The sequence below is a fragment of the Raineya sp. genome (assembly GCF_053497555.1).
Genome location: NZ_JBRCWE010000097.1, coordinates 1 through 50,239 on the forward strand (window position 1 = coordinate 1; position 50,239 = coordinate 50,239).

Annotated in this window: 51 protein-coding genes; 23 read left to right on the forward strand and 28 right to left on the reverse strand. The window is 38.2% G+C overall.

Annotation, left to right across the window (positions count from 1 at the left end):
- Positions 1–108 precede the first annotated feature (108 nt).
- From ACWITO_RS12445 to ACWITO_RS12470, 6 genes are all read right to left on the reverse strand, one after another.
- Positions 109–681 carry a DUF502 domain-containing protein gene (locus ACWITO_RS12445; RefSeq protein ID WP_448530323.1) on the reverse strand — a complete coding sequence of 191 codons (573 nt, stop codon included), beginning with the start codon at positions 679–681 and terminating at the stop codon, positions 109–111.
- A gap of 138 nt (positions 682–819) precedes the next feature.
- Positions 820–2,007 (reverse strand): glycine C-acetyltransferase, encoded by a 1,188-nt coding sequence (kbl, locus tag ACWITO_RS12450; protein ID WP_448530324.1) that lies wholly within the window; start codon positions 2,005–2,007, stop codon positions 820–822.
- A gap of 13 nt (positions 2,008–2,020) precedes the next feature.
- Positions 2,021–3,367: an acetyl-CoA carboxylase biotin carboxylase subunit gene (gene accC / locus ACWITO_RS12455; RefSeq protein WP_448530325.1), complete on the reverse strand. Its 1,347-nt coding sequence runs from the start codon at positions 3,365–3,367 to the stop codon at positions 2,021–2,023.
- A 93-nt stretch (positions 3,368–3,460) separates the two neighbouring features.
- Entirely contained in the window at positions 3,461–4,300 is an 840-nt protein-coding gene (locus tag ACWITO_RS12460; protein ID WP_448530326.1) for an Rpn family recombination-promoting nuclease/putative transposase, read from the reverse strand.
- A gap of 14 nt (positions 4,301–4,314) precedes the next feature.
- A complete protein-coding gene (locus ACWITO_RS12465; RefSeq protein ID WP_448530327.1) occupies positions 4,315–4,875 on the reverse strand; it encodes a TerD family protein in 561 nt (186 codons plus the stop codon).
- 37 nt (positions 4,876–4,912) lie between these two features.
- Positions 4,913–5,473 (reverse strand): TerD family protein, encoded by a 561-nt coding sequence (locus ACWITO_RS12470; protein WP_448530328.1) that lies wholly within the window; start codon positions 5,471–5,473, stop codon positions 4,913–4,915.
- A 322-nt stretch (positions 5,474–5,795) separates the two neighbouring features.
- On the opposite strand from ACWITO_RS12470, the gene ACWITO_RS12475 reads away from it, so the two are divergent.
- Genes ACWITO_RS12475 through ACWITO_RS12485 form a run of 3 tightly spaced genes read left to right on the forward strand, consistent with a single transcriptional unit; the run spans position 5,796 to position 7,970 of the window.
- On the forward strand, positions 5,796–6,515 hold the full coding sequence (locus ACWITO_RS12475) for a hypothetical protein (protein ID WP_448530329.1): 720 nt from the start codon (positions 5,796–5,798) through the stop codon (positions 6,513–6,515).
- 24 nt (positions 6,516–6,539) lie between these two features.
- Positions 6,540–7,127 (forward strand): RNA polymerase sigma factor, encoded by a 588-nt coding sequence (locus tag ACWITO_RS12480; protein WP_448530330.1) that lies wholly within the window; start codon positions 6,540–6,542, stop codon positions 7,125–7,127.
- A gap of 30 nt (positions 7,128–7,157) precedes the next feature.
- A complete protein-coding gene (locus tag ACWITO_RS12485) occupies positions 7,158–7,970 on the forward strand; it encodes an anti-sigma factor (RefSeq protein WP_448530373.1) in 813 nt (270 codons plus the stop codon).
- Here the strand turns inward: ACWITO_RS12485 and ACWITO_RS12490 are convergent.
- Genes ACWITO_RS12490 through ACWITO_RS12500 form a run of 3 tightly spaced genes read right to left on the reverse strand, consistent with a single transcriptional unit; the run spans position 7,967 to position 10,062 of the window.
- Entirely contained in the window at positions 7,967–8,701 is a 735-nt protein-coding gene (locus ACWITO_RS12490; RefSeq protein WP_448530331.1) for an arginine-tRNA-protein transferase, read from the reverse strand. The genes ACWITO_RS12485 and ACWITO_RS12490 overlap by 4 nt on opposite strands.
- Positions 8,702–8,750: 49 nt before the next feature.
- On the reverse strand, positions 8,751–9,293 hold the full coding sequence (locus tag ACWITO_RS12495; RefSeq protein WP_448530332.1) for a hypothetical protein: 543 nt from the start codon (positions 9,291–9,293) through the stop codon (positions 8,751–8,753).
- A 43-nt stretch (positions 9,294–9,336) separates the two neighbouring features.
- Positions 9,337–10,062, reverse strand: coding sequence for a tRNA1(Val) (adenine(37)-N6)-methyltransferase (locus tag ACWITO_RS12500; RefSeq protein ID WP_448530333.1), 726 nt, complete (start codon positions 10,060–10,062; stop codon positions 9,337–9,339).
- Positions 10,063–10,389: 327 nt separating this feature from the next.
- Here ACWITO_RS12500 and ACWITO_RS12505 point away from each other — a divergent pair, with 327 nt between their 5' ends.
- A complete protein-coding gene (locus ACWITO_RS12505) occupies positions 10,390–10,965 on the forward strand; it encodes a MarC family protein (RefSeq protein ID WP_448530334.1) in 576 nt (191 codons plus the stop codon).
- A 157-nt stretch (positions 10,966–11,122) separates the two neighbouring features.
- Here ACWITO_RS12505 and ACWITO_RS12510 read toward each other — a convergent pair whose 3' ends face one another.
- On the reverse strand, positions 11,123–11,620 hold the full coding sequence (locus tag ACWITO_RS12510) for a YceI family protein (RefSeq protein WP_448530335.1): 498 nt from the start codon (positions 11,618–11,620) through the stop codon (positions 11,123–11,125).
- Between the two features lie 158 nt (positions 11,621–11,778).
- On the opposite strand from ACWITO_RS12510, the gene ACWITO_RS12515 reads away from it, so the two are divergent.
- Positions 11,779–14,214 carry a prolyl oligopeptidase family serine peptidase gene (locus ACWITO_RS12515; protein WP_448530336.1) on the forward strand — a complete coding sequence of 812 codons (2,436 nt, stop codon included), beginning with the start codon at positions 11,779–11,781 and terminating at the stop codon, positions 14,212–14,214.
- Positions 14,215–14,434: 220 nt separating this feature from the next.
- Here the strand turns inward: ACWITO_RS12515 and pyk are convergent, their stop codons facing one another.
- Both pyk and ACWITO_RS12525 read right to left on the reverse strand, forming a co-directional pair.
- Positions 14,435–15,865 carry a pyruvate kinase gene (gene pyk / locus ACWITO_RS12520; RefSeq protein ID WP_448530337.1) on the reverse strand — a complete coding sequence of 477 codons (1,431 nt, stop codon included), beginning with the start codon at positions 15,863–15,865 and terminating at the stop codon, positions 14,435–14,437.
- 90 nt (positions 15,866–15,955) lie between these two features.
- Entirely contained in the window at positions 15,956–16,594 is a 639-nt protein-coding gene (locus ACWITO_RS12525) for an O-methyltransferase (protein ID WP_448530338.1), read from the reverse strand.
- 115 nt (positions 16,595–16,709) lie between these two features.
- On the opposite strand from ACWITO_RS12525, the gene ACWITO_RS12530 reads away from it, so the two are divergent.
- Positions 16,710–17,471, forward strand: a complete 762-nt coding sequence (locus tag ACWITO_RS12530) for a hypothetical protein (RefSeq protein ID WP_448530339.1) — start codon at positions 16,710–16,712, stop codon at positions 17,469–17,471.
- A 4-nt stretch (positions 17,472–17,475) separates the two neighbouring features.
- On the opposite strand, the gene ACWITO_RS12535 is transcribed toward ACWITO_RS12530, so the two are convergent.
- From ACWITO_RS12535 to ACWITO_RS12545, 3 genes are all read right to left on the reverse strand, one after another.
- A complete protein-coding gene (locus ACWITO_RS12535; RefSeq protein ID WP_448530340.1) occupies positions 17,476–18,822 on the reverse strand; it encodes an efflux RND transporter periplasmic adaptor subunit in 1,347 nt (448 codons plus the stop codon).
- 250 nt (positions 18,823–19,072) lie between these two features.
- Positions 19,073–19,963, reverse strand: coding sequence for an SPFH domain-containing protein (locus ACWITO_RS12540; RefSeq protein WP_448530341.1), 891 nt, complete (start codon positions 19,961–19,963; stop codon positions 19,073–19,075).
- A 129-nt stretch (positions 19,964–20,092) separates the two neighbouring features.
- Positions 20,093–20,497 (reverse strand): lipocalin family protein, encoded by a 405-nt coding sequence (locus ACWITO_RS12545; protein WP_448530342.1) that lies wholly within the window; start codon positions 20,495–20,497, stop codon positions 20,093–20,095.
- A gap of 312 nt (positions 20,498–20,809) precedes the next feature.
- On the opposite strand from ACWITO_RS12545, the gene mnmA reads away from it, so the two are divergent.
- The 4 genes from mnmA (at position 20,810) to ACWITO_RS12565 (ending at position 24,511) form a co-directional block, all read left to right on the forward strand.
- Positions 20,810–21,979, forward strand: coding sequence for a tRNA 2-thiouridine(34) synthase MnmA (gene mnmA / locus ACWITO_RS12550; RefSeq protein ID WP_448530343.1), 1,170 nt, complete (start codon positions 20,810–20,812; stop codon positions 21,977–21,979).
- A gap of 11 nt (positions 21,980–21,990) precedes the next feature.
- Positions 21,991–22,953, forward strand: coding sequence for a PDDEXK nuclease domain-containing protein (locus ACWITO_RS12555; protein WP_448530344.1), 963 nt, complete (start codon positions 21,991–21,993; stop codon positions 22,951–22,953).
- A 128-nt stretch (positions 22,954–23,081) separates the two neighbouring features.
- On the forward strand, positions 23,082–23,966 hold the full coding sequence (locus ACWITO_RS12560) for an SDR family oxidoreductase (RefSeq protein ID WP_448530345.1): 885 nt from the start codon (positions 23,082–23,084) through the stop codon (positions 23,964–23,966).
- 71 nt (positions 23,967–24,037) lie between these two features.
- Entirely contained in the window at positions 24,038–24,511 is a 474-nt protein-coding gene (locus ACWITO_RS12565; protein WP_448530346.1) for an SRPBCC family protein, read from the forward strand.
- A gap of 44 nt (positions 24,512–24,555) precedes the next feature.
- On the opposite strand, the gene ACWITO_RS12570 is transcribed toward ACWITO_RS12565, so the two are convergent.
- On the reverse strand, positions 24,556–25,941 hold the full coding sequence (locus ACWITO_RS12570; protein ID WP_448530347.1) for a peptide MFS transporter: 1,386 nt from the start codon (positions 25,939–25,941) through the stop codon (positions 24,556–24,558).
- Positions 25,942–26,094: 153 nt separating this feature from the next.
- Here ACWITO_RS12570 and ACWITO_RS12575 point away from each other — a divergent pair, with 153 nt between their 5' ends.
- The 3 genes from ACWITO_RS12575 (at position 26,095) to accB (ending at position 28,827) form a co-directional block, all read left to right on the forward strand.
- The gene (locus ACWITO_RS12575) at positions 26,095–26,619 is read left to right on the forward strand and encodes an NADPH-dependent FMN reductase (protein ID WP_448530348.1); all 525 of its coding nucleotides are present in this window, start codon (positions 26,095–26,097) and stop codon (positions 26,617–26,619) included.
- A gap of 29 nt (positions 26,620–26,648) precedes the next feature.
- Positions 26,649–28,184, forward strand: a complete 1,536-nt coding sequence (locus ACWITO_RS12580) for a cryptochrome/photolyase family protein (protein ID WP_448530349.1) — start codon at positions 26,649–26,651, stop codon at positions 28,182–28,184.
- A 154-nt stretch (positions 28,185–28,338) separates the two neighbouring features.
- On the forward strand, positions 28,339–28,827 hold the full coding sequence (accB, locus tag ACWITO_RS12585; RefSeq protein ID WP_448530350.1) for an acetyl-CoA carboxylase biotin carboxyl carrier protein: 489 nt from the start codon (positions 28,339–28,341) through the stop codon (positions 28,825–28,827).
- Between the two features lie 33 nt (positions 28,828–28,860).
- On the opposite strand, the gene ACWITO_RS12590 is transcribed toward accB, so the two are convergent.
- A complete protein-coding gene (locus tag ACWITO_RS12590; protein WP_448530351.1) occupies positions 28,861–29,280 on the reverse strand; it encodes a BLUF domain-containing protein in 420 nt (139 codons plus the stop codon).
- Positions 29,281–29,358: 78 nt separating this feature from the next.
- On the opposite strand from ACWITO_RS12590, the gene ACWITO_RS12595 reads away from it, so the two are divergent.
- Positions 29,359–30,117, forward strand: a complete 759-nt coding sequence (locus ACWITO_RS12595; RefSeq protein WP_448530352.1) for a YdcF family protein — start codon at positions 29,359–29,361, stop codon at positions 30,115–30,117.
- A 52-nt stretch (positions 30,118–30,169) separates the two neighbouring features.
- Positions 30,170–30,460, forward strand: coding sequence for a hypothetical protein (locus ACWITO_RS12600; protein WP_448530353.1), 291 nt, complete (start codon positions 30,170–30,172; stop codon positions 30,458–30,460).
- A 160-nt stretch (positions 30,461–30,620) separates the two neighbouring features.
- On the opposite strand, the gene ACWITO_RS12605 is transcribed toward ACWITO_RS12600, so the two are convergent.
- From ACWITO_RS12605 to ACWITO_RS12620, 4 genes are read right to left on the reverse strand one after another with little or no spacing between them, the layout of a single operon-like run.
- A complete protein-coding gene (locus tag ACWITO_RS12605) occupies positions 30,621–31,427 on the reverse strand; it encodes an aminotransferase class IV (protein ID WP_448530354.1) in 807 nt (268 codons plus the stop codon).
- A 10-nt stretch (positions 31,428–31,437) separates the two neighbouring features.
- Complete coding sequence (locus ACWITO_RS12610) at positions 31,438–31,740, reverse strand: rhodanese-like domain-containing protein (RefSeq protein WP_448530355.1); 303 nt, start codon at positions 31,738–31,740, stop codon at positions 31,438–31,440.
- Positions 31,741–31,744: 4 nt separating this feature from the next.
- Complete coding sequence (locus ACWITO_RS12615; protein ID WP_448530356.1) at positions 31,745–32,560, reverse strand: DUF6263 family protein; 816 nt, start codon at positions 32,558–32,560, stop codon at positions 31,745–31,747.
- Positions 32,561–32,579: 19 nt separating this feature from the next.
- Positions 32,580–34,778, reverse strand: coding sequence for a carboxy terminal-processing peptidase (locus tag ACWITO_RS12620; RefSeq protein WP_448530357.1), 2,199 nt, complete (start codon positions 34,776–34,778; stop codon positions 32,580–32,582).
- Between the two features lie 124 nt (positions 34,779–34,902).
- Between ACWITO_RS12620 and tilS the strand changes: the two genes are divergently transcribed.
- Positions 34,903–36,219, forward strand: coding sequence for a tRNA lysidine(34) synthetase TilS (tilS, locus tag ACWITO_RS12625; RefSeq protein ID WP_448530358.1), 1,317 nt, complete (start codon positions 34,903–34,905; stop codon positions 36,217–36,219).
- On the opposite strand, the gene mltG is transcribed toward tilS, so the two are convergent.
- From mltG to ACWITO_RS12650, 5 genes are all read right to left on the reverse strand, one after another.
- A complete protein-coding gene (mltG, locus tag ACWITO_RS12630; RefSeq protein ID WP_448530359.1) occupies positions 36,212–37,258 on the reverse strand; it encodes an endolytic transglycosylase MltG in 1,047 nt (348 codons plus the stop codon). The two genes, tilS and mltG, sit on opposite strands and share 8 nt — an antisense overlap.
- A 30-nt stretch (positions 37,259–37,288) precedes the next feature.
- Complete coding sequence (locus tag ACWITO_RS12635; protein ID WP_448530360.1) at positions 37,289–37,690, reverse strand: OsmC family protein; 402 nt, start codon at positions 37,688–37,690, stop codon at positions 37,289–37,291.
- A 279-nt stretch (positions 37,691–37,969) separates the two neighbouring features.
- Positions 37,970–38,725: an imidazole glycerol phosphate synthase subunit HisF gene (hisF, locus tag ACWITO_RS12640; protein WP_448530361.1), complete on the reverse strand. Its 756-nt coding sequence runs from the start codon at positions 38,723–38,725 to the stop codon at positions 37,970–37,972.
- A 71-nt stretch (positions 38,726–38,796) separates the two neighbouring features.
- Positions 38,797–39,738, reverse strand: a complete 942-nt coding sequence (locus ACWITO_RS12645; protein WP_448530362.1) for a YihY/virulence factor BrkB family protein — start codon at positions 39,736–39,738, stop codon at positions 38,797–38,799.
- 125 nt (positions 39,739–39,863) lie between these two features.
- Positions 39,864–40,469: an SPOR domain-containing protein gene (locus tag ACWITO_RS12650; RefSeq protein ID WP_448530363.1), complete on the reverse strand. Its 606-nt coding sequence runs from the start codon at positions 40,467–40,469 to the stop codon at positions 39,864–39,866.
- A 75-nt stretch (positions 40,470–40,544) separates the two neighbouring features.
- Here ACWITO_RS12650 and tatC point away from each other — a divergent pair, with 75 nt between their 5' ends.
- Positions 40,545–41,429 carry a twin-arginine translocase subunit TatC gene (tatC, locus tag ACWITO_RS12655; protein ID WP_448530364.1) on the forward strand — a complete coding sequence of 295 codons (885 nt, stop codon included), beginning with the start codon at positions 40,545–40,547 and terminating at the stop codon, positions 41,427–41,429.
- Positions 41,430–41,508: 79 nt separating this feature from the next.
- Here tatC and floA read toward each other — a convergent pair whose 3' ends face one another.
- Positions 41,509–42,492 (reverse strand): flotillin-like protein FloA, encoded by a 984-nt coding sequence (gene floA / locus ACWITO_RS12660; RefSeq protein ID WP_448530365.1) that lies wholly within the window; start codon positions 42,490–42,492, stop codon positions 41,509–41,511.
- Between the two features lie 120 nt (positions 42,493–42,612).
- Here floA and ACWITO_RS12665 point away from each other — a divergent pair, with 120 nt between their 5' ends.
- From ACWITO_RS12665 to ACWITO_RS12690, 6 genes are all read left to right on the forward strand, one after another.
- Complete coding sequence (locus ACWITO_RS12665) at positions 42,613–42,897, forward strand: hypothetical protein (RefSeq protein WP_448530366.1); 285 nt, start codon at positions 42,613–42,615, stop codon at positions 42,895–42,897.
- Entirely contained in the window at positions 42,894–43,826 is a 933-nt protein-coding gene (locus ACWITO_RS12670) for an NAD(P)-dependent oxidoreductase (protein ID WP_448530367.1), read from the forward strand. Before ACWITO_RS12665 ends, ACWITO_RS12670 begins: the two co-directional genes overlap by 4 nt.
- A 3-nt stretch (positions 43,827–43,829) precedes the next feature.
- On the forward strand, positions 43,830–44,906 hold the full coding sequence (locus ACWITO_RS12675) for a glycosyltransferase family protein (RefSeq protein WP_448530368.1): 1,077 nt from the start codon (positions 43,830–43,832) through the stop codon (positions 44,904–44,906).
- Complete coding sequence (locus tag ACWITO_RS12680; protein WP_448530369.1) at positions 44,903–45,688, forward strand: hypothetical protein; 786 nt, start codon at positions 44,903–44,905, stop codon at positions 45,686–45,688. Before ACWITO_RS12675 ends, ACWITO_RS12680 begins: the two co-directional genes overlap by 4 nt.
- A gap of 171 nt (positions 45,689–45,859) precedes the next feature.
- Positions 45,860–46,936 carry a DNA replication/repair protein RecF gene (gene recF, locus ACWITO_RS12685; RefSeq protein ID WP_448530370.1) on the forward strand — a complete coding sequence of 359 codons (1,077 nt, stop codon included), beginning with the start codon at positions 45,860–45,862 and terminating at the stop codon, positions 46,934–46,936.
- Between the two features lie 70 nt (positions 46,937–47,006).
- Positions 47,007–48,731, forward strand: a complete 1,725-nt coding sequence (locus ACWITO_RS12690; RefSeq protein WP_448530371.1) for an AAA family ATPase — start codon at positions 47,007–47,009, stop codon at positions 48,729–48,731.
- A 35-nt stretch (positions 48,732–48,766) separates the two neighbouring features.
- On the opposite strand, the gene ACWITO_RS12695 is transcribed toward ACWITO_RS12690, so the two are convergent.
- Complete coding sequence (locus tag ACWITO_RS12695; protein ID WP_448530372.1) at positions 48,767–50,143, reverse strand: exonuclease domain-containing protein; 1,377 nt, start codon at positions 50,141–50,143, stop codon at positions 48,767–48,769.
- Positions 50,144–50,239 lie beyond the last annotated feature (96 nt).

Sequence of the window (50,239 nt, forward strand, 5' to 3'; positions counted from 1 at the left end):
AATTTGTTAATTTTATCCTTTATGGTCATTTTTATCCGAAGAATTATCAAAAAAAATAAATCCTAAACAACCTCAAAATCTACTTTGGGAGTTACAAAAGAAAAGCGTTTATTCAGGCTTTTTTTCGCCTTCGTCTAAATCAATTACTCCACCTGAAACAATAAATTTCATAATATCTGCTCCACTGCTGGCAAGAGGTGTGATAAACTTTTTTTCCACAATAAACAAATTTCCCGAAAAATTGTAGGAGTGAGGGATATACACAGCTACAAAACTTTCGTCCAGCCCCCACTCGTTAAGGTCTTCCTGCGTGATAAAGCCCAAACGTTTGAGGTTAGAATCTTGTGAAATTTGTACGAGTACAGGTTTATCAAACTTTTTCTTTTCGCCTACAAAGGCAGAAGTTAAATCTTTGATAGAAGAATAAATGATACGTACAAAAGGTAGTTTCTCTAAGATTTTATCAAAAAATTGCAAAATAGGCTTTGTGAGCCAAGCCGAACCCAAGTAACCCAGCAAGGTTGTGCCTACTACTACTACAATTACCCCCAAACCGGGCACCTGAAAGTAGGGAAAAAGTTTGTCCAAAGCATTTACGACAAAATACAAAGCATAAGCCGTAATGCTTACAGGAACTACAAAGAGCAAGCCTCTGAAAAAATAACGTAAAAAATATTTCATATAAAGTTTGGGTTAGAGGCAAAATATACAGAAACAGGATACAGGAAGCAGGAGCAAGATATAAGCCCTAAAGAAAGCCTCTTGGGATTGAAAAAAGCTCAAAATTTTGAAGCTCTACTTCCTGTTTCCTAATATTCGTTATCCTTTCAAAACACCTAACTCTTTACCTACTTCTGTAAAGGCTTGGATAGCTTTATCCAAGTGGTGCAATTCGTGAGCGGCAGAAATCTGTACACGTATGCGAGCCTGCCCTTTGGGTACTACGGGGTAAAAGAAGCCAACAACATAAATGCCTTTATCCAAAAGCCTTTCAGCGAATTTTTGTGCAAGCACTGCATCATAAAGCATTATAGGTACAATGGGGTGTTCGCCCGGTTTTATATCAAAACCTGCTTCACTGATTTTCTGACGGAAATACTTGGTATTGCGTTCCAGTTTATCTCGCAATTCGGTAGTTTCGGAAAGCATATCCAAAACCGCAATAGAAGCCGCTACAATAGCAGGAGCAAGAGCATTAGAAAACAAATAAGGACGAGAGCGTTGGCGTAAAATATCAATGATTTCTTTTTTCCCACTCGTAAAACCGCCCATAGCACCGCCCAGAGCCTTGCCGAGTGTGCCTGTGATAATATCTATTTTCCCCATTACGCCTCTGTATTCGTGAGTGCCTCTGCCATTTTTACCCATAAATCCCGAAGCGTGGCACTCATCAATCATAATGAGTGCATTGTATTTTTCGGCAAGTTCTACGATTTTATCCAGTTGGGCAATGGTGCCGTCCATAGAAAATACGCCATCTGTAACAATAATACGGGTGCGAGCATTTTGGGCTTCTTGCAATTTAGCTTCCAAATCTGCCATATCGTTGTGTTTGTAGCGGAAGCGTTGGGCTTTGCACAAACGAATGCCGTCAATAATAGAGGCGTGATTCAGTTCATCAGAAATGATAGCATCTTGTTCGTTGAAAAGAGGCTCAAATACACCGCCATTGGCATCAAAAGCGGCTGCGTAGAGAATGGTATCTTCGGTGCCTAAAAACTCGGAAATTTTACGCTCTAATTCTTTGTGAATATCTTGCGTTCCGCAGATAAAACGCACCGAAGACATACCGAAGCCGTGTGTATCCAAGGCTTTTTTGGCGGCTTCAATCACTTTGGGGTGCGAAGAAAGCCCTAAATAATTGTTTGCACAAAAGTTGATAACTTCTTTGCCATTGGCAACAATATCCGCCCCTTGGGGGGTAGTGATGATGCGTTCTTTCTTGAAAAGACCTGCATTTTCTATTTCTTGCAGTTCTTGGGCGAGTAGTGCTTGATTGGTGTACATAGTCGTAAATATTTTACAAGCCAGAGTAATCGTAATTGTTCATATATTGCGTTGTAAAGTCTTTTCCGTTTTGGAAATTGGGGTCGTCCATTAGGCGAATAAGTAGTGGAATGGTGGTTTTAACACCATCAATGACAAACTCTTGCAAAGCTCGTTTCATTCTGACAATCACCTCCTCACGAGATTGAGCCGTTACAATGACTTTGGCAATCATTGAGTCGTAGTTGGGGGGTATCACATAGCCCGAATAAATGTGCGTATCCACTCTCACACCTGCTCCGCCAGGGATATGTAAGTTGGTAATTTTGCCTGGACAAGGTCTAAAATCTTTTCCAGGGTCTTCGGCATTGATACGACACTCCATAGAATAAGCCAAAGGATAATAATTTTTCCCTGAAATAGGTATTCCTGCCGCAACTTTAATTTGCTCTTTTACCAAATCCCAACCTGTAACGGCTTCTGTAACGGGGTGTTCTACTTGTATGCGGGTATTCATTTCCATAAAGTAGAAATCGCCATTTTTATCCAAAAGAAACTCAATAGTGCCTGCACCCTCATAATTGATAGCTTTTGCCCCTTTGATAGCGGCTTGCCCCATTTTTTCACGAAGTTTTTCGTCAAGTAGTGGCGAGGGGGTTTCTTCAATGAGTTTTTGGTTACGGCGTTGGATAGAGCAATCTCTTTCCGAAAGGTGGCAGACATTGCCGAATTGGTCGCCGAATACCTGAATTTCTATGTGTCGGGGGCTTTCGATGAATTTTTCCATATACAAGCCATCGTTCCCGAAGGCGGCACCTGCTTCCAGTTTGGCATCGTTCCAAGCTTTTTCTAAATCTTCTTCTTTGTGTACGATACGCATACCACGCCCGCCTCCGCCTGCGGTAGCTTTCAGGATAACGGGATATTTGATTTTTTTGGCAATTTTTTTAGCTTCTGCAAGGTCTTCAATAATGCCATCGGAGCCAGGCACCGTAGGCACGCCTGCGGCTTTCATTGTGGCTTTGGCGGTAGCTTTATCGCCCATTTTCTGAATTTGTTCGGGGGTAGCCCCGATGAATTTGATATTGTGTTCTTGGCAAGTTTTAGAAAAAAGAGCATTTTCAGAAAGAAATCCATATCCAGGGTGAATGGCATCGGCATTGGTAATTTCGGCGGCGGCAATGATAGCAGGAATGTTGAGGTAAGATTGTTTGCTGGGGGCGGGTCCTATGCAAACCGCTTCATCAGCAAATCTGACGTGCAAACTTTCTTTATCAGCCGTAGAATATACTGCCACGGTTTTTATGCCCATTTCTTTGCAGGTGCGTATGATACGTAAAGCTATTTCCCCACGATTGGCAATCAGGATTTTCTTGAACATACGTTTGTTTGTTTGGGTTTATTTTTGCAAATAAAAAGGTTTTTCCGAAAAAATCCGAAAAAACCTTGTGAATTTTGTGATGTTCTTGTTGCTTTATGTTTTGCGTTTTTTTACTTCTTGACGCAAATTTTGAATTTCTATTAGCGATAATCCAGTTGCTTTGGCAATAAAATCATCATCAGAACCTAACGAAATTAGATTTTTAGCAATTTCTATGCTTTTCTCTTCCACAGCCGTTTCCAAAACACTTTTCAAATCTCGGTAATAGATAAGACTTTCTTCGTATTTTTCACGTTGCTCAGGGCTTAAATTGGCAAGTTCTGCTGTTTGAAAGGCTTTCTGAAAAATAGGTTCATTCAAAATGCTTGGAATATGGTCAAAATTTTCTAAATTTTTCAAAAAATAGCACCATTTATCAAATTTGCTTTCCAGCTCGTGTTCTTTTTTCTGAAACAAAGGCATTTGCAAAAATTTGAAATGGAGTTTATCAAAGAAAAGGTCGCCGTCTTGGTCTTTGAGGGCTACATCTCGCCTAAACTTGCGTTTTTCTTCGTTTTCGTCATACTCAAAATCAAGAATGGCTACAAAATAAATGGGTTCAAGCCTGAAATTCCATTCGCCTTGTTGGGCTTGGTCGCGTATGGGAAAAGTTATGTAAAAAAGACTTCTATCTTTGAAAAATTTAACTTTGGCTTTTTGCATTTCCACAATAAACCTCTCGCCTGATACAGCTTTGCAATGAATATCAAAAATGGCTTTTCTTTCAGCAGAAACTTCGGCAAGGCTTTCGGAGTTGCGAAAATCTAAATCCGCAATTTGGTGATGAGGAGGTAAGAGCTGGTTCAAAAAATCAATGAGCAAGTCTTTATTTGCCTCTTCACCAAAAAGTTTTTTGAAACCAAAATCTGTATAAGGGTTAATGAACCTTGCCATACAAGCCATTTCCTTTATGCATACATATCCACATAGCCTTGCAGACCTTTGTTGCCGCCTATGCCTGTGGCAGTGAAAATCCATTCGCCATTTTCGCGTTTGAGCCTTCCAAATTCTACATCAGTAGAAGTGGGGTAGTCGGCATCTAAATCATAACGCAAAATTTCACGTTTGGTTTCTACATCATAAATGCGAATGTAAGCATCGGAAAGCATACCAAAGTTATGCTTACGGCTTTCGGCATCGTGTATGCTCACAATAACTAAAATTTCGCTCACCGCAGGGCTTACAGCGTCCAAATTAGCAAGAATCATTTCATCATCTTCATCGCCCACGCCAGTTCGGTTATCGCCTGTGTGCTTGATAGCCCCATCAGGAGATTGCAGATTGTTGTAGAAAACAAAATACTCGTCGCTGGGCAGTTTGCCTCTTTCATTTATCATAAATACCGAAGCGTCCAAATCTAAAGCATTGCCTGCTTTTACTTCCCAGCCCAAGCCTATCATAATTTTTTTGAGCGAGGGTTCTTTTTTGGTAAGGTTGAATGAACTACCTTTTTTGAGTGATATTGCCATAAACTATGATTTTTTGATTGATAAGTTTAGATTAGGTTCAAACATATTTATCTACATATCCTTGTAAGCCAATGGCTGTTCCTATGCCTGTTGCAATAAAATGCCAGCCGTCTTCTTCTCTTTTCAGCCTACCAAATTCAATTTCAGTAAAAGAGGCATTATTTTCATCTAAACGAAAGCGTACAACTTCTCGGCTATTTTCTACATCAACCAAACGAATGTAGGCATTTTTGAGCAAACCAAAATGGTGCTTGCGGGCTTCGGCTTCGTGAATGCTCACTACCACAATGAGTTCTTTGATAGCTGGATTTACCGCAGGCAAATTGGCAAGAATCATTTCGTCATCATCATCGCCTATGCCCGTTCGGTTATCGCCTGTATGTTTCAGTGAGCCATCAGGCGATTGCAGATTGTTGTAAAAAATAAAATACTCATCGGCAGGGATTTTGCCATTTTCGCCAATCATAAATACCGAAGCATCTAAATCTATGGTAGAGCCGGGCAAAACTTCCCAGCCCAAGCCTATCATAATTTTTTTGAGTGAGGGTTCTTTTTTGGTAAGGTTGAGTTTGTTTCCTTTACTTAGTTCTATTCCCATAAATGCTTCGCTGATTTTTTTAGCAAAAAAAATGTTTTTATTGATTTTTGCAAAATTTTTTAGGAAAACCTTGTCTTGTATGCCGAGATTAAAACGACTATCAAGTTTTACAAGATTTGATTTTTTTTGATTTTCAAAGATTTATAGCATAAACTTCCCAAAAAGAATTTTGTTGCACTATAATTAAAGAATGGTGGGAGAAACCTTGAAACTGATTGTTTTTGGCATAAATTTTGAAATTTCATTTGGAGATTTGAGATTTTTTTAGTATTTTATGCAAGGCATTTTTTGATATTTTCCAAAAACCAAATACACAAATCTTATGAAAAGTTTAGCTCACAACTGGCTTACCGAAGGACTTATAGATTTTGAGTACAAAAAATATGTACTGCTGGCGTATCTGAAAAATGTTCAGAATGAGTTTGAGGCTACTCGGCTTTATCCTTATCTTTCGGATTTGGTTTTTCATTATCAAAATCTGCTTTCTTTCAAAGAAGGCAAACATCTTTTGCGTCAGAATTTCCCCAAACAAATCACACAAGCAGATTTTGAAAAGTTGCGTTTGCAATACGAAATTTTGGTAGATGATGACGAAATTATGCAAACGTTGGAAGAAATTGTAGAATTTGCTATTCCCAACTTTCGCAATTTGCTCAAAGAAGGCAAAAATCTTTACGATTATGTAGAAAGCCGTTTAGAACTTTCTTTGGTAGGCATTGCCCCCTTGTATCAGGAAGAAGGCTATTTGATGCTCTACGAGGAAATTTTGAAAAATATTCAAGTGTATGAGTATCAGGTTTCTATCTTTGAAAACTTGGAAAATCCTTACCGAGCCATTCATTTGCACTATTTAGAAACAATCCAAAAAAGCCTTTTTGAAACTTTTGAAAATCTAAAACTCGCTTTGCTTCGTAAGTATTCCAAACTGCCTAACCCAGCTACGTACCTGATTGTGGCAAAAGTGCCGTATCCTTTGCAAGAAACACTTTTGCCTGTGGCAAAAAGAGTGCTTGTAAGGCATCTTTCGCAGAAAGCCGCCTAAAAAATTTGCTTGCTACCAAAATGTTTGTTTAATTTACGTGCAAATATCAAGTTTTTGCAAGGTTTGGAAAAAGAAAAAACATTTTGGATAGAAAGTGAGTTGATTGTTCAACTCAAAGCCAAAAATGAAAAGGCTTTGGAGTATCTGTACGACCACTACGCTTCGTGTATGTATGGAGTTGCTCTGCAAATCCTGAAAAGCGAAGTGTTGGCTCAAGATGCTTTGCAAGAAGCTTTTGTGAAAATTTGGCAAAATATTCAAAATTATGATAGTACCAAAGGCAAACTTTTTACTTGGCTACTAAATATCTTACGAAATACTGCTATTGATAAATTGCGAGCCAAAGAAGCCAAATACAAAGCCGAAAATTTGAAAAATATTGCCAAGAAAGCAGATAATGATACGCTGAATCAATCCGAACTCATTGGCATAGGAGAGCTAACACAAAAACTAAAACCCGAACACCGAGTTATTATTGAAATGATGTATTTTGAAGGCTATTCCCAATCGGAAATTGCCGAAAAATTGGGAATACCACTGGGTACCGTAAAGACCCGAGCCAAAAACGCTTTAGATTTTTTACGCAATTTGCTGAAAGAAGATACTTTTTGAATTGAATTCAAAATATTTACTGCCTTGGAAGTGCAAAAATTTATAGAATCAGGCATATTGAGTGTGTATGTTTTGGGTATTGCCACCGAAGAAGAAAAGCAAGAAGTGGAGCGTATGGCGGCTTTGTATCCTGAAATTAGAGAGGAATTGGAAAGCCTGCAAAATGCTTTGAATGAATATGTTGCTCAATACGAAGTGCCTGTACCTGCTCATCTCAAACAAAAAGTTTTTGAAAAAATTCAGGATACTGAAAATGTACAGGCTAAATTGAAGCCAAATCATAGCTCCGATGGCTACACGGTGCCTTTTCCTTCGGTACAAAAGTGGAAGTATGGCTTGGTGGCATCTTTGATGCTACTGGCTTTCAGTGCTTTGCTGAATGTGCAGTTGTACCAAAACCTTAAAGAAACACAGAGGGAGCTATCCATTGCCCAAGCCCAAAATATGGAAGGGGAAAAAAGAATTACAGCCCTGCAAACCCAATACAAAACCATTGAGCAAGAACTTGCCTTATTGCAAAATCCTGATTATCATATTACTTACTTGGAGGGCTTGCAAGAGGTAGCTCCAAGGTCTTATGCTACGGTTTTTTGGAACGAAAAAGAAAACAAAGCCTATATTTTTACCAATTCACTGCCTCAGCCGCCCCAAGACAAACAATATCAACTTTGGGCACTGACAGATGATAATATCATCTGGGACGCAGGTGTATTTGATTGGGGCAAATTTTCGCCTGTCAAATGTTTCAAAAAGCCTCAAAAATTCATTATCACCCTTGAAAAGAAGGGGGGCGTTCCCAAAGCCGAAGGAGCGGCGTATGCTATGGGTAGCGTGAAAAGTTAGTTTTCGGACTTTACTTCTGTTTCTTGAAATTTCACCCAACTGAAACTTTCCCATTGGAGTTTTTCAAGGGCTGAAAATCTTTTTTTGTAGTCATAAAAAGAGTTTCTATCGTAAGCATAGCCCAAATAAAGATACGTTTTGCCCAATTCTTTTGCCCATTCTATTTCTTTTAGGAGTGTGAAAATTCCTAAGCTATGTTCCAAATAGTCGGTATCAAACATAGCATAAATGCTTGAAAACGCTTTGGGGGTAATATCTACAAAACTGCAAGCTACTAGCTTTTCTTTATCCCAAACTTCAATCTCATACGTAGGTAGGGGCGTACTATCGGGAGTTTCTGAAAGGAAGTTGTATAAAGACATAGGGCGGCTATGTTCTGAAAAACGCAAGGCGTGTTTTTCAAACAAGAGATGCTTTTCGGGGTTGAGGCTTACCAACTGCCTTTTGATAGAAAACTGCTCATTTTTTCTCAAAATTTTACGCTGACTTTTAGAAAGTTGGAAGTGGGGTAAAAAAATACGCAAGGGTATCACTTTTACGGGTAAAAATTCATTATTGCTTTCTAAAAATGAGCTTTCAAGACGAAAAAAGTATGTGCCAAAATGCCGCCAACCTTGCGAAAGCAAGATATCTAATTCTTCGGGGCTAATGCTCTCCAAATGAAAGTAATTATCTTTTAGTTCCAAGGCTTTGATGTTTGATTTAGAAAAATCGTGGCTTTTTGTGTTCAAAAACGTTTCCTGCTTCTTGCTTCCTGTTTCTATACAACAAACAACTACGCTATTTTTTTACTTTTTCCATATTTCGGGCAAAATCAAATCCGATAGGCTCACGTTTGTTGCTTTCCCAAGCAGTCATTTCTTGCATAAATTCCTCAATATGGCTTAAAATAAGCACTTCGCTGAAATCTTTGGGTTCAAAATTTCCAAGTACGATAGGCTCTCGTTTTTCAACCCATTGCTCAATATAAGGGAAATAGATAGTAGCGGTAATGGTTCGGTTGTAGGTTTGGGCATAGCTCAACATACCGCCATATTTGATGTAAGATTTGACACTATCAATGGTTTTGAGCAAAATACCGCTGTAAGTATTTTTGAGATGCAAAGAAACCGCTTCCAGATTGATACTTTGGGGGGCGTGGTCGTTGTACTCTTGTAAGCCTATGTACCATTCCAGAGGAACTGCCTTGATAACTTTATCCATTGCCTCAATGAGCAAGTTTTTGGTGCCTTGAAGCCAAGTTTGGTGTCTTTCCTGAATTTTGGAAAGGCTTTGCAGGTAAGCCTCTCGTTGCCTGCTAATTTTTTGAATGATTTGCTCCATAATATTTTGATACTTAAAACCTTTTCAAACTAACAAGTATTTTTCAAAAATGCAAATAAAAATCTTTGAGCAATGTCTTAAATTCATTGGTATATTCGTCTTTTTCGTTTCTGATAAATAAATTTTCGCTCACAAGATTACTTTCATAAAATCCAAAAGCCGCAATTTCACGCAGTATTGGGTGTTTGGGGCTGTGAAAAATATGTAGCTTTTTCTGCGGAAAAAGATTTTTTCTTTTTGCCCAAAGGCAAAACTTTTCCATAAAAAATGGAGGGAGTAGTATAAAGGCTCTGCCTTGTGATGCGAGTAAAAGCACTATTGCTTCGGCTAAATCTTCCAATGGAAGGCTATTTTGGTGCAGAGCCATATTGAGCTTTTCATCAGGACTTTGCAAGTAATTGGCATAAAAAGGCGGATTGCAAACTATTAGGTCGTATGTAGATGCTTTTGAACTTTGGGCAAAATCTTGAATAGAAGTATGATGAAGGTGAATAGTTGCGTAAAAAGGGCTGTGTGAAATATTCTGTTGGGCTTGCCGAAAGGCATCTTTTTCTATTTCTACGGCTTCAATTTGGCTATTAGGGAAGCGTTGGGCGAGCATCAGCGAGAGCAAGCCTGTACCTGTGCCTATGTCCAAAATTTTTTGTGGATTTTCTGTAAAAGCCCAAGCACCCAAAATGCAAGCCTCTGTGCTTACTTTCATAGCGGTATGGGCTTGGTCTATACGAAATTGCTTGAACTGAAAATAAGTGTTTTTCTGTCTTTTCACAACATTACTTTTGACAAAAAAAGTCAAAATCTGACTAATGGCATAATTTAAGGGCAAAAAAATAAAATTTTAAGCAAAATAAAATTTTGTTTATACAAAATTTTTGGTTTCTATTTCAGATTTTAATGCGAGTTTTAATATTGTATTTTGAAAAGTATATTTATTGACAAATTGACATTTTTTGAATTTACGTTTGCACTTTTTTAATCTTTTTATTGAATTTTTCCAAGTTGCAAATTTTATCATTAAAAATTTAGAACAAAATTTTGTTTGGCAAGAAATTTGTTGGTAATTTTGCGTTAGGAACGAAAAAAACGAGTTTTAGCTATGTTGAACTTTAAGGAAATTCTGACCGTATCGCTGATTTTATTTTCAGTGATTGATATTTTAGGCTCTGTGCCTGTTATTATTGATTTGAAAAAGCGTACAGGTGCATTACACGCTACGCAGGCTACTTTTGTAGCAGGCTTGATAATGATTGCTTTCCTTTTTTTGGGAGAAAGCATTTTGCGAGTTTTAGGACTGGATACCCCTTCTTTTGCTATTGCAGGGGCATTAGTTATCTTCTTTTTAGGTTTGGAAATGGTGTTGGGCATTCATTTTTTCCGTGGCGAAATGCAGGGTAATGGCTCTTCGGCTTCTATTGTACCTATTGCTTTCCCGATTATTGCAGGGGCAGGCACAATGACAACTATTCTTTCGCTTCGTGCCGAATATCAGCAGGTTTCTATTCTGATAGCCATTGTGCTGAATTTGGTTTTAGTGTATGCCGTCTTGAAGGCTTCGGGCTGGATAGAACGCAAACTCGGACAAGCAGGTACTGATGTGCTTCGCAAAGTATTTGGGGTAATTTTGCTTGCTATTGCCATCAAAATGTTTAGAGTGCATTTGGGAATAATGTAAAAGTGGATGCAGGAGGAAGGAAACAAGAAACAAAAAAAGTTGATTATTTACATTCAAAAATTTCAGCGTTCAAACCTTTAAGGATTTGAACGCTCATTTTTTTTGAATCAATTGTCAAAAATTCTGTTTCCTTACCACAAATCAGACTTAAAAGTTACTATTTTTGAGCTTTTAGCTCAATATTTACAATTACTTCATCACCAAGCACCCAACTTTTGCCTCCTAAGCCAAAATCTCTGCGATTGATGCTGAAATTACCCGAAAAAGTTGCTTCATTGCCATTGGGTACAAAACGAAAAGGCATTTGCACTTCTTGGGTTTTGTTGCGAATGGTGAGTTCAAAATAGCCTACAAATTGCTCTTTCTCTTTGATAATTTTTGTGGATTTCATTCGCAAAAACGGAAATTTCACTGCATCAAAATAATCATCTTTGCGTAAGTGTTTATCACGACTTTTGTTGCCTGTATTGATAGTTTCGGCTTTTACAGAGGCTTCCATAGTGCTTTGAGCCAAGTTTTCAGGAGAAAAGTAAATTTTCGCCTCCAAGCCACCCAAAGAGCCATTTACATAGCTTCCAAAGTTTTTAATTTTGAAATTGATTTGGGCATCTTTTACTTGCCAATTCGTTTGGGCTTTTGCTTCAAAAAAAAACAATCAGCAAGATTAAAAAAATACCTATCTGACGCATTTTCATACTTTTTTTGCTCATACTTTTTTTGCTCAAAATAACACATTCTTTGGCAAATTGTTTGGGCAATGTACTAAATTGCTTATGAAAACGTTTTGAAAAGAAACTAAAATCTTACAAAGCAATGCAAAAGAAATCGCTTATCCTCTTACTATTTTGGGGCTTGATAAATGTTTTTCAAGTTTCTGCCCAAGAAGATGTAACTTATCAGAAACCCTCTGCTCCGATATTGGCATTAGCCGACTACGAAAGACCGCCTGCTATCAGTATGGACAAGGACAAAAACTATATGCTTTTGCTCTATCGCGATACTTACAAAAGTTTAGACGAACTTAACCAAGATGAATTGAGGCTGGCAGGTTTGCGTATCAATCCCAATTTATTTGCAAGTTCTACAATGAACTATGTCAAAAATCTTAAAATCAGGAAAGTAAAAGACGTAAAAGCCGAACCAACTCCTGTAAAAGGCTTGCCCGCCAATGCCAAAATCTCTTTTATCACTTGGTCGCCTGATTACAAAAAAATAGCCTTCGCCAATACTACGGAAAAAGGTGTAGAACTTTGGTGGATAGATGTTAGCACTGCCCAAGCTCAAAAAATTACGGAAGCTACCCTGAACGCAAGTGTAGGGAATCCTTTTGTTTGGTACAAAGATAGTGAGCATTTGCTTGTAAAGTTTATCCCCGAGCCACGTCCCCAACTCATTGATAAATCGAAGGAAACCCCCAAAGGACCCATTGTTTCCGTAGCCGAAGGCAAAGCCTCACAAAATAGAACCTTTCAGGATTTGCTTAAAAATAAAGTAGATGAGCAAAATTTTGAAAGTTTGCTTAGCTCCCAACTTTTCAAAGTGCATACAAGCGGCACAAAAACCTTATTTAAGGACAAGGAACTCTATGTGGGTATGTCTTTTTCGCCTGATGGCAATTATTTAATGCTTACCAGCCTACAAAAGCCATTTTCGTATCTTGTGCCTTACAGCCGATTTCCGCAGGCAAGCAAAGTGTATGATAACAAAGGCAATTTGGTAAAAATTGTAAATGAAGTTCCTTTGAACGAAATTATCCCCAAAGGTTTTTCGGCAGTTCGTAAGGGTAAAAGAAATATGGCTTGGCGTGATGATATGCCTGCAACTTTATACTTTGTAGAGGCTCTTGACGAGGGCGACCCTGCTAAAAAAGTAGATTACCGAGATGAAATTTTTGTGTGGCAAGCTCCTTTTGATAAAGCCCCTATTTCTATTGCAAAAACTCAACAGCGTTTTGCGGGTATCATTTGGGGCAATGAGCAACTTGCCATAGTGTATGATTCTTGGTATGATAGCCGTAATCAGAAAACTTACCTTATCAATCCTTCTCAGCCAAGCCAAACGCCTCGCATCATTTCTGACCGAAACTATCAAGACCTTTACAACGACCCAGGCAGGTTCAGTACCCAAACCAATCAGTTTGGGCAAGAAGTGCTGGCTATAGAAAACAACAAATTATTTCTCATAGGCGAAGGTTTCAGCCCCAAAGGGCAGTTTCCGTTTATTGATGAACTGGATTTGAAAACACTCAAAAAGCAACGTTTGTATCAGTCGGCTTTTACTGATAAAAAAGAGGATATTATTTCCATTGAAGACCATAAAGCAGGTGTGGCTTTGGTGCAAATTCAATCCCCGACCGAGTATCCAAACTATTTTTTGAGAAACTATAAAAAGCGTATCGCTCCTATGCAAATTACTTTCACGCCCAATCCTTTTGAAAGCATCAAGAATGTCAAGAAGCAGGTAATCAAATACAAAAGAAATGATGGATTAGAGCTTTCAGGAACGCTGTATCTGCCTTTGGGTTATGATGAAAACAAAAAAGAAAAATTGCCCTTGTTGATATGGGCGTATCCACGCGAGTACAAAGATATGCAAACCGCAGGGCAATCTAACCAAAATCCAAACGAATTCACTTTCCCCAATTATGGCTCATTTATTTATTGGGTAACCAAAGGCTACGTAGTATTAGATGATGCGGCTTTTCCGATAGTAGGAGAGGGCAGTCAGGAGCCTAACGATACTTTCATTGAGCAACTGGTTGCCAATGCCAAAGCCGCCATTGATGCCGTAGATAATTTGGGCTACATAGATAGAACCAAAGTTGCCATTGGAGGGCACTCTTACGGGGCATTTATGACAGCCAACTTGCTGGCACATTCCGATTTGTTTGTGTGTGGTGTGGCTCGCAGTGGTGCGTATAATCGTACGCTTACACCTTTTGGATTTCAGAGCGAACAGCGAAACTATTGGGACGCTCCCGAAGTGTATAACAAAATGTCGCCTTTTATGAACGCTCATAAAATCAAAAAGCCTATTTTGCTCATTCACGGAGAGGCAGATAATAACCCAGGTACTTTTACTTTGCAAACAGAAAGGCTCTTTCAGGCTATAAAAGGTTTAGGCGGTACGGCAAGAATGGTGATTTTGCCTCGCGAAAGCCACGGCTACGCCGCCAAAGAAAGTATCTTACACGTATTGTGGGAACAGGAGCAGTTTCTGGATAGGTATTTGAAAGGAATGAACAAGTAAAATTTTGTAATTATTTACATCTGCATATTCGTACAAGCGACAATATCCTTAAAAGATATTGTCGCTTTTTTTATACTTGTTTTGAACTAAAAATTAACGTAGTTATTTACGTTCAAAAAGTCTAAGGTTCAAGCGTTTTAGGTGAAATTTTATTCCGCCTAAATATCCAATGCCTTAAATTCTGTTTTCTGCTTCTTATTTCCTGTTTCCATACTACAAATTAGCTCACAATACTAATTTTGATAGCATTGGTTCGCTGTTTTTCTTCAATAGGCATACTGGCAAGCTGAATAACCACATCGCCTTCGCTTACGTAGTTTTTTTCTTTGAGAATATCAATAATATCTTTGAAAGTGGTATCAGTAGAAATGAACTTATCATAAAAAAGTGTTCTGACACCCCAAACCAAGTTGAGTGTATTCATTAGTGGTTCGTTGCTGGTGAAAATAAAAATATCAGCTTCGGGACGATGGCTTGCCAAGCGATAGGCTGTATAACCCGAATTGGTCATACCTACAATGGCTTTGGCACCTGTTTGGCGAGCCAAATTGCAAGCCGCCGCAATGAGGCTATCGCTGTAAAAGGTTTTGGAGTTTCTATCTACTTCTAAATTTTTGTGATATAATTTTTTTACACGTTCTTCTACGTACTGAATGGTTTTTGCCATACTGCGAATAACCTGCATTGGGTACAAACCTGTGGCTGTTTCAGCGGAAAGCATAAGGGCGTCAGCTCCATCTACTACGGCATTGGCAATGTCGTTGGTTTCGGCACGGGTAGGGCGTGGGCTGTTTATCATACTTTCCATCATTTGCGTAGCAATGATAACAGGTTTTGCGGCTTTTTGGCACTTTTCAACAATCATTTTTTGTAAAAGAGGTACCAGCTCTGCGTCCATTTCTACGCCCAAATCGCCACGAGCTACCATAATACCATCGGCAACTTTGATGATTTCGTCAATGTTTTCAATGGCTTCGGGACGCTCAATTTTGGCAATGATTTTAGGATTTTTGCCTTTGAGCTGAACCAAATGCTTCAAGAGCAAAATATCAGTGGCAGTTCTTACGAAAGAAAGAGCAATCCATTCCAAATTACTTTCCAAGCCAAAAAGTACATCTTCGCTATCTTTTTCGGTGAGTGAAGGCGAGGATACTTCGGTTTGGGGCAAGTTCATACCCTTTTTAGATTTGAGCAAACCGCCGTGAATAACTTTCGTGAAGACTTGCTTTTCATTTTTTCCCGTAACAATGAGTTCTATTTTGCCGTCATCAAGCAAAATCGTTTCACCCACTTTGACATCTTTGGGCAAAAACTGATACACAGTGCTTACCATTTGCTTGTTGCCAAGCAATTCGTCTATGGTAATGGTGAAATCTTGCCCTTCTTCTAGCTCTATGCCATTGTTTTCTACTACTCCAATGCGAATTTTAGGACCTTGCAAATCTTGCAAACAGCACAAGTTTAAGCCATATTCTCGGTTGATTTCCCTGATATGATTGATAACTTCCTGATGCCCTTCGTGAGTGCCGTGAGAAAAATTGAGCCTGAATACATCTACGCCTGCTTGTGCGAGTTGGAGGATTTTTTCTTTGGTATTTGTAGCAGGTCCGAGAGTTGCAATGATTTTGGTTTTGTTGAAAAGAATTCCCATAGCTGTAAGAATTGTAGATTGCGAAAATTTTGCTTCAAGTTAAAACTATTCGGCTAAAAGCCCAAATGATATAAAGTTATTTGTAAAAATTTACAGTTTTCTTGCAATCATCAAACCATCTCGCAAGGGTAGAAGCAAGTTTTCTACCCTTGTATCGTTTTGTACAAGGCTATTGAAGGCTCGCAGAGCCTCTGTATCTTTATCCGTAAATTGCGTATCAGCTACCTTGCCCGACCAAAGCACATTATCAGCGATAATCCAGCCGCCTTTGCGTACTTGGGGTAAAACCATTTCGTAATATTTGGCATAATTGAGCTTATCGGCATCTATAAAAACCAAATCCCAAGTTTCTTGGAGTGTAGGGATAATTTCCAAAGCATTACCAATAAGCATTTCAATTTTTTTCTCAAAACCTGCTTTTGCAAAAAAATTTTTGGCAAAATCTTCTAACTCCTCATTTTTATCAATGGTAATGAGTTTGCCGTTTTCTTGCAAACCTTCTGCAAGGCACAAAGCCGAATAACCTGTATAAGTGCCTATTTCTAAAATTCGATTGGGAGCAAGCATTTGCGAAATCATTGCCAAAAAACGCCCCTGCAAATGCCCTGAAAGCATACGAGGCATCAAAACTTTTAGATGTGTTTGCCGATTGAGTTCCTTCAAAACATCATTTTCAGGTGAAGTATGAATTTCGGCATATTTCTGAATAAAATCAGCAAGCAGTTCCATTGAATAAAACAAAATTTAACTCAAAATTAACATTTTTTATTTGCTTTTTTGCTCAAAAATCTTAAATTTTGCAAGTATAATTCTGCAAACTCTAACACAAAAATTATGAACGCTTATGAAACACTTTTTACATCTTTTTTTGCTTGGCTTACTACTTTCCACTTGCAAACCTTTTTTGGAGCGAAAGGTGATGCTTCTTACGCTTCCTGTGGAGGAAAAAAACGATAGTACGCTTATTCTGAAAGCACATCTGATAGATTACAATCCCAAAAAGCCTATCCGAGAGTTTGGTTTTGTGGTAAGTCTTGGGGATAGCTCTCAACTGCAAACTTTTTCAAAAAAAGTATGTACTTACAACTCAGACTCTTGTAGAGCAGAGTTTCTTACCTTACATTATACCGATGAAGATTTGCTTTTCAAAAATCCCAACCCCATAAATATTGAACCCAAGAAAGTTTTTGTGAAAAGTTATGTTTTGCAGGAAAATGATGAACTTATTTGGGGTAATTTGCAAGAAATTGAACTCAATTGGGGAAGCATTGCAAATATTTCCTCAACTGTCACCAGTATTACCTTTGATTACGTGATTGATTGGGGAGAAGATTGTGATGATATTGCACTCAATAACTATGGGCTTATAGAATATGGCTTCTTTTACCACAGCCAGCCCAACCCTTCGGAAAGTAGCCATATTGGTAAAATTACTGAATTTTTAGCTGATGATTTTTTATTGGTGTGTTTGGGTGGTAATAGTCAGTTTTTAAGAACTTTTACGGTACAAAACTTACAGCCTCGTACAACATATTATTTTCGGTATTACACAAAAATAAACGGACAAATTCGCTATGGGCAAACATTTAGTGCGACAACACAATAGCAATTTATTTGCTTTTTAGTTCCACTTCATCGCCATCTTTAAGTTTTTTATCAATGGCTTGGAAGGGGGCTGTTACAATTTTTTCGCCTACTTGTAAGCCCGAAACAATCTCAATATTTTCAAAATCGCTGATGCCTGTTTTTACTTCACGTAAACTAACTTTTTTAGTTTTTTCATCATAAACAAAAACATACTCTTTCTTTTCGTTTTCAGTTTTGCCTTTCTTTTCGTCTTTGGTGTTGTTTGGGGTAGTTTTGTTTTCCGAGTTGCCTTTGGTAGTTTGTTTCTTTACTTCTTCTTCGCTTTTTGCAACTACCGCCGCAAGAGGTACTACGGGGATATTTCTTTTGGTTTGCGTAATAATTTCTACGCTGGCACTTGTACCCGGACGAAAAGGCGAGAGCCTGCCACTTTTGGCTTTCAAATCTTGATACGATTCGCTTAAAATTTTCACTTTCACCTGAAATTCTGTTACCGCTTCGGCAGAAACCGTAGGATTGGCGGTATTGGCAATGGCTGTAACAATGCCTTTGAATTTGCGATTTCGGTAGGCTTCTACTTCTACATCAGCCGTATCGCCCAGCGAAACCCGAATAATATCATTTTCATTGACATCAACACGCACTTCCATTTCATTGAGGTTGGCAATGCGTAAGAGTTCCGTGCCTGCCATTTGAGCAGTTCCTACTACCCGCTCGCCTTTTTCTACGGCAAGTTTGGAAATCACTCCACTCATAGGGGCATACACAGAAGTACGCGTAAGATTTTGGATAGTTTCATTGACGGTAGCTGAAGCACTCTGAATATTGAATTGTGCCGCTACTACATTTTGCTTGGCAGATTCCAGTTCTTGCTGAGCTACTTTGTATTCGGCAGTAGCTTGTTCAAATTCTAATTCAGAAATTACTTTTTGTTCAAATAGCTTTTTTTGTCTTTCGTAATTGGCTTGGCTACGTGTAAATTGAGCTTCTGCCTGCAACCTGCGAGCTTCTGCCTGAGCCAAAGCGGCACGGCTGTTGTTGAGTGTTGCCTGAGAGCGTTGTACGGCAAGCTCATAATTATCGGGGCGAATACGCAAAAGTAATTGCCCTTGTACCACCGAATCGCCTTCTTTTACATATAGTTCTGTAATTTCACCCGAAACATCAGGGCTTAATTTCACTTCCGTAACAGGCTGAACTTTGCCCGAAGCCCCCACTTTTTCGGTTATTATTCCACTTTTGACTTCTGCAATTTCTACTTGCTCCAATTTTTTCTTATTGCCACCCAAAAAAATAGATAAAATCACTAAAACAACCACAATTCCTATCAGATACCAAATAATTTTCGCAGATTTCTTTTTCTTACTCATAGAAGTTTAAGGTTCAAGGGGTTAAAAGGTTAGGGAATAAAACTTCAAAGGTTGAATAGTTTGAATATTTGTAATGATTTAGATTTAAAAAGTTCAAAGGTTTAAGAGTTTGAAGTAAAAGTTTTACTCCGTTTAAATCCTGTTTCTTGCTTCTTGTTTCTATCCTACAAATTAGACCTAAACAATACGAAGATTTAAATTTTAGTGTTTCAAAATCTTGTTTTCTACTATGTAAATTTAGCAAGAAAACTTATTTAGGTTGAACAATAATACCGCCGCCTGCTCCTACGTACTGGGGAGTTTGTCCATTCCACTTCTTGATTTTTTCGTATTCAATCAGATTGGTTGAAATAGACTCTGCCAATTTACGATTGTATTCGGCTTCGGCTTCGGCACGAATACGCATAGCTTCGGCATAGCCTTTGGCTTTTTCTACTTCTTTTTGGGCTTCGGCACGTTCTTGAGCCACTTCTTGTTCTTTTTTGAGAGCAATCTGGCGGGCATTGATTTTGGCATTGATATTATCTACTACGCCTTGTGGCAAACGCAATTCATTAAGCAATACAACTTGCTCTACCACAAAGCCTTCTTTTTCCAGAAACCCTTTGATTTCTGCTTCCGATTCGTTCTGGAATTGGATTTTATTTTCATAGAGTTGCTCGGCGGTGTATTTGCCCGAAACTTTATTGTAAGCCTCACGCATATAGTTACGCATTACGGTTTTATCCAGTTCTTCCAGCGGCTTTCTGTATTTTCTGAAAATTTCTGCGGCTTTATTGGGGGCAACACGGTAATTCATAGAAACATCAAAAGAAACTACCAATCCGTCTTTGGTAGTTACTCTAAATTCCTCATTGCTTCTGCTACCTTCGGTGGCATCGCGAGTAAAAACTACATTCTGTACAAAAGTAGGAAATTCATAAATTTGGGTAGTAAAAGGATTGTACCACACCCAACCTGTGGCTTCTGTAACATCTTGTACGCCACGCTCCGAGCCGTAGAGTTTTACAACCAGCCCTACGTGTCCTGCATCTATACGCTTGCAAGCACTTGAAATAATCGTGATTATCAAAACAATGACAGCTACTGAAACTACAATTTTGAACAAACCACCAATACCACTTGTGTTTTTGGTTGCCATAACAAATAAAGTTTAGTTCTGAACGCAAAGATAAATTTTTTAGTACAGAAATTACAATTTTTTCTTGAAGCAATAAAAAACCCTGCTTGGGCAGGGCTTTTGGGTTAAAGAATAAGGCTTTTTTGAAACTTAGTTGGCGGCTTTGAAGGCTAAAGTTTGGTTATTGCCTTTGCCTACCATTTTGGATTTGGTGAGTTCAAGAACTTCTATTTCACTTTCTTTGTCTTCACCTTCAATTTTCATTTTCAACTTTTTACCATCATCACTGATAGACCAAGTGCCTTTGGCTTTTTGCCCCATCATACTTGCCTCCAAAGAACCATCTTTTTTGAAGTCAAAATACATATCCTTCATCATTTCTTCGGCAAGTTTCATTTCAGCATCAGAGATTTTTTTACCTTCTTTTTCACTTTCTTTTTTCAAAGCCTCAACATCAATTACCCATTTTCTAGCAATTAAATCTTTGGGGCTTCCTTTGCAGGCTACCATAGCAATAGCTACCACTAAAAGCAAAATTTGGGATAGTCTTTTCATAAAAACAAAATTAAATTGTGAAAGAATTGAACATTTTTTTTCAAAGAACTTGTTTTTTTTTCTCAAAAACAAAAAAAAATCAAAAAAAATATTCAAAATCTTACAAAATGCAAGTAATAAGAGTAAAATGTGGGATATTGTTTTGAGTAGCCAACAACAAGCATAAAAATAGAAAGGGTTTTGTCCATAATGCCAACTGAATAAATATTTTTGCAGAATGTTCAACAAAACGTTATTTTTGAACGTTTTTTAGGTGGTTTAGGAAACTAAATTTTTGTAAATCTTGAAAATCATTTTAATCTTAGCAAAAAAATGCGTGTAGTTGTCGGAATGTCGGGGGGAGTAGATTCCAGTGTGGCGGCGTATTTGCTCAAAGAGCAAGGCTATGAAGTAATTGGAATTTTTATGAAAAACTGGCACGATGAAAGCGTTGTCATCAACAATGAATGTCCTTGGGTAGAAGATAGCAACGATGCCCTCATTGTAGCCGAAAAGCTAAATATTCCCTTTCGGGTACTAGATTTGAGCAAAGAATACAAACAGCGAATTGTAGATTATATGTTCGCCGAATACGAGGCAGGTAGAACCCCTAACCCTGATGTACTCTGTAACCGAGAAATAAAATTTGATGTATTTCTGAACGCCGCTCTCCAACTGGGAGCAGATTTTGTAGCCACAGGACATTACGCACAGAAAGATAGTTTTGGCAAAGACGGAAAAACGATTTATCGTTTGCTGGCGGGCAGAGATGAAAACAAAGACCAAAGCTATTTTCTCTGCCAACTTACCCAAGAGCAACTCGCCAAAGCTCTTTTCCCGATAGGACATTTGAAAAAAAGTGAGGTGAGAGCTATTGCCAAAAAAGCAGATTTGATTACCGCCGAAAAAAAGGACTCACAAGGCTTGTGTTTTGTAGGTAAAATTCGCCTGCCCGACTTCTTGCAACAACAACTTGCTCCTAAAAAAGGTAGAATTATTGAAATTGACGCAAATAGTCCTATTTTTAAGCAGAACGGCAAAACCGATGATTTACATACACTTACCGAAGCCTATCATTTTCATTCCTCTGATGGCAAGTTTGTGGGGGAGCATATTGGGGCACACTTTTTTACTATTGGGCAAAGAAAAGGCTTAAATGTAGGTGGTAAGCCCAAACCTTTGTTCGTCTTGGCTACTGATGTTGCAGAAAATATTGTTTATGTAGGGCAAGGACACGACCACCCTGCCCTCAACCGAAAAGGTTTGCGGGTACGAAATGCAGATGTACATTGGGTTCGTGAAGATTTGCGTATGCAAGTAGGCGAAAAAAGGGAGTACTTAGCTCGTATTCGTTACCGACAACCATTGAGCAAGGCTACACTTTATCAAGAAGCAGATTTTCTGTATATCCTTTTTCAAGAGGCTCAGCAAGCCATTACGCCCGGACAATTTGTAGTTTGGTATGAAAAAAACGAACTAATCGGTTCGGGAGTGATAGCCTGAAACTAAATTTTATGGAAAAAGATTTTTTTGAAATCGTTCAATTGATAAAAAAAGCACAGAAAAATGCTCTCAAAGCAGTCAATGCTGAATTGATAAATCTATATTGGAATATAGGAGAGTATGTAAGTAAAAAGGTTTCAAGCTCTCAGTGGGGTGATGGTGTGGTAACTGAATTGGCAAAATACATCTTGACCAACGAGCCAAGCATAAAAGGATTTTCAGATAAAAATATTTGGCGAATGAAGCAGTTTTATGAGGCATACAAAGAAACACCTCAACTCTCAACGCTGTTGAGAGAAATAAGTTGGTCACACAATTTAATAATCATTTCAAGGTGTAAAACCATAGAGGAGAGAGAATTTTATTTGAAACTTGCTAAACAAGAAAATTATAGTGTTAGAGAGTTAGATAGGCAAATATCAGCAAGCCTATTTGAAAGAACGATGCTGAGTAATTCCTCAAATTTATTCAATTTGCCAGAAAAAAATTTCACTAACACTCTCAAAGATAGTTATGTGTTTGAATTCTTAAACTTATCGGAAAAGCATAGCGAAAAAGATTTGCAAAAAGAGCTTGTCAAGCAAATGAAAAATTTTATCCTTGAGCTTGGAAGAGATTTTTTATTTATTGGGGAAGAGTATAAATTACAGGTAGGTTTTTCTGATTTTTTTGTAGATTTACTTTTCTATCATCGTTCTCTGCAATGTTTGGTTGCTATTGAATTGAAAGCAGATAAGTTTCAGCCAGAGCATCTGGGAAAGCTTAATTTTTATTTAGAAGCACTTGACCGAAATATTAAAAAACCTCACGAAAATCCGAGCATAGGCATATTGCTTTGCAAAGATAAGGACAGCGAAGTTGTTGAATATGCTTTGAGTAGAAGTTTATCACCAACAATGGTGGCAGAATATCAAACCCAACTACCCGATAAAAGACTCTTGCAACAAAAGTTGAGAGAATTATTCAATGAATAAATACCAAGGGCTTGGCTAATTTACTTCATTCAAAAAAATATTGAAACAAACCTGTTTTGGGGAGGTTTCATCATAAATATTTGAAAATCAAACAAAAAACAAATTTCTAAACTTAAAAGATTTTACTTATGCACACACAAGGAATGTTACGCGAAAATGCTCTTTCGGGCAAAACCATAGTAGTTACAGGCGGCGGTACAGGTCTGGGCTATTCTATGAGTAAGTATTTTTTAGAACTTGGGGCAAATGTAGTGATTACAAGCCGAAAAATAGAGGTTTTACAAGAAGCCGCTCAAAAACTCGCTTCCGAAACCAACAATACCAATATTGCTTATTTTGCTTGTGATGTGCGTAAATATGAGGAAGTAGAAGCAATGCTTACCCAAAGTGTTGAACGTTTTGGTAAAGTCAATGGACTTGTGAATAACGCCGCAGGAAATTTTATCAGTCCTACCGAAAGGCTTTCGGCAAAGGCTTTTGATACCGTTGTAGATATTGTGCTAAAAGGAACATACTACTGCACCCTTGCTTTTGGCAAGTATTGGATTAAAGAGCAAATTCCTGCAAGTGTTTTAAGCATTGTAACTACCTATGCTTGGACAGGTTCGGGCTTTGTAGTACCTTCGGCTTGTGCCAAGGCGGGTGTGCTGGCTCTTACACGTTCGCTTGCTGTTGAGTGGGCAAGACATAAAATTCGCTTCAATGCCATTGCACCCGGTCCTTTTCCTACGCCTGGGGCTTGGGAACGTTTGTTTCCGCCTGCACTTGCCGAAACAGATTTGGGTAAAAAACTTTCGCCTGAGCATCGTATTCCTTTGGGTAGAGTAGGAGAGCATCAGGAACTTGCCAATTTAGCCGCTTATTTGATGTCTGACTTTTCTGCTTACATCAATGGCGAAGTAATTACCATAGATGGCGGTGAATGGATTAGAGGAGCAGGCGAATTTAATGACCTTGTCGCTTTACCCGAACAAATGTGGGATTTCTTGGAGCAAATGCGTAAAAAAGGATAGATTTTCCACTTCATAGCAAAACATTTTTGTTGCAAAAGTAGTATAAAGTAAAAATTTACTTTGTACTACTTATGCTTTATCAATTGTATCGTAAGCAGGTTTTGCCAATAACTTTGGAAGAGGCTTGGGAGTTTTTTTCTTCACCCTTCAATCTGAAAAAAATAACGCCTCCCGATATGGGCTTTGAGGTGAAACTCATTAGCCCCGAACAGAAAATGTATGCAGGAATGATTATTGCCTACAAAGTGCGTCCTTTGTTGGGTATTCCGATGAACTGGGTAACTGAAATTACTCACGTAAGAGAACCTTATTTCTTTGTAGATGAACAGCGATTTGGTCCGTATAGCTTTTGGCATCATCAGCACCATTTTCGCGAGGTTCGTGAAGGCGTAGAAATGGAAGACTTGGTAAGCTATAAAATTCCTTTGGGGCTTTTAGGCAAAGTAGCCAATGCTCTTTTTGTGCGTAAGCGTTTGGAATATATTTTTGACTACCGATACAAGATTTTAGAAGAAATATTCCCCCAAACGGCGGTTTTGCAGTAATAAAATAAAAAGGGACGCATATTTTTGCGTCCCTTTTTATTTTATTAGCCTCTGCCGTGCATCATTTTTACGAGCTTGCGAGAGATAGCAAAAAGTACAAGTCCTGCAAGTATGGCAAAGCCTCCAATAGCCGCAAATATTTCTAAAGCTCCTAATCTTTCTACATAGCTGGCAATATAACCGCCCACAATTTGTGCCAAAAATGGAGCTAAAAACCAAACGCCCATTAGCATTGAAGCAAGTTTTACAGGAGCAAGACGCGTAACCATTGAAAGCCCAATAGGCGAAAGACATAGCTCGCCAATGGTATGAAACAGATAAGTAAGCACCAACCACATCAAACTTGCTTTGATATTGACATCTGTACTATTGCCGCCACGCTCCATTACTGCCCCAACCATAAAGAAAAAGCCGATACCCAATAGTACCATTCCCAAGCTCATTTTTACAGGTATGCTCAAATCTTTGCCTTTTTTGGCTAAACTCAACCAAAGTATAGAAAAAAGCGGACCCAAAAAGACAATAAAAAGCGGATTGACAGACTGAAACCAAGAAGTAGGTATGATAAAATCTCCAATTTGGCGATTGATGTAGCTATCGGTGTAAAGGGTTAGCGAACTGCCTGCCTGCTCAAAACCTGCCCAAAAGAACACAGTAAAGATAGTAAGTGTCAGAATAACTGCCATTCTATCGCGTTCTTCCTCAGTAAGCGGCTGATTATGTAGCTCTTGCTCCTCTTTACTTTGAATTTTTATGCCTTTCCCAATGCTTCCGAGCAAGCGAGGTGCCAGCGTATTGAATACAATCTGTCCTAGTAGCATTCCTATACCCGCCGCCAAAAATCCATACTCAAAAGCATAGCGTTCAATAACTTCTTTGCCATCAACTACTTTTTTTACTGCAAATAAATCCTCTGCTAAATAGCCACATACCAAAGGTGCAAAAAATGCTCCTAAATTGATACCCATATAAAAAATGGTAAAAGCACTATCGCGGCGGGGGTCGCCTTGTGGATACAATGCCCCTACAATGGTTGAAATGTTAGGTTTGAAAAAGCCATTTCCAATAATAAGCAGTGCAAGCCCCAGCCAAGTAGCCCAAACCCCTAATTGAGGTGTAGAAGCCAAACTAAATTGCCCAAACATCATCGTAACACCACCTATGAGAATGGCTTTTCTTTGTCCTATGTACCTATCGGCAATGTAACCTCCAATAATGGGTGTCAGATACACAAGCCCTGTGAACCAGCCATAAATAATAGAGGCGTCATCTTTGGCAAATCCCAAACCGCCTTGCATTGCAGTTTTGGAAAGATAAAGCGTAAGAATACCTCGCATACCATAATAACTGAAACGTTCCCACATTTCAGTAAAAAAAAGCAAGAACAGCCCTGGTGGGTGTGCGTTTTTAGAAGTAGTTGTTTCCTGCATATTTTTTGTAGTTTTTTCAGTGTTTAACCCTTCAAAATACAAGGAAAAATTACTTTAATCCAAATTTTTTTGGAAAAATTTGTGCAAAAGCAAACTTTATCTGCCTTTTTGGGTTTTTGAATTGAAAAAAATAAGCAGTCAAATCAGACTTTTATGATAACCATTGTTGTGAGCACCAACCGAAGCGATTCTACTTCTGAAATCATTGCCGAGTATTACCAAAAAGTTTTACAAAGTAAGCAAGCCCAAGCCGAAATCATCAATTTGAAAGATTTACCTCCCGATTTTATTGTTTCGGCTCTCTATGAAAACGAAGGCAAAAATCCAGTTTTTAATGCTTTGCGTGAAAAGGTTTTGGCTTCCGAAAAGCTCATTTTTATCGTTCCCGAGTATAATGGCTCGTTTCCCGGTGTTTTGAAGGCTTTTATAGACGGAATGCCTTATCCCAATGCTTTTATGGATAAAAAAATTGCTCTTGTGGGGCTTTCGGCAGGGGTACAAGGAGGGGCTTTGGCTCTTAGTCATCTCAACGATATTTTTTCTTACCTCAATGCACACGTCTTGGGCTATAAGGTGAAACTTATTCAGATTGAAAAAAATATGCAAAATGAGCAAATAATCAATAATTTTTATTTACAACTCATTGATAATCAGATTGAAAAATTTATCAATTTTTGAAAATTCACCAATAGCTTAGGGCTACGAATATGTTTCAGACACTTCGGCTTATTCTTGGCGACCAGCTCAATAGCAATCATTCTTGGCTCAAAGAAAAAAATGATAAAAGACTCTACGTGCTGATGGAAATTCGCCAAGAAACTGACTACGTGGTGCATCACGTTCAAAAAATTCTTGCTTTTTTCGCCGCTATGCGAAATTTTGCCCAAGAACTGCAAAATGCAGGTCATAAGGTTTTTTATTTTGCATTAGATAATCCTGAAAATAGGCAAGATTTATGCAAAAATTTAGAATTTCTCTTTCAAAAATTTCAAATTCAGCAGTTTGAATACCAACTGCCCGATGAGTATCGTTTGGATAAGCAACTGATAGAATTTTGCCAGAGAATTTCTATTCCGAGCCAAGCCTTTGATACGGAGCATTTTTTGAGCCAAAGGGAAGAAGTAGCCAAGCATTTTGGGGCAAAAAATTATCTTTTGGAAAGTTTTTATCGCAAAATGCGAAAAAAGTACAATATCCTTATGGAAGGTGATGAGCCTCTTACAGGACGCTGGAACTATGACGCTGAAAATCGCAAGAAGTATAACTACCAAGTTCCACTGCCCCAAGAGCCGTATTTCCAAAATGATGTAAGCGATTTGATTGAACTGCTACAAAAGGAGAATGTTCAGACAATTGGTTTTTTGCCCGCTGGCAATATTTTGAACACGCCTATTTCACGCCAGCAAGCCTTGAAACTTTTGGAACACTTTGTAAGCAATCTGCTTCCACATTTTGGTACTTATGAAGACGCTATGCATACGCAAGAGCCGCATTTGTTTCATTCGCAACTTTCTTTTGTTTTGAATGTAAAAATTTTACATCCTTTGGAAGTTTTACAGAAAGCGATGGAGGCTTGGCAAAGTAATTCCCACAAAATTTCTATAGCTCAAATTGAGGGTTTTGTCCGACAAATTTTGGGCTGGCGTGAGTATATGCGTGGTGTGTATTGGGCTAAAATGCCCGAATATGCTCAAAATAACTATTTTGAACATTCCGCTCCTTTGCCTTCTTGGTACTGGACGGGCAAAACCCGTATGAATTGTGCCCGATACGCTATTACGCAATCTTTGCAAGAGGCATTTGCTCATCATATCCAAAGACTTATGGTTACGGGGAATATAGCTTTGCTTTTGGGCGTTTCGCCTGACGAAGTGGATAAATGGTACTTGGGAATTTACCGAGACGCTATTGAATGGGTTGAAATCACCAACACCAGAGGTATGAGCCAATATGCCGATGGCGGCTTGGTAGCAAGCAAACCTTATGTGGCTTCGGCAAATTATATGGATAAAATGAGCAACTACTGCGAAAATTGCTACTACGACAAGAAAAAAAGACACGGCGAAAAAGCCTGTCCCTTGAATAGCCTGTATTGGGAGTTTCATTATCGGCACCGAGAAAAACTTGCTAAAAACCAGCGTATCGGAATGGTGTATCAGATGCTTGCCAAAATGGATAGCACAGAATTGCAGAAAACCATAGAGCAAGCTCAATCCTATAAAAATAACGCCGAAAACTTGTAAAGCCAGAAAAGGTAAAGTAGGCATTCAAACTTCAATATGCAATCAGTTCTGAATAATTGCAGAAAAATTTAGAAACCTTGTTTTGTTTTTACAAGAAAACCTTGCATATTTGAGGCACTTTGCAAAAGAGTATTTTCACCAAAATTTTTTCGCAATGAAAGCCAAAGAAATCCGTGATTTGATAGATTTTATCGCTCAATCGCCGCTTGATGAAGTACATATTGAAACCGATGAGTTCAAAATTAGTGTAAAAAGGCATAGCGGCGTAGCTAAAATGGAACTGCCTACGGCTTCAACACCTGTTGTAGTGCCTACGGCGGTGGCTACTACGCCTGCTGTGGTAGCTCCGCAAACAGAAACGCAACCTGCAAGCACCGAAAGCAAACCTACCTCATCAGGCAACTACCTGACTATCAAATCGCCTATGATTGGAACGTTTTACAGGGCTCCCAAACCCGATGCTCCTAATTTCGTGAATGTCGGTGATGAAATTAAGCCCGGACAAGTAGTCTGTATTGTAGAGGCAATGAAACTTTTCAATGAAATTGAATCGGAAGTAGCAGGGCGTATTGTAAAAGTTTTGGTAGAAAATGCCAGCCCTGTGGAATACGACCAACCTCTGTTTTTAGTTGAACCACTCTGAAAAGAAAACCTTCCGCTTGGGAAGGTTTTTTGCTTATTTGAAAAAAAGCTGAATAATTTTACTTACTCTTTCTGCCGAGCTTGCTTTGCCTGAAAGTATGCTTTCAAATTCTTCGCTTTCGGCGGCACTCATTTGCGATTTGAAATCTACCTTGTTCAAATCTACGGATTTGCCTGCCATTTGCCAACTTGGAAAATTTCGCTCTTTTACAGGCACTAAACCCAGCATAATAGCCTCTGAATGACGCGAATCTAACTTGATTTTGTCGTAAAGGGCTAATAAGTGGCTCAATTCGCCTTCAATACATTGTAAAAACTTTTCTTTGGAATACAACAGAACGCCAGTAATGTTCTTTTTGGCGTTGTTTTCTACACTGACTTGTAAAATCTTTTCAATATCCGCGTCGCTACACTTCGGCGACCGTTTGCTTACATAAAATAATTGTGCTAACATAGCTTTTTCTTTTTTTCATCTAAAACTGCCAAAAAGTAAAATTGTTTGCGTACCTTTCTGCTTTCAAACAGAAAAGATATGTTTTACATTCTTTCCAAAACGCTATTTTATTTCCTAATGCCACTCACTTGGGTACTGATTTGCTTTGCGATAAGTATTTTTGCAAAAAGTTCTAAACGCAAACAAAAGTTTTTTTATTGGGGAGTGGGCTTGCTTTTATTTTTTACCAACCCTTTTTTTATCAACGAGGCTCTTTTGGCTTGGGAAGTACCTGCTACGCCTTGGGAAAAAGTGGGAAATTATGAGGTAGGCATTTTACTTACGGGCATTTCAAACGCACAGAAACAGCCTGCTGATAGGCTTTATTTGAACAAAGGGGGCGACCGCCTCACGCATACGCTTATGCTCTACAAAATGGGTAAAATCAAGAAAATTTTGATTTCAGGCGGACATTTTTTTGAAAAAGATATTCAAGAGGGTAAAGAAATTAAGAAAATCTTATTGCTGGCGGGTGTACCTGAAAGTGATATTATTTTGGAAGAAAAATCGCTGAATACTCGTGAAAATGCCCTTTTTTCCGCCAAAATTTTACAAAAGCAGTTTCCTAATCAAAAATATTTGCTAATAACTTCGGCTTTTCATTTACGGCGAGCCAAAGGTTGTTTTGAAAAGGCAGGCGTTCAGGTGGAAGTGTTCTCGGTAGATTTTTATAGCCAAAACCGCAGTTGGCTACCTGCGGCTTGGCTGGTACCTAATGAAAAATCGCTTTACTATTGGTATGTACTTTTGCACGAAATCGTGGGCTTTGCAGTCTATAAAATCGTGGGATATGCCTAAATTATTTTGTTTTTTGGTGATTTTTTGCTTATATTTGGAAAATTAGTTTCTTATGCTTACCACCGAACAACACCGCAAATTAGAGCAACTCAAAACGGAGTTTGGGCTTTCAAGTTATGAAGCCTTGCACATTCTTTTGCAAATGGAACAAAATGAGGCTTTACGCAATCTTACAGCCTTGCTAATGGTAGGAGATAACCCGATTAGAATGGCTTATCAGCAATTTTCGCAACAAGACTTTTCTAAAATGAGTGAGGCTATCGGTAGTATGATTAGCAATATTTTCAAAAAAGTTGAGGTTACCAAAAACAAAGAAAACCCTGATAGCAAGGAAAAACCTTGAAGTTTAGAGTTCAAGCGTTTAAGGACTTTACTGCTCACACTCTTTGTGTCAGAAATCAATTATCTAAAAACCTGTTTCCAGTTTCTCTACTGCAAATTGTGGAAATACTTATAGGCTACATATACTCAATACTCTGTACTCAATACTCAATACTCAAAAATCAGGCTTCTATCAACTTTCTGATAGCTTGTAGAAACTCGTGATTGGTTTTGTAGTGTTGGTTTTCAATTTGCTCAATGGCTTCAATACCTGCTACATTACTTGTAAAGATAGTTGTTGCCATTAACATTTCTTCTTTGCAAAAAAAACTTTCCTTAGCCTCTATGCCATTTTCATCGCAAAAATCTAAAATCACACTTCGCATAATTCCTTTTTTGCCGCCACAAAAGAGGGCGGGAGTATAAACACGCTCATCTGTAAGCCAGAAAATATTGGAAACCAAAGCATCGGCAATATTTCCGTGGCAATCCAGCAAAATAACTTCATCGGCTTTTTGTCTGTTTTTTTCTATGCCTGCTAGTACGTAAGGTAAGGCACTACAAGTTTTATAGGGCGAAATAGAGGAATTTACGAGAGGAACTTGGTCAAAAAAAATAGCTTTGGATTTGATGAGAGGCTTGGGCGTATGAGGAAAAGCACGCACTAGCCACGATATTTCGTTTTTTTCGGGGGCATACCAGCCTGCACTATCCCTCCAGATATTGATTTTGATACGAAAAGTGTCTGTAAAACCATTTTTTTTGGCTACTTGCCAAATGGATTTTTCCAGAAAATCCATTGTGAAAAAAGCAGGCTTTTCCAGCGAAAGAGCCTGCATTGCTTCACAAAGCCTTTGGTAATGTTTTTCCCAAAAGAAAATTTTGCTTTTCCTTACTATAAGGGTTTCAAAAATGCCATCGCCGTACTCAAAAGCACGATTGGAGGCGAAATTTTCAGCAAAAACGCCATTGAGTAAAGCAAAATTCATTGTAAATGATTTATCCGTATTGCTCCAAATAAAGGCTAATGCCACCAATTAAGTTTCTGACATTCTGAAAACCTTTGCTTTGCAAAAATCTTTTAGCATTTTCGCTTCTGGCACCCGAACGACAATGCACAATGATTTCTTTTTCTTTCCAATCTTCAATTTCTGCAAGGCGTTGGGGCAATTCGCCCAAAGGAATGAGCTTACCATTGAGGTTTTCTTCTTCGTATTCCCAAGTTTCGCGTACATCTAAAATTTGTAAATTCTCTCCTTTTAAGAGCCTTTCGTTGAGTTCTTTGGCTTCAATATCTTGCATATCCTTACATTTTGGTTGTGGCTTTGATAGTATTATCCAATTTCATTTCCATACCTTGCATTTGCATATTCATTACTTGCTTAACATTACTTTCTGTGGCAAGACCTGTCTTGATATTTACTTTTATAGTTCCATTGGTTTCGCCTTGCTCTTTGTTATCAATGTAAATTTTTCCTTTTACTTCTAATTCTGCAATTTCGTTGTTAATGGAAATGAGTTTGTAGGTGGTTTTGGTTTTGATTTCACCCACTTGTTCATTTTTATTAGAAGTTTCTCCTGTCCAAGAGTCGCCTATGCCTATTGGATTTTCGGGGTATTCTATGTTTTGTTGCGAACTTGCATCAGGCAGATTTTTATCCATTTGTACTTCAATGATTTTACCCCTTGGGCTAATTATCATCTTAAATTTAGAACCTTTTATATCTTTCAAATTTCCAAGTTCAGCGGGTTGCTTGGCAGGATTATCAGAATCAAACTCCATATCGCCCATTGGTGAGGATTGCTTCATATAAATTTTTTCATAAGTAGCCTCGTGAGTTTGGTTGCCATTGGAGGCTATATCAGTAACAAGCACTTTCATAGTTAAACTTTGTTTTTGAGGTATTTGCATACCCATAGCTTCTATGTTCATATCCATATCAAGGGATTGGGTATAGGAAGTTCCTTTGGGCAAATTGTAGCGTAAAAGAACTTTACCCACCGCTTGCGGAGCAGTATTTTCAGAGGTTTCTTGATTTTTTTTCTTTTTCTTTTGAGCAAAACTTTCGTTGAAGTTTGTCAAAACTACAAAAGCGAGCAGAAAGATGAATAAACGTTTCATAAAATTGTACTTTTTAGGTTTATGAATTGAGCTTGATTAAATCTAAAAGCACTTGAATAGCATTTTTCTTGTACAAATCTTTGATATTTTTGTACTGCTCCACAGGTTTAATTTTGGGCTTGCTTTCGGTATTTTCTTCGTTATTTTCGCTATCTTTTTTCTCTTCGGGTTTGTTTTCTTCGTCTTCTAAATTGCTGGTTTGCTCTTCAAGTTCTTTGCGTTCTTTTTCAAGTTTTTCTTTTTCGGCTTTGCGTTTGGCTTCATTGAGAGAAATTAGGGTTTCTTTGCGTCTTTGGCGTGCCTTTTCGGTACTTGCAATGAGTTTTTTCAAGTCTTCATCTGTTTTTAGACGTTTTTGGAAATTGTTTTGCAAAGCAACCAAAGTTTTACTTTTTACTTCATTGGTAGGTTTGAAAGAACTTGCAGGACTGATTTCGTCCCAAGGCAAAGACGTAGGATAAGAGGCTTCGCTAAGCTCGTTGGCTTCAAAAGGACTGGGTAAAAGAATATCAGGCGTTACGCCTTTATTTTGTACACTGCTACCCGAAGCCCGATAATATTTGGAAACGGTGAGATTGAGCTGTCCTATTCCAGTGCTATTGGGGTTCGGGTTGCTTTCATTAGGCAAAAAGCGAGCTAAATCTACAACATTTTGCACCGTACCTTTGCCATAGGTGCTTTCCCCAACAATTACACCTCTTTTATAGTCTTGAATAGCCCCTGAAAAAATTTCGGAAGCCGAAGCACTGAAGCGATTGGTCATTACCACCAAAGGACCCGCATACACTTGCGTAAAATCATCTGTATCGCCAACGCTTATTCTGCCGTTGGCATCTTTAATTTGCACTACTGCACCACCTTTGATAAACAAACTGGTCAAATCAATAGCTTCTTTGAGCGAGCCACCGCCGTTGTAGCGTAAATCTACAATGATACCTTCTACTTTTTCGGCTTTTAGTTCCTCTAAAAGTTTCTTGACATCGTTGGTGGTGCTTTTGTAATCTTTTTTACCTTCGCGATATTCATCAAAATTGATATAAAAAGCAGGAATACTAATAATGCCGATACGGCGTTTCTTTTTACCCTCTTCAATTTCAATGATTTGCTTGGTGGCAGATTGTTCCTCAAAAGTGATTTTTTCGCGTATCATACGCACTTCAATAGGTTTGGCGGCGGCACCATCGCGAGCAGGCAAAATTTTTAATCTTACTACGGTACCTTTTTTGCCACGAATAAGCTGAACAGCTTCATCTACTCGCCAGCCTACAATATCTACCATTTCGCCATCATCACCTTGGGCTACGGCAATAATTCTATCATTTTTGAAAATCTTTTTACTCTTGAAAGCAGGACCGCCCGGTCTTACTTCTCTGATAACAATATAATCATTTTCGCTGGATAGTACTGCTCCAATTCCTTCCAGAGAGCGTTTCATTGAATTGTTGAAATTATCGGCATTGAGCGGCGAAAAATAATTGGTATGAGGGTCATAAGCCATAGCAAGAGCGTTCATATACGTCTGGAAAACGTCTTCTACGGTGGTTTTTAGCAAGTTTTTCTTGAAATTTTCATAGCGTTTTTCTAGTTTGCTTATACTTTCTTCTACTTTTTCGCCTGAAAGTTTTCCTTCTAAAATACTATTTTTGAGCAGTTTTCGCCATTCATTATCGGCTTCCTGCATATTTTTGGGAAAAGGCAGTTTTTTGCGGTCAGTTTCAAAATATTCGTCTTGGCTGAAATCAAATTTTTCTTTCAGCAGAGCTTTGTTACGCTCCAAACGCTCCAAAACTCGCTTCATATAACGATTGTAAATGAAGTAAGCCGTATTCAGATTGTTTTTTTCCTGACGCAACTCGTCATCAAGCGTATATTTGAACTTACTGAACTCATCAATATCGCTTTGGAGCAAATACAAACGATTTTCGTCTAAATCTTTGATGAAATTATCCCAAATCATTTCTGAAACCTTGTCGTCAAGGTTCATTCGTTTGTAATGTCTATTGACAATCAGGGCTACAATAGTAGTAGCTTTTCTTTCGTAATGAGCAGTAGGTTTGAGCTGAAAAGTATCTAAACTAACAAAAACTTTATTTTCTTTGGAAAGAACAAACAAATCAGCCGAGGGCATATCTTCTGCTTGCTTGTATTTTTGAATACCCCATTGTACCGCCCAAGCTGTCAGAATGGCAACAGGTAGAGCTATTAAGAATTTACGCATAAGAAACATTTTGGCAAGAATTAAATGAAAAACGTTTTTGCAAAGTATGCAAATAACGTGCAAATTAAATTTTTGTTGCAAACAAATTTTCTATGCAAATTTACGAAAAAATTTCACTTTGCCAATGAATTTGCTCAAAGACTTGCAGGCGTATATTATCCGGGAAAATTTGTTTGTAAAGCAAGATAAAATTCTTGTGGCAGTGAGCGGCGGCGTGGATTCGGTGGCTTTGCTTCATTTGTTACATCTTTTGGGTTATGAGATAGGAGTAGTACATTGTCATTTTGCTCTACGAGTCGAAGCCGATAAAGAGGCTGAACTTGTCAGAAATTTAGCTGAAAAACTGCAAGTCCCTTTTTATTTCCAAAAGTTTGAAACGGCACGTTTTGCCCAAACAGAAGGCATTTCTATTCAAATGGCGGCTCGCAGACTTCGTTACGATTTTTTTGAGCAAATTCGTCAGCAAGAGCATTACAAGTATATTGCTACGGCACACCACCTCAACGATAGCTTGGAAACGGCTATTTTCAATTTTTCCAAAGGTACGGGCATTGCAGGTTTGCGAGGCATACTGCCAAAAAATGGTTTTATTGTTCGTCCTTTGCTTTTTGCAAGCAAGGCAGAAATTATGCAGTATGCTCAAAAACAAGGTTGGCAGTGGTTGGAAGATAGCTCTAATGCGTCTTGCGATTATACACGAAATTTTATTCGGCACAACATTTTACCACTTTTAGAGCAAATCAACCCGAATATTTTGCAAAACTTTTCCGAAACCGCTCAAAGACTGCTTTCTACCGAAAAAATTTGGCAAAATAAACTGCAAGAAATTCAACAAAAATACATTCAGGAGCAAGGGGAAATTTGCCAAATATGTTTTTCAGATGAGATTGATGTGGTGATTTTACATCATTTTTTGGAAAAATGGGGGTTTTCGTTTCGGCAGTGCCAAGATATTTACGAAAGCAAGCAGGTAGGAGCAGAATTTTTTTCTCAAACCCATTGGCTTGTAAGAGATAGAAAGGCTTGGATAATTGTACCGATAAGTTTTTATCAAGACGAAAATAGTTCGTTTGAATTGATAGAAAATAATATTTTGAAAACAAAATACTTTGAATTACAAAGTAAAACTTTTGAAAATTCCAACTTTATTGCAAAGAATGAGCCAAACGAGGCTTATTTTGATGCTGAGAAGTTAGAATTTCCTTTGTGTGTGCGTGTATGGCGTATGGGGGATAGGTTTCAGCCTTTGGGAATGAAAGGTAAAAAGAAAATCAGTGATTTTTTAGTAGATTGTAAAATTCCTAAAAACTTGAAAAAGCGAATCTTTGTAGTAGAAAGCGGCAAAGAAATTATCTATGTAGCGGGTTTACGAAGCAGTGAATATGCCAAAGTAAGCCCCGAAACACAAAAAATATGCAAACTCACTTTCCGATTTATTTGATACCTTTTTCGCTAAGAGCCTTTTGGTAAAGACGAGCATTTCGGTTATGTTCGGCAAGGGTTTGAGCAAAATTGTGATAACCCGAAAAGTCTTCTCTGGCACAAAAATAATAGTAATCGTGCTTTTCGGCATTGAGAACAGCCTCAATAGAGCTAATATCGGGGAAATTGATAGCTCCCGGCGGCAGCCCCGTGTATTTGTAGGTATTGTAAGGCGAATCAATGCTTAAATGGCTATTTAAGAGGCGTTTGATAGTAAAATCTTGATGAGCAAAAATTACGGTAGGGTCTGCTTGAAGTAAATCGTTTTTTGCCAAACGATTCAGATATACGCCTGCTATGCGTGGTTTTTCATCGTTTTTGGTTGTTTCAGCTTGTACAATAGAAGCTAAAATCATCACTTGTGTAGGCGAAAGACCAAGATTTTGGGCTTTTTGCTTGCGTTCTGTGTTCCAAAATTTTTGATATTCCTTGTACATTCTGTCCAAGAGTTCTTGGGCGGTGGTTGTCCAATAGACTTCGTAAGTGTTGGGAATGAAAATAGTGCCAATGGTATAAGTATTTAGTCCGTATTTTTGGGCAACGGCTTCACTTTGTAAAAGAGCCAGCAGTGTATCTTTGGGGATAGGCAACTGCTCGCTGATACGCTCTGCCAAATCTTCTTTGGTGCGTAAGTTGTTGAAAGTAAGCCTTATGGATATTTGCTGACCGCTACGCAATTTACGAATTACAGAAACATTGCTTTCGTTGGGTTCAATGAGATAAGCACCTGCTTTTACGTGTTGCTGATAGTTCATTAGTTTGGCAATGAAAGCAAAAGAAACTACATTGTTGATGAGTTGCTCACGTTTTAGAATTTGAATAAGACCTTGAAAGTCAGTGCCTTTGGGAATATACAAAATTTTATTTTGTTTGTTTTCGCCCGATTGAATATTCAAATTTCCACTATAAAGGGCTTGATAAGCATAAAAAGCAAATGAGGCAAGCAAAATAGCAAGTACCACGAAGGTAATCATCAAAAATTTGGGTAGCTTTTTCATAGTTTATGATAAAACTTGGTTCTAAAAGAGTTAGGCGATATGGGTTTCTATGATATTTTCGCCCGATTTGAGAATTTTTGAAACAGGACAGGCATCGGCAATGTGTTTGAGCCGTTCTCTTTGCTCATTGCTCAACGATTTTTCAAAACGAATATGGCGAAGAAAATGAGCTTTTTTTGTGCCATTTTCGTTGATTTCTTTGATATTTACTTCAATGAGAATAGTACCCAATTGCCAATTTTTGCGTTCTGCGTACATACGCAGTGTAGCCAGCGTACAAGAAGCCAGACTCGCACAAAGCAATTCGTGGGGATTCATTCCCTTATCTTTGCCACCTATGCTTTCGGGTTCATCAGAAATAAGGGTGTGTTTGCCATTTTGAATGGTAACTACATAATTCTCGTTTTCTAAAATAGCTTGTACTTTTTCCATATATTTTGGAGTTTTGAGTTTTGTGAAGGTTTGAGGTTCAAGGTTTGAGGTTCAAGGGTTTGAAGTTTGAGGTTGAACTTTTGAACTTTGAACTTTTGAACTTTGAACTTTGAACTTTTGAACTTTGAACTTTTGAACTTTTGAACTTTTGAACTTTGAACTTTTGAACTTTGAACCTTTTGAACTTTGAACTTTTGAACTTTGAACTTTTGAACTTTGAACTTTTGAACTTTGAACTTTGAACTTTGAACTTTGAACTTTTGAACCTTTAACCCATTATTACTTCCTCACAGAAACGTTATTTTGACTTAAAAAGTTTTTAAGCGAGCTTATCAAGATTTCGCCAAAATGAAACACACTTGCCGCCAGTGCCGCATCGGCTTTGCCTTGCCGAAAAACTTGCAAAAAATCTTCTTGCTTTCCTGCCCCGCCCGAAGCAATCACAGGAATAGGTACACTTTCAGCAATTTGGGCGGTAATGGGTACATCAAAACCTTTTTTTGTACCATCGGCATCCATTGAAGTCAGCAATATTTCGCCTGCCCCTCGCTGATACACTTCTTTTGCCCAAAGCATAGTTTGCAGAGAGGTCATCTTTTTACCTCCGTGTGTATGAACGTAGTGCGTGCCTTCTATGTTTTTGGTATCAATGGCTACTACCACACATTGTGAGCCAAACTCTTGGGCAAGTTCATTGATGAGTTCGGGATTGCGAACTGCCGCAGAATTGATAGAAATTTTATCTGCACCTGCCTGTAAGAGAGCATACACGTCAGATTTATTGCCAATACCTCCGCCTACGGTAAAAGGAATATTGAGTACAGAGGCAATTTCTTTTACCAAACTGATAAGCGTACCTCTGTTTTCAAGCGTTGCATTGATGTCCAAAAACACAAGTTCATCAGCTCCTGCTTGGGCATACTTTTCGGCAAGTTCTACGGGGGTGCCCGCATCAACGAGATTGACAAAATTTACTCCTTTTACGGTTCTGCCGTCTTTGATATCCAAACAGGGAATTATTCTTTTGGTGTGCATTTGAAAATTTTTAGACCTGCAAAAATAGCGAAGCCAATTGATTTTTCCAAAAAGCAATTTTTCTTGTTTTCTTACTCAATTTTCTGAAAATCGTAAGTAGTTTTTTTGGCTTCCAACCAACTGGCATTTAGTTCAAAGCCTAAAATGAGTAAAAATGAGAGCAAATAAATCCAGAGCATAAGGGCAATGAGCGTTCCGATAGAGCCATAGAGTTTGTTGTAGCTGGCAAAATTTTCTAAATAAAATGAAAAAAGATTGGTGGTAAGTATAGCACTGATAGAAGTGAAAATAGAACCTATGGAAACAAAACGCCATCTATTGTGGCTGGCGGGAGCAATGTAGTAAATCAGTGAAATGACAAAGAAAAAAACAGAAAAAGCTATGATATATTTAGAAATCACTAAAAGCCACCATAAAAAAGTATCGTTCAGAAAGCCCCATTTCAAAAGGGTTTTTAAGGCAAAACGACTGCCTATCAGAATAACCACAGCAAAAAGAAAGGTGAAAGAAATAATGCCTGTCAGGTATAAAGCAATGAGTCTTTGCCGCCAAAAACTGCGTTTTTCAGCATACAAAAAGGTTTTGTTAAAGGCTTGAATAAGAGCCGACATTCCATTGGTAGCGGTATAAAGCGTAAAAAGGAAACTTACAGAAAGCAAATCGGTACGTTTGTTGGAAAGAATATCACTGATAGTAGCTTCTACAAACTGAAAAATCTCTTTGGGAATATTGTAACGAACAAAATTCATTACCTGCCCATAATTTAGCGGGGTGTAGGGAATGAGCGTGAGCAAGAAAAGTAAAAAAGGAAACAATGAAAGCGTAAGGCTAAATGCCACCGAACTTGCCCGAATATGCAAATCGTTGTTGAGCAAGTTTTTGAGTAAAATTTTTCCAAAGGTATAAAAAGGAACTCGGATAGACCTACCTATGTGCCAATCGGAAAGCCAATTATCCAAACGAATAAACCACTTCTTGCCTATTACGTACTTGCGAAGAAAGCGTTGGAACATTGAGTTGAAATGGGCTATTTTGAGGGTTTGGGATATATTCTAAAAGATTTATTTCATATTTCCATAATCTTTTTTCCTGCCTCTTTTTTCCTGTTTCTTTACTGCAAACTATACCTAAAAATTACCTATTTTTGCCCCTTTTTCAGTTTATCTTCAGCCTCTTTTCTGCGAAGCATAATCAGTTCATCAGGGGTAGCTTTTTTAATGACGGTTACTATATCAGGAACGATGATAGCTTCGGGGAAACGTTTTTTGAGCTGTCGGTATAGCTCACGGGCATCTTCGCGTGTGAGAAAATCACCGACTTTTACACGATAATTGGGGCGGTCGTAATGCAAGTAGGCTTGGTCGTCAAATTTCATATTCAGGCACATACCCCGAATACGTTGAGCCTCGTCGCGGTCTTTGCCTGCATATACTTGCACACGGAAACCGGGCTTTTCTAATTTTACCGTAACCTCTTCGGGTTTATAGTCTAAAATTTTATTCAAATTAGCAGTAATGGCATAGTTGAAATTTAGTGCTGAATCGGGCAAATTGGTATTTTCAATATTTCTAACTACTTCATAAACTTCGTGCTTGCCTTTGAAAATGGGCTTTTGGTACTGATAAGTAGGCAAGTATCGTTCAATGGAGTCTGAAAAGTTGATTTCGCTTTCTTTTTTATTTTTTTGGGCAAAAGCATTTCCCAAAGCTACACATAACATTAGCGAAAAAATAATTTTTTTCATAGAGCAAAAAAGACTTTTCACAAAAATAGCGGTTTTCTTTGAAAAATCTGTAATTTTGCCAAAAATTTTTGCTCAATGGCAGAAAAAAAGGAAATGACTTTCTTGGAACACTTAGAAGAGCTACGCAAACATCTTATTCGCTCTGTAATTGTAGTGGTGGTACTGATGATTGTAGCTTTCGGATTTACTGAATTTATTTTTGAGGAGGTGCTATTTGGTCCTGCCAAAGCCGATTTCTGGACTTACCGCAAGATGTGCGAATTGGGACGCTGGCTTGGCTCGGAGGGGCTGTGCGTAGGGGCTAATCTCAATTTTGTAAATTTTGCTATTACAGGACAATTTATGACACACATCACTTCGGCAATTGTGATAGGTTTGGTTTTGGGATTTCCGTATATTGTTTGGGAAATTTGGCGTTTTGTGAAGCCCGCTTTATACGAAAAAGAGCTAAAAGCAACCAAAGGAGTGGTTTTTTATATTGCTTTGCTTTTTGCCATAGGAGTTTTATTTGGGTATTTTATACTCACGCCTATATCGGTGAATTTTTTGGCTACCTATAAAATTTCTTCTCGTATAAATCCTAATCTTGAATTTGATTTGCATAGTTACGTTTCTATTGTTACTTGGCTTACGCTGATTAGTGCTTTGATGTTTCAGCTACCTATGGTGGCATATTTTTTGGGAAAAGTAGGTTTACTAACGGCTTCGTTTATGCGTAGCTATCGCCGCCATAGCATTGTGGGAGTTCTGATACTTGCGGCAGTTATTACGCCCACAGGCGATATTTTTTCGCAGTTGATAGTGGCTTTGCCTTTGTATGTGCTATATGAGGCAAGTATTTTTATTGTAGCTCGTGTAGAAAAGCAAGAAAAAGCATTGGAAAAAGCCCAAGAAATTCAATATACGCAAACTATTCCGCCACAAACCCCTACGCCTCGCTTAGACCAGATGTTGGAGTAGGATTTTGATAATGAAAGCGACCATATCGCTAAAAGCAATATGGTCGCTTATGGTTATAATTAAGGAATTTTGACGCTTTCTAATCCTTATCTGAAACCGTATCGGGGTTGCCTGCGATAGAATCTCTCATTTTGGTATCAGCAATGATGTTTTTCATTCGGTAATAGTCCATAATGCCCAAATTGCCCGATTTGAACGATTCGGCGATAGCTTTGGGAATTTCGGCTTCGGCTTCAATTACTTTGGCACGTGCTTCTTGGGCTTTGGCTTTCATTTCTTGCTCAAAGGCAACCGCCATAGCACGGCGTTCTTCGGCTTTGGCTTCAGCGATTTTCAAGTCGGCGGCGGCTTTATCAATTTGCAGTTTTGCACCGATATTTTCTCCTACATCAATATCAGCAATATCAATGGAAAGAATTTTGAAGGCAGTACCAGCGTCCAGCCCACGGGCAAGCACTACTTTGGAAATAGCATCAGGATTTTCAAGCACAGTTTGATGGTTATCAGCAGAACCAATAGAAGTAACAATACCTTCGCCTACACGAGCCAAAATGGTATCTTCCCCTGCACCACCAACAAGTTGTTGGAGATTGGCTCTTACCGTGATACGAGCTTTTACAATTAGCTGGATACCGTCTTTGGAAACTGCCGTAACATTAGGCGTATTGATAACACGAGGATTTACAGAAACTTGTACGGCATCAAATACATCTCTACCTGCCAAATCAATAGCTGTAGCTTGTCGGAAAGAAAGGTCTAAACCTGCTTTATCGGCTGAAATCAGGGCACGAATTACATTTTGCACATTTCCACCTGCCAAATAGTGGGTTTCCAAATCATCAGCGGTTACCTGAATACCTGCTTTGTGAGCAGTAATTAAGGATTCTACAATGGCACGAGGTGGCACACGGCGAATACGCATAAATATCAGACGCAAAAGCCCAATCGGTACGCCTGAAAATAATGCCGTAACCCATAAATTTACAGGTACAAAGTACAAAAAAATAAAGAAACCGATAATCCCCGCAACGAGGAAAACAAGAAATGAATTTTCAAAATCCATACTTTTTTAGTTTTTAGGTTGTTTTCACTGCAAACTAAATTTTTTACAAGGAAAAACAAAATTTTTGGGTATTTTTTTACAGAAACAAGGCAAATTGTTAGTTTTGCAAAAAAAGAAGGTATGAAAAAAATACTTACATTTTCATTGATTTTACTTACCGCTTGCGGTGGCAGTAAAGAAGAAAAAAGCCAAAAAGGGGACTGGAACGATAAAGATACGGCTAAATTTATTGAAAACTGCACTGAAAAATACAAGAAAGACGAGGTGATGAAAGCCGCAGGTGCCGATGTATCAGAGCTTTGTAAGTGTATGGCAGAAAAAGCCCAAAGCTATTACGATAGCCCAAGTGCCGTAGGAAAAGCAGGTGAAAACAAACTTTTGGACGAGTGCTTCAAAATCCGATGAAATTCCTCATTGTTGATGATTTGCACCCTTTTCTGATTGATGTTTTTGAGCAAAAAAACATTCCGTATAGTTACGAACCTACTATTTCGCCCCAAGAAATTACAGAACGTTTGCAAGATTTTGAGGCAATTATTATTCGTAGCAAAATACACCTGAACCAAGCTATTTTAAGCAAAAACCCGCAACTCAAACTCATTGTAAGGGCAGGCTCGGGGCTGGATAATATTGATGTAGATTTCGCAGAAAAACAAAAAATTCATCTTATCAATGCTCCCGAAGCCAATTGTGATGCTGTTGCGGAGCATTGTCTTGCAATGCTCCTTACACTGATGAATAAAATTCATATCGCCAACGAACAAGTAAAGCAAAAAATTTGGCGTAGAGAAGCCAATAGGGGGGTAGAGTTGCAAGGTAAAACCATAGGAATTATCGGCTACGGGCATACGGGAAAGGCTTTTGCCAAAAGGCTGAGCGGTTTGGGGGTGAAAATTCTTTCTTATGACCGAAACCCTGGAAAAGCGGATAACTACGCTCAAATGACAAATCTTGCTCACATTCAGCAAGAGGCTGATGTGATTTCTTTGCACGTTTCGCTTAATGAGCAAAGCAGAAAAATGTTTAATCAGGATTTTATAGAAAGTTGTTCAAAGCCTTTTTGGTTACTCAACTCGGCAAGGGGGGAAGTAGCAGATTTGGAGGCGATTGCTAATGGTTTGGAGCAAGGCAAAATCTTGGGAGCAGGGCTGGACGTCTTGGAAAATGAAAAATTAGACACGCTTTCTCCTAAGCAAGAAGCTACTTTTCAGAAATTAGCTTCTATGTCCAATGTCATTCTTACACCTCATGTGGCAGGTTGGACAAAAGAGTCTTACTTGAAAATTAGTCAGGTACTTGCCGAAAAAATAACAAAGTACATAGATAACTTGTAAAAAATGGCAAAATTTTTATTTGTTGTACAAGGCGAGGGCAGAGGGCATCTTACGCAGGCTCTTGCTTTGCAAGATATTTTGCACAATGCAGGGCATAAGGTTGTGGCTGTATTGGTTGGTAAAAGTTACAGGAAAATTCCAGATTTTTTTATTGCCAAAATGCAAGCCCCTTTGCATTATTTTGAAAGCCCTAATTTTGTCAAAGATAGCAATAATCGTAGCATACTGATAGGGAAAACTATTTCTTACAATTTGCTCAAAACTCGCACTTTTTTTGCAAGTATGCGAGAACTTTCGGCTTATTACGAGCAATACCAGCCTGATGTAATTATCAATTTCTACGACCTTTTGGCAGGTTTCTATAATTTGTTTCACAAAACTCCTGCTCCTATGGTGGTGGTAGGGCATCAGTTTTTTTTGCAACACCCCCAATTTGAATACCCCCAAGGACACAAGGTAGAAAAATTTTTACTCAACCTCAACACCAATCTTACAGCACACAAAGCCAAACTCAAATTAGCTCTTTCTTTTGCCCCCTACCTTTCCGATTACAAAAATATCAAAATTGTACCGCCACTGCTTCGTAAAGAAGTGCTTTCGCTTTCGCCTGAAACGCAAGATTTTATTTTGTGCTATGTGAATAATGATGGCTATGGAGATGATATTATTGCTTGGCACAAGCAAAACCCTGATGTAAAATTGGAATGCTTTTGGGATAGAAAAAACGCTCCTGAGGTTGAACATTTCAGCGAAAACCTGACTTTTCATCAAATCAGTGATACTAAATTTTTGGAAAAAATGAGAACTTGCCGAGGTTTGGTAACTACGGCAGGCTTTGAGTCGGTTTGTGAGGCGATGTATTTAGGCAAACCTGTAATGATGATGCCCGTAGAAGGGCAATTTGAGCAAAGTTGTAACGCTCTTGACGCCCAAAAAGCAGGTGCGGGTATTGTAAGCAAAGATTTCAATATTACGCCTTTTTTGAACTATTTAGAAAGTTACCAGCCCACTACTCAAATGCGTGATTGGGTGCAAAAAGCTCCCCAAATGTTTGTAGAAAGTTTGGAGAAAATACTATGACTACTGAAATACGCAAAGCTCTGCGAAAAAAACTTACCCGATTGCTTAAAAAGCATAAAAAACTGAAAATCTTTTGGAGTACCGCAAAAAGTTTTTTTGATATGCGTATCCAAACACCCAAAGGTAGAAACATCTTGCTTCCTTATGCTTATTATCAATTTTTTCAGCAGAAAATTTTTCAGATTATAGATTTTCCTGAGTACGCCTTGGATAGAACTTCTGCTTTCAAAAGTGCAGGCTCGGGTAAAATATATATCGGTAAGAAAAAGCAAATTATTGGGGAATATAAATTTTCTACCAATTGCGGCAATTTGGAACATTTGGAAAAACCAAAAGAGGAACTTGAAAATCAAAATTTTTATTTTGATTTTGACGATAAATTTCGTTTGGCAAAATACAATAAAAATTTTGAGATAGAACTTTGGTTGCGTTATGATTATCTTTTTGAGTTAGATGTATTTTCGGCGGAATTTGTCGCTACACCCAAAAATGAAAACAATACCAAAACTTTCAGAATTTCTAAAAAAGCCCAAAATTACTGGATTGAAACGGCAAGGATATTTTCAAAACCTTTGTATGCCCAAGAAAAGCACGAATTTTATAGCCCGCCTACTATCTCAAAAATACATAAATATCGCTTTCCCAAGCAAGCTATTTGTAAGCCTTTTTTATTTGGTATCAATGTAAGTTCTAAAATCATAGCCCCCAATCAGATGCTTATCACTTTGCACCGCGATTACGAGTATATCAATTTTAAGCGAGAAAGTATGGTTTTACTCTAAAATTTGTTAGTGAATATTTGAAAGCAAGCTATTTTAGGTTCAAAGGGTTTAAGGGTTTGAGGTTCAAAGGTTGAAAGGTTTAAGAGTTCAAAAGTATAAACCTCAAACTTCAAACCTAAAATCTCAAATTTTCCAAACCTACTTACATAAAAAATTTCATGACAAGTTCTAATGAAACATCTTGCAGTACGTGAAATTTCATTGCATAATTTCAAAAATTATCAAAAGCGAGAATTTAGCTTTTTGGCTTCGCATACGCTTGTATTGGGTAGAAATGGCATTGGAAAAACCAACCTTTTAGATGCCATTTATTTTCTTTCCCTTACCAAAAGTGCCTTTCATAGCGATAGACAGCTCATTTTACAAAATGAAAATTTTTGTCGGATAGATTCTCTTTGGCAAGAAAACGAAACTCTGCACAAACTCACGGCTATCTATGCTCCCCCCGAAAGAAAGCGTTTTATCCTTGATGATTACACTTTTCCCACGCTTGCAGAATACATCGGACGCTTTCCTGTGATAATGATTGCCCCCAACGATACCGACCTCATACGAGAAGGTAGCGAAGAACGCAGACGCTTTGCCGATACTATTCTTTGCCAAACGGATAAACACTATTTACAGGCACTATCGCAATACAATTATTTACTCAAACAACGCAATAGCCTGCTTGCACAAACCCCTTTTCCGAAAAGCTCTTACAAACTTTTGGAGGTGTATAACGAACAACTCTTGCCTTTGAATGAGAAAATTGCCCAAAAAAGAAGAGATTTTGCAAGCATTTTAGCCCCACTTTTGGAAAAAAATTATATCGAGATTGCACAAAAAAATGCCCAAGTGGAAATTTTGTATGAAACGGATTGCTTACAAGAGGACTTTCAGGTTTTATTTCAGAAATCTTTGGAAAAAGATATTGTCTTGCAACGCACTGCTTTGGGCATACACAAAGACGATTTCTCTTTTCTACTCAACACCAATGCGATCAAGAAATTTGGCTCACAGGGCGAACAAAAAACCTTTGTGATTGCCCTTAAAATGGCTGTTTTTGAGTTTCTGAAAGAAAAATTACAAATTACACCAATTCTACTGCTTGATGATATTTTAGACAAATTGGACGAAACGCGTACCTTTCAGCTTTTGCAGAAAGTTATGCAAAAGCCTTTCGGACAAGTTTTACTTACAGAAGCCAATCCCAAACGCTTGGAGCAAATTTCTGCCTTGCAAATCTGGCAGAAAATTGAAATTTGAATAACTTATTTCTATATTTGTTGAAAAGGTTTCTACGAAAGGCTTTTATACTCAACAAATTAAACCTTCTATGTCCGAAAAAGTGTTTTTCCCTTACGGAATAAGCAATTTTGCACAAATAGTAACACAGAATTATGTGTATGTAGATAAAACCGCCTATCTGGAATTATTTGAAAAAAGTCAGGAAAAGTTTGTGATATATCTTCGCCCTCGCCGTTTTGGCAAGAGTTTGTTTTTATCGCTTTTAGAGCATTATTACGACCTCAACAGGAAAAATGAATTTGAAAGCCTATTTGCCAAGTATTATATTGGTAAAAACCCTACGGCTTTTGCTAATAGCTATCGGATTTTGTTTTTCAATTTTAGTGCAGTAGATACTACAAGCTATCAAAAAAGCTATGAAGGTTTTTTAGACGAAGTGAGAAGTAAAATCAAGGCTTTTCAGCGTTATTACGAAGTGTTTGATAAAGATGATTTCCAAGATATTATCAGCCAAAAAAGCCCTGAAAAAATATTACGTAACTTTTGCAATTTGTATCCTGATAGAAAAACCAAAGTTTTTTTACTCATAGACGAATACGACCACTTTGCCAATGAAATTTTACTTAGAAATATTGATGAGTTCAAGAAAAGTGTTTCGCTTAATGGCTATGTTCGTAAGTTTTACGAGGCTATTAAAAATGGTACTCAATTGGGTGTAATTGATAGGTTTTTTATCACGGGAGTTTCTCCTATTACGCTAGATAGCCTAACGAGTGGCTTTAATATTGTGAAAAATCTCACCCATCACAAAGAATTTGAGGTAATGATGGGCTTTTCTGAAAAAGAAGTAAAAGACTTATTGAGCCTTGTCTTAAAAAATAAAAGGAAACAATCCCAAGTTTTGAAAGACCTACAAAGCTACTATAACGGATACAATTTTTATCCAATGAGCCGTGAAAATATCTATAATTCGGATATGGTTTTGTATTTTTTGGATAATTTCAAACAACAGGGGCAATATCCACGCCAAATGCTGGACCCCAACATAGCCCCTGATTATGGAAAACTGAAAGCAATGTTTCAGGTGGCTAATTGGCAAGCGAATGTTTCTGTTTTAGAGGAAGTTTTAGAAACTGGAATAGTAGAAAGCGAGCAGATATATCAATTTAGCTTTGAAAAAGCATTTGGCAGAAAAGAGTTTGTTAATTTTTTGTTTTATTTGGGAAATTTAACTTTTGGGAAGATTTATCCCAATGGAATGATAGCCTTCAAAATTCCCAATAAAGTGATTAGTGAGCTTTATTGGCAATATTATTCCGAAATTTTACAAAATCAGGCACATTTACAAAACCTGCAAGATGATGTCCAGCGGGCAGTTTCAGAGATGTCTTTGAGTGGTAATAGCCAAAAGTTTTTTTCACTTATAGAGCGATTGCTCCAAAATCTTTCCAATCGTGATTTTCGTCAGTTTGATGAAAAGTATGTCAAGCTCGCAATGATGGCATATCTGGTGCAGGCAAATATTTTTGATGTTCGTAGCGAAAGAGAAATGAGCGGAGGGGGATATTTGGATTTGAGGTTATTCATAAAACCCAATAACCCTTTCAAGCATCATCAGTTTGTGATTGAGTTGAAATATCTGAAAAAAGAACAAACATATTTGCTTTCTGAAACCCTGCAAGAAGCTAAAAATCAAATTTTGAGTTATTACAGGCAAGATAAGGTTTTGCAAAGTAAAGAAATGTTGCATTTGCTTGTGGTAGTGGTGGTAAAAGATAAAATTTTTGTGGAAGAAGTAGAAAAATCATTGTGATGAGCTACAGTATCGCTATTAGTGGGATTTTGTTATCAAAAATAAATCACCTTATCTTGCGAGGTTTCCAAGTATTGCCGAATAATTTTTTGGGAATCTTGCGTATCAGTTTGTTTTTGGATAAATGATTTGAGGCTCTTGGCATCTGAGATAGTTTCCAAAATTTCCTTATCTATAAAGCCAAAACCTGAGTATAAGCCATTTTCTATCCAGACCAAAGATTTTTCGGTATAGGTGCGACCTTTGCCAATAATGCAGAAATTAGGCTTTTTGAATTGGCTTAATTGAGCGATTACTTGCTCTACTCGTTTGTTGTACTCTTCAAATGGTTCTTGGCTTATACAAGCCCCTGCACACTCGCCCACACGATACCCAAAGCAAGCTCCTGCGTGCCTGTACATATCGCATAGCTTTTGGCAGAGCCTCTGTTTTTGCTGATATTTCTCTATGATAGCACGAGCTATGGCACTGCTTTCTGTAAAATAAATAGGTGTTTTTTCGTTCTTGATTTTATCGGCGTATAAATGCAAATAGCCTTCGCTATCTTTGTGTACAAAAATGCCATAGAGATATTTATCACGTCTTTGAGCCTTATTGAAGCGAGGTTTATATTTTTTTATCTCTGCCGATTCTAATAATAAAGCGACCAGTTCGCTACCTGTAATTTCGTAGCTAATATCTGCAATGGTTTCTTTGAGTGCCGAGTGTTTGCGGTTTTTGCTAAAAAGTTGAAAGTGGGAAGCAATCCGTTTGCGTATATTACGACTTTTGCCTACATAAACAACGCTACCTGCTTCGTCGTGGAAATAATACACTCCTGTTTCTTCGGGTAAGTCGCTTACTTGCTCTTGCGTGATTTTGGGCGGAAGTGTTGGGAATTTGATTTCAGCCTCAATGATGTCGCTTTCTACGTGAGAGCGATTGATTTGCACAAGACGCGTAAGTAGTTTGGCGGTGGCTTCGGCATCGCCTTTGGCTCGGTGGCGTTCGTGGATTTTTATTCCCAAACTTTCGCAAAGCCTGCCAAGTGAATAAGAAGGCAGGTTGGGAATGAGCTTTCGGCTCAGGCGTACCGTGCAGAGTGTCTGACGCTGATAGTTGTAGCCTAAACTGCGAAACTCGTTTTTTAGGAAAGAATAATCAAACTGCACGTTGTGGGCTACGAAAATCTGTCCTTCGGTAAATTGCACAATTTTTTTGGCAACTTCATAAAATTTGGGGGCATCGGCTACCATAGCATTGCTGATGCCTGTGAGTTTGGTGATAAAATCAGGGATATAGCGTTCTGGGTTGATAAGCGAGCAGAAAGCATCAACAATTTTTTCGCCGTCGTGCAGATAAATAGCTATTTCTATGATTTTGTCGTAATCGGGCTTACTACCTGTGGTTTCTATATCAACAATGGCAAACATTCAAGGTGCTGGTTCAAATAATTCAAGTAAAAAATTTTGGTAATTATTGGCGTTCAATAAGTTTAAATGTTCAAGGGTTTGAGGTAAAAGTTTTAC

Bases quoted from the DNA above. Each gene is read 5' to 3' on its own strand.
- ACWITO_RS12445 (WP_448530323.1), bottom strand. From the start codon at position 681: ATGAAATATTTTTTACGTTATTTTTTCAGAGGCTTGCTCTTTGTAGTT.
- kbl (WP_448530324.1), bottom strand. From the start codon at position 2,007: ATGTACACCAATCAAGCACTACTCGCCCAAGAACTGCAAGAAATAGAA.
- accC (WP_448530325.1), bottom strand. From the start codon at position 3,367: ATGTTCAAGAAAATCCTGATTGCCAATCGTGGGGAAATAGCTTTACGT.
- ACWITO_RS12460 (WP_448530326.1), bottom strand. From the start codon at position 4,300: ATGGCAAGGTTCATTAACCCTTATACAGATTTTGGTTTCAAAAAACTT.
- ACWITO_RS12465 (WP_448530327.1), bottom strand. From the start codon at position 4,875: ATGGCAATATCACTCAAAAAAGGTAGTTCATTCAACCTTACCAAAAAA.
- ACWITO_RS12470 (WP_448530328.1), bottom strand. From the start codon at position 5,473: ATGGGAATAGAACTAAGTAAAGGAAACAAACTCAACCTTACCAAAAAA.
- ACWITO_RS12475 (WP_448530329.1), top strand. From the start codon at position 5,796: ATGAAAAGTTTAGCTCACAACTGGCTTACCGAAGGACTTATAGATTTT.
- ACWITO_RS12495 (WP_448530332.1), bottom strand. From the start codon at position 9,293: ATGGAGCAAATCATTCAAAAAATTAGCAGGCAACGAGAGGCTTACCTG.
- ACWITO_RS12505 (WP_448530334.1), top strand. From the start codon at position 10,390: ATGTTGAACTTTAAGGAAATTCTGACCGTATCGCTGATTTTATTTTCA.
- ACWITO_RS12515 (WP_448530336.1), top strand. From the start codon at position 11,779: ATGCAAAAGAAATCGCTTATCCTCTTACTATTTTGGGGCTTGATAAAT.
- pyk (WP_448530337.1), bottom strand. From the start codon at position 15,865: ATGGGAATTCTTTTCAACAAAACCAAAATCATTGCAACTCTCGGACCT.
- ACWITO_RS12525 (WP_448530338.1), bottom strand. From the start codon at position 16,594: ATGGAACTGCTTGCTGATTTTATTCAGAAATATGCCGAAATTCATACT.
- ACWITO_RS12530 (WP_448530339.1), top strand. From the start codon at position 16,710: ATGAAACACTTTTTACATCTTTTTTTGCTTGGCTTACTACTTTCCACT.
- ACWITO_RS12535 (WP_448530340.1), bottom strand. From the start codon at position 18,822: ATGAGTAAGAAAAAGAAATCTGCGAAAATTATTTGGTATCTGATAGGA.
- ACWITO_RS12540 (WP_448530341.1), bottom strand. From the start codon at position 19,963: ATGGCAACCAAAAACACAAGTGGTATTGGTGGTTTGTTCAAAATTGTA.
- ACWITO_RS12545 (WP_448530342.1), bottom strand. From the start codon at position 20,497: ATGAAAAGACTATCCCAAATTTTGCTTTTAGTGGTAGCTATTGCTATG.
- mnmA (WP_448530343.1), top strand. From the start codon at position 20,810: ATGCGTGTAGTTGTCGGAATGTCGGGGGGAGTAGATTCCAGTGTGGCG.
- ACWITO_RS12555 (WP_448530344.1), top strand. From the start codon at position 21,991: ATGGAAAAAGATTTTTTTGAAATCGTTCAATTGATAAAAAAAGCACAG.
- ACWITO_RS12560 (WP_448530345.1), top strand. From the start codon at position 23,082: ATGCACACACAAGGAATGTTACGCGAAAATGCTCTTTCGGGCAAAACC.
- ACWITO_RS12565 (WP_448530346.1), top strand. From the start codon at position 24,038: ATGCTTTATCAATTGTATCGTAAGCAGGTTTTGCCAATAACTTTGGAA.
- ACWITO_RS12570 (WP_448530347.1), bottom strand. From the start codon at position 25,941: ATGCAGGAAACAACTACTTCTAAAAACGCACACCCACCAGGGCTGTTC.
- ACWITO_RS12575 (WP_448530348.1), top strand. From the start codon at position 26,095: ATGATAACCATTGTTGTGAGCACCAACCGAAGCGATTCTACTTCTGAA.
- ACWITO_RS12580 (WP_448530349.1), top strand. From the start codon at position 26,649: ATGTTTCAGACACTTCGGCTTATTCTTGGCGACCAGCTCAATAGCAAT.
- accB (WP_448530350.1), top strand. From the start codon at position 28,339: ATGAAAGCCAAAGAAATCCGTGATTTGATAGATTTTATCGCTCAATCG.
- ACWITO_RS12590 (WP_448530351.1), bottom strand. From the start codon at position 29,280: ATGTTAGCACAATTATTTTATGTAAGCAAACGGTCGCCGAAGTGTAGC.
- ACWITO_RS12595 (WP_448530352.1), top strand. From the start codon at position 29,359: ATGTTTTACATTCTTTCCAAAACGCTATTTTATTTCCTAATGCCACTC.
- ACWITO_RS12600 (WP_448530353.1), top strand. From the start codon at position 30,170: ATGCTTACCACCGAACAACACCGCAAATTAGAGCAACTCAAAACGGAG.
- ACWITO_RS12605 (WP_448530354.1), bottom strand. From the start codon at position 31,427: ATGAATTTTGCTTTACTCAATGGCGTTTTTGCTGAAAATTTCGCCTCC.
- ACWITO_RS12610 (WP_448530355.1), bottom strand. From the start codon at position 31,740: ATGCAAGATATTGAAGCCAAAGAACTCAACGAAAGGCTCTTAAAAGGA.
- ACWITO_RS12615 (WP_448530356.1), bottom strand. From the start codon at position 32,560: ATGAAACGTTTATTCATCTTTCTGCTCGCTTTTGTAGTTTTGACAAAC.
- ACWITO_RS12620 (WP_448530357.1), bottom strand. From the start codon at position 34,778: ATGCGTAAATTCTTAATAGCTCTACCTGTTGCCATTCTGACAGCTTGG.
- tilS (WP_448530358.1), top strand. From the start codon at position 34,903: ATGAATTTGCTCAAAGACTTGCAGGCGTATATTATCCGGGAAAATTTG.
- mltG (WP_448530359.1), bottom strand. From the start codon at position 37,258: ATGAAAAAGCTACCCAAATTTTTGATGATTACCTTCGTGGTACTTGCT.
- ACWITO_RS12635 (WP_448530360.1), bottom strand. From the start codon at position 37,690: ATGGAAAAAGTACAAGCTATTTTAGAAAACGAGAATTATGTAGTTACC.
- hisF (WP_448530361.1), bottom strand. From the start codon at position 38,725: ATGCACACCAAAAGAATAATTCCCTGTTTGGATATCAAAGACGGCAGA.
- ACWITO_RS12645 (WP_448530362.1), bottom strand. From the start codon at position 39,738: ATGTTCCAACGCTTTCTTCGCAAGTACGTAATAGGCAAGAAGTGGTTT.
- ACWITO_RS12650 (WP_448530363.1), bottom strand. From the start codon at position 40,469: ATGAAAAAAATTATTTTTTCGCTAATGTTATGTGTAGCTTTGGGAAAT.
- tatC (WP_448530364.1), top strand. From the start codon at position 40,545: ATGGCAGAAAAAAAGGAAATGACTTTCTTGGAACACTTAGAAGAGCTA.
- floA (WP_448530365.1), bottom strand. From the start codon at position 42,492: ATGGATTTTGAAAATTCATTTCTTGTTTTCCTCGTTGCGGGGATTATC.
- ACWITO_RS12665 (WP_448530366.1), top strand. From the start codon at position 42,613: ATGAAAAAAATACTTACATTTTCATTGATTTTACTTACCGCTTGCGGT.
- ACWITO_RS12670 (WP_448530367.1), top strand. From the start codon at position 42,894: ATGAAATTCCTCATTGTTGATGATTTGCACCCTTTTCTGATTGATGTT.
- ACWITO_RS12675 (WP_448530368.1), top strand. From the start codon at position 43,830: ATGGCAAAATTTTTATTTGTTGTACAAGGCGAGGGCAGAGGGCATCTT.
- ACWITO_RS12680 (WP_448530369.1), top strand. From the start codon at position 44,903: ATGACTACTGAAATACGCAAAGCTCTGCGAAAAAAACTTACCCGATTG.
- recF (WP_448530370.1), top strand. From the start codon at position 45,860: ATGAAACATCTTGCAGTACGTGAAATTTCATTGCATAATTTCAAAAAT.
- ACWITO_RS12690 (WP_448530371.1), top strand. From the start codon at position 47,007: ATGTCCGAAAAAGTGTTTTTCCCTTACGGAATAAGCAATTTTGCACAA.
- ACWITO_RS12695 (WP_448530372.1), bottom strand. From the start codon at position 50,143: ATGTTTGCCATTGTTGATATAGAAACCACAGGTAGTAAGCCCGATTAC.